The following is a 57,671-nucleotide window of genomic DNA, read 5'->3' as shown; positions in this document are numbered from 1 at the left end:
AATACCACTGGGCCAGTTCCGGATGCACCCTGTACTACCAGTGAGTCTGTTACGACAGGACTATCAATCGAGACTTTGATATCACGGCCAATTTCGTTAGTGATGACCAGATCCCCGGCATCACTGACTTCTGCACGGAAGCCCGGCAACGTCGTTGCACGGTAAGCATTGATCTCTTCTGCGAGTTCTTCGAGGCTGGTTGATTCCAGAATTTGACCGTTCAGGGTCAGAGACATGTCATTACCCGGGGTGTTGTAGCCAGAAGATGGAATCGTCATTACCGTTTCAGCGGAGGCGGTTACCCCTGGCTGCTGATTGAATAGCGAGACGATTTCGTTGGCTTCGGCATGCTCAGGAATAACAATTTCTGTTTCCTGGCCGTCTGGATCAATCAGAGTGACACGCTGTTCTGGGTATTCGTTTGTCACCCCTTCGATACCGGTCGTCAGCAAAGTACCGTCATCCGGGTTAACCTGCAGAATACCGTAGAGATCGGACTCAGAGACATCCTGCCCACCTGCAGTGATGTTAGTAATCGAGATAATTGATGCTTCACCCGCTTCAACGGCGGTGAGCTGCAACTTGTACTGTGGTGGTACCACTTTCGGTTCGACCTCGACGGCCGCCGCCTGAACGCCAATGTAGTTGTCCGCATCCTGACTGTTTAACTGGCGGTTAATACTTGCCGCCAGCTGCTGCACAGAGCGGTATTCTTCATCCAGAGTCACCACGACGGAGCCACTGCGCCCCTCATCATCCGGCGCTGGGACAGTCAGATTGATTCGGAAGCTGTTGGTACGATCGACCTCATCCTGACCCGTCACGATGAACATGCTATCGAAGCCAAGTTCCCCTAACGCTTGAGACTCAGCGACAGTCGGCGTCAGCGAAATGCCTTCACCTGCACCAACTAGAGTGTTGGTAAACACCAGCTGACCACCTACGGCGTCGACGTTCACTTTACCAGCCAGGCCACCCGCACCAATATAGATATCAATCTGTTGTTGAATGGCGACTGCCAGAGCCTCGAGATTGGCGTAGTTTGCAGGTGGGATCGTGATAGTAAATGGACCACCCGCGTTACCGGTAGAACTGGTCACTTCAAGGTTGAACTCGTTATTGGCCAGTACAGGCTCGACACCTCCATCAATCCGGTTGTTACTTAGGAAGCCCAGATTAATCAAGTCATAATTGACCGAGCTGGTGGGGTTATCAGCAATTTGTACGAAATCACCACGTGATGCAGGAGCCTGTACCTGAAACTCAATTCTGCCGCCGTTATTCACCGCCAGAACTTCTTCGTTACCGGCGCCGGCGGTCGCGGTTATCTGAGCATTAATTTCTGCCACGATTTCAGTCGTCGATACGGCCGCGTAGCTGGTCGGTGCTGCACCAACCCAAGCTGCCTCACTCAGATTTATGGGGTAGCTCGCTCCCCCCTCAGTAACAACCCGGAAAGCTAAAACGTTATCTACAGCTGGAGCGACTTTGTCTTCAAGATCGAGGGCACTGTAGGTGTTGTTTGCCGTAAGTACGGCGAACTCGCCCGGATCACTCGCTACAATATTCAGAGGCGGAGTTGCTGTTGTCCGCGTAGTCGTTTGAGTACCGGGGATAGAACGAAAATCGGCGGTAACCGGGCTAGCACCAACAAAGAGCTGCTGACCAGCAACACCCGCAGATACTGCACCCGCTACACCAAAGACACCATCCCAACCCGGAGTTGTTGTGATTGAGAATGACGTACCATTCGTCGCGTTAAAACCTGCACGCTCGATGATTAAGTTCCCTGTAGATGGGTCCTCTACTGCGCGCAGTTGCTGTGAGCCAAAGGTTGCATCCAATGCGGATTGTATGTCGTTAAGCACCTCCTGAACGGTGGCACCTGCGGCAACACCGGCCAGGGTAATGGTCTGACTGCCATTACCGTCACCGATATCAAAGTCCATCGACTCAGTACCGTAGCCCGCCGCCGCGACTGCCGCGACTGTATTCGGGAACAATACCTGTGCAGGAATGCCTGCATCCGTTGGCTGACCCGCTGAATCCAGTACGGTTTTGGTGGATTCAAGAATCCCCGCGTCTGCCGCACCAACAGACAAACCGTTGGTGGTGATCTGCAGACCCTGCTCCTGCAGAACCTGCTCACCGGCGTCCAGGTTTACGATGGCGGTGGCAAGAGTCGTCAGGCGTGGCGGCTGGTTAGCAATCTGAATATTGATGTCGCCCAGCACACCGCTGACCACACCGTTTTCGTTGGCTTCATAACCCTGCAGGCGTGAGCCGTTGTTCGCCACGACAAATCCGTTTTTGTCGAGCGAGAATATCCCTGATCGGGTGTAAGACACACTGCCACGGTCATCCAGTACGAAGAAACCGTTACCGTCGATGGCCAGGTCGAGGGCATTTTCAGTACCACTGATATTACCCTGCGAAAATTCCTGACGGACGTTATCAACCAGTACACCACTACCGACCGGCTTCAGACCGGTACCAAGCAAGGTACTGGTGTAGACATCGGCAAATTCTGCACGGGATTCTTTAAAGCCAACGGTACTGGCGTTCGCCACATTGTTACCTGTGACTTCCAGATCCGTAGAGGCTGCACGGATACCACTTAAACCAATATTAAAAGCCATATTTGTACTCCTCTCGCCGGATCAGGCGTCAAGAATCTGTTTAATCTGATCAAGGTTGGCGCGTTCGCCACCGGTTAAGTTCAGGGTCACTTCGCCACCCGCACTCATGGTGACGCTGTCGACGCGTGAACTCATCTGCATATCCAGTTGTTCACTCTCACCGGCAATCGTGCCGCTGAGTTTGAAAACGTATTGACCTGGTGGGTAGACGTTTTCAATCGGATCTCCGTTATCGTCCAGTACGATCTCGCCATTTTCATCGCGGAGGTACTGGTCAAGATTCATCTTGCTGCGGTCCAGGTTGACGATGTCACCATCGACCATCAGGTTGTAGCCATCCCAGCGCACAGACATGGCGCCCGCGTCATGCGAACCGAGTGAAATCTGCTCCAGAGTCTGACCATTTTTGTTTTCGATGGTCAGCATCATGTCGCCTGTCGCCGCAGGTACCTCAGTGAAGCCGCTGACCACACCGCCGTTCGTGAGCAGGCCTGTGGTATTACCATCAACAATCACACTCTGACCGACGAGACTTGACGCCTGTAAAGCGGCATTGGAGGTAAACTGTGCCGCCATGCTCTCTGCCGTATCGTTGAGGTTGTCGATCCCTTCAACCGATGAAAACTGAGCCAGCTGAGCAACGAACGCCTGGTTATCTGTCGGCTCCAGCGGGTTCTGGTTATTCAGCTGCGCGACCATGAGTTCGAGAAAGGCATTGCGACCCAACTCATTGTCTTTGGCTTCGGTCTGCGTCGGCGTACGGTACTGATCCAGTACGGCGGCGTTGTTGTTTACTTCGTTAATCGCCATTTATCGCCCCCTTACTGGCCAAGTGTGAGTGTGCGTTGCAGCATCTGCTTCGCGGTTTTAAGAACTTCAACGTTCATTTGATAGCTGCGCGATGAAGACATCATGTCGGTCATTTCTTCAACGATGTTCACGTTCGGGTAGTACACGTAGCCGTCGTCGTTCGCCATTGGATGATCTGGCTGGAAACGTGCCTGCAGCGGTGAATCTTTTTCGACGATGCCGTCGATTTTTACGCCAGCACCCATGGCCGCATCGGTATCCATAAAACCGTTCACATCCCGGCTTTTTGAATTCACTTCGCTTTCGAGCACGGAAAACCAGGGCTTGCGTGCACGGTAGGTTTCATCCACAGAGCTTGAAGCGCTGTCGGCGTTGGCAATGTTACTGGCGGTGGTATTCAGTCGGACTGACTGGGCAGTCATACCGCTTCCGGCAATGTTAAGTACGCTGGTCAGTGACATAATTATTCTCCCCGGATCGCGTTACGCATGCCTTTGAACTTACCGCTCAAAAATTCGAAGCTGGCGTTGTAGTCCATGCTGTTACGGGCAAACAAAGCTTGTTCGGTCTGGGCGTCGACCGTGTTGCCGTCGATGGATGGCTGCAGAGGATTGCGATACTTCAGTTCGTCATCGGCAAAGCCGCTGGTGCCACTCAGGTGAGCAGAATGCGTCGCTGCCATACCGAATGAGGTGTTGCTGTGAGTTTCTGCTTCGAGAATGGCTTTGAAATCAAAATCACGGGCCTTGAATCCTGGGGTGTCTGCATTGGCAAGGTTGTTTGCCAGTACTTCGGCGCGTTGCGCACGAAGCTGCATTGCGTTGTCGTGGATTCCGAGTGCGTTGGTAAAGTTGATTGCGCCCATTCTGTACCTGCCTGTTTGCCATATGTGTTCGTCTGCAGAGATACAGCAAGAGCTGGGCCAATTTATTTTTTACTTATTTTTCAATGGGTTATCAAAAAAGCGGGCATTTAAAGGAGAATTTCACAGAGGGGAACGGCAAGCCCTTACCTACCAGCGGCAAAGGCTAAAACGATTACTTTTTCCGGTAGAGGATACCTGGGTTACAACTGACCATTTCATAGTGATCCGGCATCCCACTCAAGGCTTCTGAAGCACCGAGGATCAGGTAGCCACCCGGCTTCAGAGCACCGTGCATTTTCAATAGGATGTCGCGCTTGCGTTCGGCGCTGAAATAAATCAGTACATTGCGGCAGAAGATAATATCGAAGGTGCCGAGACGCGAGTAGCTGTCGTTCAGGTTAAAGTTTCTGAACTCCACGCCCTGGCGCAGTTCTTTGCCGACGTGCCAGGCATCGTCTCCGGTTTTTTCAAAGTACTTCGCCAGCTGGTCTTCTGGCATACCACGCCGTATCGCCATCCATGGGTACGTCCCTTCTTTGGCGGCGCTCAAAGCACTTTCTGATAAATCGGTAGCCAACACTGACACAGCAGGCAGACGTTTCGAGCTCGTTCGGCGGAATTCCAGTTCAGTCAGTTTGATAGAGTAAGGTTCCTGCCCTGTTGAGCAGGCCGAAGACCAGATACGTATGGGCGATGATTGTTCAGCGAGTGCCGGAAAAACGCGATTACGAAGAATTTCGAATGGATGACTGTCGCGCAGCCAGAGTGTTTCGTTGGTCGTCATGGCATCAATGACGTTATTTTTGAACTGACGGTCACGCTCCATGCAGTACATCAGCTCGGTCAGACTGGGTAAATTACGGTCGGCCATGAGCTTTCGCAAACGGCTGGCGACCAGGTATTCTTTGCCATCCCCCAGCAGAATGCCGGAGAGTCCCTCAAGGTAGTCGCGGAACTGGTTATACTCCGCAGCAGTTACCACGACTTCCTTCTTGTTATGCGTCATCAATTTCAACCGTGGTTAATTCGGCTCACAATATTGTCGGCCAGTACGTCGGGGTCAAACTTTGCAATAAAGTCATTAGCACCCACTTTTTCAACCATTGCCTGGTTAAATACACCGCTCAGTGATGAGTGCAGTACTACATAAAATCCCTTCATCGCATCGTTACTACGAATGTGAGTGGTCAGCGTGTAGCCATCCATCTCTGGCATCTCAATATCGGATACCAACATCATGTAACGGTCCTGCGGTCGCTCACCCTCGTCTACGATTCCTTTCAGGTGCTCCCAGGCTTGTCTGCCATCTTCGAGAGCGACAACCTCTACGCCAACGTTCTCCAGACAGCGGGTAATCTGCTTACGCGCAATCTTAGAATCATCCACGATCAGAACTTTCTTTTTACCGGCCTCAGTACGGACGTCGTCACTGACGATGCCTTCACTGATGTCCTCTTTCACCGGCGATACTTCAGCAAGAATCTTCTCTACGTCGATGATCTCGACGATGTGATTCTCAACTTCAGTGACTGCTGTGAGGTAATGCTCGCGGCCCGTGCCCTTGGGCGGTGGATGAATATGTTCCCAGTTCATGTTGATGATTTTGTCGACCGAAGCCACCAGGAAGCCCTGAGTCGCGCCGTTGTACTCAGTAATAATCACGAACGAACCATTCACTTCATCCAGCGGAGGACCACCCGTTGCCAGGCTCATATCGAGAATCGGTGTGGTTCCTGAGCGGATGTGAACAACCCCACGGACAACACGATTGCTGCCAGGCAGGGACGTCAGTCGCGGACACTGTATGATCTCTTTTACTTTGAATACGTTAATGCCGTACAACTGTTCACCGCGGACGCGGAAAAGCAGCAGCTCCAGACGGTTTTCGCCGACCAGCTTGGTACGTTGGTTTACGGACTCAAGAACACCAGCCATGTGTGCCTCTCTTTCAGATCAATTCCGGCATGACCTTTGCTCAACCTGAGGTATGAGTAATAAAAGTGCCGGAATCATGACATCATTTTCGTTAGCTTCATTGAGCATAGTAGAGAACCAGAGAAGCGCAGGCGTTTTATTTGGTTTTTTCATCTGGTCGTTGTCGACCGTTGCTCAGGCCGGAAGCTCTCTGGATGATGTCACCGCTGAACTGAAAAATCGCTGGATTGCACTGGGGGGAGACGCCGGTGTATCGGAGTTTGAGTATCCTTCTGTATCACCGGGATATGAGTTGCCTGACTGCAGCGCTTCGCTAGAGGTGAATGTTATCCGCCACCTACAACCGGGGCGCAACGGTGTTGAGGTCAGCTGTGCAGCGCCCTTCTGGCGCCAATCGTTCGCGGTTGAACTGAAGGTGTTCGCAGATGTCGTCACCGCTGATACCGATATACGCCGGGATACTGTTATCAATGCAGGTCAACTCAGAATCAGTCGCCTTGACACCTCTGATCTGCACAAAGGGTATTTCAGTAATATTGACGCCGTCAGCGGAATGCTGAGCAAACGAACTCTGCGACAAGGAACACCTGTCACACCTGACATGGTCGACTTACCCGACCTTGTTCAACGCGGGCAACTGCTCAAAATCAGGCTGGTCAGGCCGGGAATTCAGGTCGAGATTAAGGGGGAAGCCCTGGCTCGTGGTCACCTGGGTGAACAGATACGGGTCAGGAATACGCAGTCGGGAACCACCCTGTTTGCGGAAGTCATCGGCGATGGCTTAGTACAGGTCCAGTGAGTTTTCAAAAAAAACTGACACTTTTTCCTAAAGTAATGAAATCTGCTGCCGTTAACTACAATGAAGAGGTACATCTGAATGAAGCTCGGAGAAATGATGATGAACATCAATAAATTCACTAACGGCAACAGTGTCGACACGAATCGTAGTCGTACTGAACCCGTTAAGGCCCCAGAAACGAATGCTGAAGGCAAAGCCAGGGAATCCGCGCCGCTGACCGATCAGGTCAAGCTTAGCGCGAGCAGTAAAAGCATTCAGCAGATAGAAGCTGAGATTAAAGAGATGAAGGACGTCGACGACGCAACCGTTGAGCGCATCCGTAGCGCCATTGATAACGGTGAATACAAAATCGATTACGACAGACTGGCAGGGAAAATGCTTGATTTTGAGGACCGATTCAACTTCTGAGGTCCTCAGGTATGCTTTTAGATACCTCTCCCCTTGCCCGGCTGATGTCATCCGAGCTCGACGCCAGCCGGCAGCTCTTCACCCTGCTGGAGCAGGAACTGGAGGCCGTGAGCCACCACCGTACGTCTGAACTGGACACTCTGAACCCTGCCAAAGAGAAACAGGTAACCCTCCTGAAACAGCAGGCGAGTACCCGCTTACAGTGGATGAAAGACCACCAGCTACCTCTGAGTGCAGAGTGCCTGCAACACGAGGCTGTCCAGAATAACTCCGAAATTCACCCATTGTGGCAGCAGCTTGCCGCTCAGTATGAAGCCAACCGGCAAATCTCAGAGCGCCTGAGCGAAATGGTTCTGGCATTGCGATTCCGCGCCGAACAGAAGCTTCGTATCTTGCATGCCCGACAGAATGATCCACACTTATATAATGAATATGGAAAAACTTCCGGAGCGAATCCGGGACTTAATAGTATCGAAGCGTAGTGGATCGTCAGACATGCCAGAGGCAAGTATCAATCAGGAATTTCTGCTGAACTCCCCAGAAGACGTATACGGCGCTCTGCGCAAGGTTGTGCTTCTGGAAACCCCTGTGACCCTGCGTATAGATGGCGACGACACCGAATACAAATCGGCAATTACGGAAACCAGCTTCAAGTCCCGCAGCTTCTTTATGGACCGGGTTATCCCGATGCAGGGCAACGATCTGATCAGGAGCGGTAAGCGATTTTCAGTGGAGTGCGACACTCAGGGTGTGCGCATTGAATTCCGAATGACGGGTCGCCTGCGCTATCAGCCGGATCAGGAGCAGTATCGCGCCGAATTTCCCGAAGAAGTTCTCTATCTGCAGCGCCGCACCGCCTACCGTGTCATGGTGCCACCTGCACACCAGATATTAGTAACACTGCGCTTCGAAGATGATGATGAAGACAGCGATGGGCTAACAGGGCGCCTGGTAGATCTGTCTTCGAGTGGTTTTAAGGCCAAATTCAAGGGCGACATCACTGAAACACTGCACAACCACAAGGACATCCCTATGGCTCGGGTTCGCTTTAATCGCGACAACTCGATGGATTGCAGCCTGGAAGCCCGCCATATTCAGCTGAGTGACAACGGCAATACACAATGTGGCTTCTCCTTCACCACGATCTCACCTCAAGGCCAACGCTTCATTGACCGACTGATCACGGAGTTTCAGTGGGAAGAACGTCGCCTGAAGGAACAACAGAAAAACGAACTAGACAACATCTGAGTGCGCAGCCCCTGCCGGGGCTGACAATCACGACACCAACCGTTAGAATCCTCAGCCTTCCTCCCTATAGCTCAACAGGATAGAGCTTCCGCCTCCTAAGCGGACGATTGGGGTTCGAGTCCCTATGGGGAGGCCATTCCTTCTTTCAAAGTCTTCCAATACCAACAAATTCCTCGCCACAAGCCTCGTAAATACTGGGTTTTCGTTCCAACAACATCCAAAGACATCCATTTACATCGCAGATAGTTCTGGGGTAACTTTCGGGGTAACTGAGTTCGGGTGGGTAAAAGTTACCCCAGGAGATAGGAATGCCTCTGTCAGCGGTAGCGGTATAGAACGCACAACCCAAGGCCAAGAACACCCAACCTCAACAATCACGTCTACTGCGCTGGAAAGACGTTCAACCACGCGTAGGTATCTGCCGCTCTCAGGCACACGCCATGATCAACGAGAGCACCTTCCCTGCTCCGGTTAAGCTCGGTGCCCGTGCTTCAGCCTGGGTCGAATCTGAAATCAACGACTGGATCGAAAGCAGGATTAGCGCCTCTCGCAACGAAGGAGGTGCAGCATGAAGAAATTCAAGAAGAAGGAATACATCATCTGCCATCTGCTGACAGTCGGACATATCTCCAGCTTTGAGGCTATCAGCAAATACAGACACGCACTCCTCTCTACCGTCATCCATGAGCTGCGCACTGCTGGCGCAGCTATTCGAACGGTCGATGAGCCTCACGTCGGCGGCACCCATGCGCGCTACCACGTCATCGACAAGCAAACAGTCCTCAACACTCTTACGCCTGAGATGTTGACAAATGTTGACCTCCTGATGAACGCAGTAAACGACCCGGAGTACTGAGTTATGGGTCAGCGAGCAGACAAAGCAGGGAAGCTTAGCTCTGGAGAGGACTCGCGAGCTATCCAGCCTGGCGATTAACTCGCCGCTGCAAATCCAGCAAACCCTTTACTTTTTTGGGGTGGAATCCTGCACTAAAGCCCCATTTGCGCGACAGAGCGTCGCGGTTAGTTAGCGGTGGAGTTTCGGCTTGGTAAAACGGTTCAGCCTGCCAAGGCATAGCCATAAGCTGTGATTGCAGACTCGATAAGCACTGACGCAGGCGCTTGCTACGCTCTGCTGGCATGGCTGCATTCATAGCAAAGAAATCGAACAGATAGGCTGCTTTGCGACATTCGTCCAGATCGAAGCCATCCAGAGCAAAGCCGTCCAGATCAGGTTCCCACCCTTTGTTCCAGGCAGCATCGGCAAGTAGGCACAAACCGTCAGCAGCACTCTCTAATGAGGCGCTGCGTACAACCTGCAGTAATACTTGCCGATACTCTTGATCTGTCATTTCAACTCTCCAGCTCCTGCAGCTGGTTTACCATAAACTCAATATTACCCTTGAGTCTTCGCTCATTGCCAACGGCGCCAATCAGGGCTTCTTCTGCGTGCTTACGCAGCTCTTCTGCAGTGAACTTACCCGCCTGATGAAGCGATATTATGTCAGCCTGGTCGTCAACTGCCAATCGATCCAACTTACTTACAGCCAGGTCAAGTGCTGTTACTACATACGCAACCAGAGGGTCAGAATCAGAGCCAAAAAGCGGTATGGCATCATCCTGATAGTACTCAGGTAGTAAACCAGAAATGGTCGGAGAGAAGGTATCATCCACAATTAGGGCCTTCTCAAGCCCATCATCGTCTGTATAAATAATGGTGATATCATCCAGCTCGAGCGCCTGTGCAGCCTGTATCTCAACATCAATATCGCTTGAACCACGAGCATTTGTATGGATATGCAGAGCAGCACCACCAAAGATGTAAGCCCTATATGTTCCTGGCTCAGCATCTGCCACTTGCTCAGATATTGCAGCGTTCACCTCCAACATGGCGTCTATAATGGCGCGCCCCATTGGAGTATTGGTGAACAGTTTTTCCTTACTCATAGCACGGCTCTTTCCGACGTTATGTAGACCACTATAACAACCTTAAAAGCAGCCCCCCAACCTGTTATATCCCGAATCTATCCGATATATTTATCAAAAATAGCAGGGATGAGTATGGCGATCCAACAAGGCATCTGGCGTATAAACGCAGGCAACAACGCTTCTAGCACCCCTACTCGTCTGGAAACTGCCCGTCTGGACGACGAGAACCAGCTGGAAGAGTTGATTGTGCAGGATGTGTCGATCATCAACGCCGACTGGCTGCTGATCGGCCGGCAGGTGCGCACCAGTTTTGATAAGCGCATAGACTTGGTGGCGCTGGATGCCAATGGCAGCGTCATCATAATTGAACTTAAGCGGGATAAGACTCCCCGTGATGTGGTGGCGCAGGCCATCGACTACGCCTCGTGGGTGGAAACACTGGAAGACAATCAGCTGGTCGATTGTTACATCGATTTCGCAAGTAAACACAAATTACCAAATCAAAGCCTCGACGTGGCATTCAAGGCTAAGTTTGGCCTGTCGTTAGCCGATGTCACCCTAAACGACTCACATCAGATGGTGATAGTGGCATCTGAACTGGATGCCAGTACTGAGCGCATTATCACCTACCTGAACAACCGCCATGGCGTAGGTATTAACGCAGTGTTTTTTTCCGCGTTCAGCGATGGTAGCAACCGTTACCTGTCCCGCGCCTGGATGATAGACCCACAGGAAACCCAACAGCTCGTAAGCACCCGAGGTGCGCGCGAACCGTGGAATGGCGAGTTCTATGTATCCTTTGGCCATGGCGAATGCCGTAACTGGGAGGATGCTCGCCAGCACGGTTTTGTCGCTGCAGGCGGTGGTCAATGGTATTCCAACACTCTGAATATGTTGGCCGAAGGAGACCGGATTTGGGTGAATATCCCTAAAACCGGTTACGTTGGCGTGGGTATTGTGACCGGAGAACGACAGCGCATCAGTGAATTCTGTATCGCCGGACAACCACTGACCAGCCTACCAACTCAATTGGACTACAGCAGTTTCTCAGCAGCGCCTGACGACAGTGCAGAGTACGTCGTGCCTGTTAAATGGCTACACACCGAAGCCAACAGCAATGCCTTCAGTGAGACCGGGCTATTCGGCAATCAGAATACCGTGTGTAAACCTACGACAACCAAATGGCGTCACACGGTTGAACGACTAAAAGCAATTTGGAAAATCGATAGCTGAGAAATATGTTTTAGCGATAGTTATCACCGGCTCTCAATTCTTTCTACCACCCCAAAAGTAGGGGTAACTATCGGGGTAACCAATTCCGTTAACAATTTAAATATCTATATTTTTCAAATAGTTGAAAATGAAATTCGGCCTCCTATGGGGAGGTCATTTCTGAATATCACTGTTTCACCTCTCACACCTCGCCGATGACGCTAAATATACGATAAGCTCCGTGTTCAGGAACGTCAGGTTCAGGGACTTTAAGGCACTCATCCATGCAACTCAGTGAAGCTCAACAAACCAATAATATCTGGCGTCTGGCAATTGCTCAGGCACTGGCGGGTGCAAACTCGGTCGTGATTTTTGCCACCAGCGCGGTCATAGGTCATCAGCTGGCTCCTGATCCGGCACTGGCGACACTCCCGATTTCTCTGTTTGTTGTAGGCATGGCACTTTGCATTCTGCCCTCGGGGCTCATAGCACAGCGCTATGGGCGCCTGATTGCATTTCAGGCCGGTACTGCTCTGGGGGTACTTTCGGGGGTATCGGCGATGGCTGCAATGATCTACAGTTCATTCACTCTTCTGTGCCTGTCGACAATATTCGGCGGCGCGTATGCTGCGGTGGTTCTGTCCTTTCGTTTTGCGGCGACCGATGGCGTAGCGCCTGACAGGCAGCCACGAGCATTGTCTATGGTGATGGCTGGCGGAATCGCGGCAGGTGTCGTTGGCCCCCAGCTGATTACGCACACGATGAATCTCTCTCTGCCCGGGTTAGATACTCCACCCTTTGCGGCGTCTTTCCTGATTCAGGCGCTTACTGCAGCCCTTGCCGGCGCAGTTCTGTCGGGTGTTAAGTTGCCACGCCCTAGCGTTGAAGAAGTTGCTGGAGGTCGCGCGCTGGGTGACATTATTCGCCAGCCCCTCTTTCTGCCTGCCGTTGTTTGTGGTGCCGTCTCTTACCTGGTGATGAACTTCCTGATGACGGCCGCTCCGCTTGCGATGCATTTTCATGGACACTCGCAGGCCGATGCAAACCTGGGAATTCAATGGCATGTGATTGCCATGTATGGGCCCAGCTTTTTTACCGGGCACCTGATTGCGCGTTTCGGAGCCATCCGTATTTCAGCTCTAGGATTGATACTCACTGCCATTGCAGCCGGAATTTCTCTCCATGGTGTGGATGTACTCCACTTCTGGTCCATGCTGATCGTACTGGGCATAGGCTGGAATTTTGGCTTCCTCGGAGCGTCAGCGCTGATCCTACAGTGCCACCGATCAGAAGAGAAAAACCGTGTGCAATCACTGAATGATTTCATCGTATTCTCGCTGATGGCAATCGGCTCTTTTGCCTCGGGGGGCATACTCAGCTACTGGGGGTGGGATATCGTGCTCTGGGTATCATTTGTTCCTGTCATTGTTGCCTCTGTCATTATGCTGTTGGTTCAATTCAACCGGTCAGCCGCTGTGGCCGAAAGCTGAATTTTTGTTGAGTGTGCAGCCCCGAAGCATAAGCCCTCACGCCTTCCGACAGAGCTTAATCAATTATTACTATCGCCTCGATACATTTAATATAATTTTAATATCAACGTATCGGGCTACTCTGTATCTTAGTAATCACAAGCAACGCTAACAACGATAGCAATTGATGAGGTGCGACGATGGACAACAACTCTGCGGGCAAATGCCCGGTTATGCACGGCAGTGTCACGCAACACGGAAATTCAAACACTGACTGGTGGCCAAATAACCTGAACCTCGACATTCTCCACCAACATGACACCAAGACAAACCCTCTTGGCGAAGACTTCAATTACGCCGAAGAGTTTAAAAAGCTCGATCTCGAAGCTGTTAAGAGTGACGTAAAAGCGCTTCTGACCGACAGCCAGGATTGGTGGCCAGCCGACTGGGGTCATTACGGCGGTCTTATGATCCGTATGGCCTGGCACGCAGCGGGTTCATACCGCCTTGCCGATGGTCGTGGTGGTGCGAACACTGGCAACCAACGCTTTGCACCTCTGAACAGCTGGCCGGATAACGCGAACCTCGACAAGGCTCGTCGCCTGCTTTGGCCAATCAAAAAGAAATACGGTAACAAGCTCTCGTGGGCCGACCTGATGATTCTTGCCGGTAACCTGTCGTACGAGTCTTTCGGCCTGAAAACCTTTGGTTTCGCCGGTGGCCGTGAAGATATCTGGCACCCGGAAAAAGATACTTACTGGGGCTCAGAGAAAGAATGGCTGGCGCCAAGTGACAACGACAACAGCCGTTACACGGATGATCACGAGATGGAAAACCCACTCGCTGCGGTAATGATGGGCCTGATCTATGTGAATCCGGAAGGCCGCGATGGCAAACCTGACCCACTCAAGTCAGCAGCTGATGTACGCGATACTTTTAAGCGTATGGCGATGAACGATGAAGAAACCGTAGCCCTGACTGCAGGCGGCCACACAGTGGGTAAATGTCACGGTAACGCGAACGCGGATGATCTCGGCCCTGAACCTGAAGCCGCGGACGTGAATGAACAGGGTCTTGGTTGGAACAACCATAAGGGTCGTGGCATTGGTCGCGATACCCTGACCGGCGGCCCTGAAGGTGCCTGGACAACCAATCCGACCAAGTGGGATATGGGCTACTTCGATATGCTGCTGAATCACGAGTGGGAGCTGACCAAGAGCCCTGCGGGTGCGTGGCAGTGGAAGCCGGTGGATATCAAGGAAGAGGATATGCCGGTAGACGTTGAAGACCCGAGCATCCGCACCATGCCGATGATGACAGACGCCGATATGGCGATGAAAATGGACCCGGAGTACCGCAAAATCTGCGAACGTTTTCACAAAGACCCTGAGTACTTCTCAGATGTCTTCGCCCGTGCCTGGTTTAAGCTTACGCACCGAGATATGGGCCCCAAAGCACGTTACCTGGGCGCAGATACTCCTGCGGAAGATCTGATCTGGCAGGACCCGATTCCAGAAGTGGATTACACCCTGACAGACGCCGAAGTCGCTGACCTCAAGTCACAGATTCTCGCTTCAGATCTGACTATCGCCGAACTGGTGGCAACCGCCTGGGACAGCGCCCGTACTTTCCGTGGTTCGGATTTCCGTGGTGGTGCAAACGGAGCACGTATCCGCTTGGCACCTCAGAAAGACTGGGAAGGTAATGAGCCTGAGCGCCTGCAAAAAGTTCTGGCTGTTCTTGAGGGCATTAGCGCTGGTTTCAGTAAGCCTGTCAGTATTGCCGATATGATCGTACTCGGTGGTACGGCTGCGGTAGAGAAAGCAGCAAAAGACGCGGGAGTGGACATTACTGTCCCATTTGCTCCGGGTCGTGGAGACGCCACTGACGATCAGACCGATGCTGAGTCGTTTGATGTCCTTGAGCCACTCGCTGACGGCTTCCGCAACTATGCCAAGAAAGAGTACGTCGTTTCGCCAGAGGAAATGCTGCTCGACCGCGCTCAGTTGATGGGTCTGACAGCCCCAGAAATGACGGTTCTGATCGGTGGTATGCGTGTGCTGGGTACCAACTTTGGCAACAGCGAGCACGGCGTATTCACAAATAATGTCGGTGTATTGAGCAACGACTTTTTCGTTACCCTGACCGATATGGCGTACAAATGGGAACCCGCGAGCAAGAGCCACTACAACATTGTTGATCGTAAGAGCGGCGAAACCAAATGGACTGCTACCCGTGTCGACCTGGTATTTGGCTCCAACTCGATTCTGCGCTCATACGCTGAGGTGTATGCTCAGGACGACAACAAAGAGAAGTTCGTTAATGACTTCGTGAAGGCCTTTGTGAAGGTGATGAATGCGGATCGTTTTGATCTGAGCTAATTACTTCGCTGGGTTTCAGGCCCGCATCCGCGCCGGTCACAGCGGTGCGTCGTGCGGGCCTCTTTCGTTCTGCTGCCTCAGAACTCTGTTGATAATCCGGGCAGTTTCTGTACTATCGGGCGTAATAATAATTATCAGAAACGGGCGCTGATGCGCTGCGATTACGGAAAACACTATGCCCTCGTTCAAGTCTGCTGTCCTGGCTGCGGCCGTTGCCCTTCCTACTCTGTCATTTGCCGACTCGGCGATAAACTATGATTACGTTCAGGCTAGCTTCGCAAAGAGCAAGCAGGATTCTCCTTCTTCGGGAGAGCCTGAAAAAACAACAGCAACGGTCCTTGAGCTCCAGAAAGATCTTGGATATCAGGTAGTCGCCAGTGTTTCCGCGGGATTTGTTGAGCTGAAAGACCGCTATGAGACAGATGAAGCCAGATATGGAGCCGATGTTGATCAGCGGACATTACGGATTGCTATCGATCGCTACTTCCAGATCACCCCTACCCTGCACTTCATCCCAGGACTGTCGTACAGCGAAATTAAGTCTGATGTAGAAACTAAGTTTCAACGCACTGATGTGAATTTCTTCTTCAGCGAATCCACGGTGACCTATACCGACAGCTCGGCGCTTAATCTTGAAACCCGCTATCGTCTATCTGAATACTCACCTCTGGAATTATCAGGCACTGTGTCTTATGCGACCGGTGAAGAGGAAGATTCGATTATCGTCGACCTGTCTGCGGAGCTGAATATTTCAGACATTCTGTCTGGTCGTTTTTCTTACCAGAAAGATATTGAGCACTCTGCCCCAACCTACGTTTACGGTATCCGTGTTTACTTCTGATGCGTTTATTTCAGACACTCAGCGATATGTGGAACATTCCTGAGTGTCGTCACAAATCGAAAGCCGATTATTGTCCCGCTCGTACGTCCCAGTGTGATTAGAAGAATTACAGCCAGGGTCTCCGCCTGAACTTCCTACCCGATACGTGCACTGCTTAAGAACATAGGAACCTGATGTTTCGTCACCCAGAAACGTCAGACTGCAATCACAACGTGATCCGTCTTCTTCGACAAAGTAATAGGCGAGGTTACTGTTTAGTGCGCCGCCGGTGAGATCAAGAAGGAAACCGCTGCCTGTTTCTGTCCACTCACGAAACAGCCCTTCGTCAGTTTCTTCATCTGTACCGCTGCTTAACGTAGTGGCGGGAGAGCCTCCTCCACAGGCGAGGAGAGCGATAGTTAGTAGCAGAATCAGGAAAGGTTTCATTCAACGTCCTTGTTGGTTTGCAGGAGCACAAATCCTCTTGCACTCCATGGTTATTATTTATTTCAGTAGTAGAGGAATATGCCTGTTCCAAAGGCACGATAATCTGAATCCAGATAGGTCGTCATATCGAGATACGCCTCCATCGTACCGACTAAGCGCGTACTGACCCGGCCACGGAAGTAAGCGTCGTTGGTATCCTCTGTCACTATGACACCGAGCAACGGCTGAATATCGATACTGTTGTAGTCATCCAGGAACCAGCGAATACCCGCAGATATATCCGCAAAGGGCTCAGAGCCTGACTCATCGACCACGGTCGTGGTGGCATCACCATCCACTTTCAGGCTCGAGTATACATCATAAAACGCATATCCAAGCTTGACTGTACCCACCGCATCCGCTTTTGCCGTGAATGGAATATGAGCGCCTAAACTGACACCCAGATCGATAGAATCCCGCTCGTAGAAGTAGGAATCTCCAGAGTTCATCAACTCGTCATCGGTAAATTCGGTGGTACCGAACGCCTGATAGATGAGCCCTTGCTTCAGCTCTTCGGAGTATATTGCCGTAACCCGATGCCCTTCCAGTTCTTCACTGAAGCCATCAACGCCAATACGCTGGTAATCGTAAGTGATACCCAGATAGTCGTAATTAAACGGTTCGGCGGCAATTGCAGACAAAGCGCAGGTCATTCCTAACAGCGCACTGACTGAAGCGTATATTGGTCTCATTCTTGAGCCTCTCACAGGTTGTTAACTACCCAGGAGTTGTGGTGAATGCCACCTCTGCGGGCAGCTTCGTCAAGATTACCACCGGGTGCTTTTGGCCTGCAAATCCAAGTCTCATTATCTTGATCTGGCGCCATAATTCGATTATCCGGGCTTAGCCCTGAGACTGCGCCAGAAAAGCGCGAAGCCCCCCAAGCACAAACACTCTTGCAGCATTATAGGTTTCAGAAAAGGCCGAGCTCTGAACTTCGCCTCGTGTCATGCTGTTGACCCTGAAGTTGTCCGCAAAGACGCTGAAGTATGTCAATCGGCTGGTACCAGGGGCTCGCTGGTGTTCTGAACAGCAGCGGCATACCCCTGGATTCTTCCCTTGAAAATGTTCTTACCAGATTACGTAATTAATCAATATCTTTCAGACCAGTCGGTTCATAATGCTCGGTGACACCCGCGGCCGTTGATCGCTCCCAGGTCTGCAGATACGCCTCTGCAGACGTCATGACAGCTTCATAGGTTCGCACTGGCGCCTGTTGACGCAGGTCTTCTATAAAGTCGGCCAGCATGCCGTAATGCGCCATTCCATCCTGATTAAAATCAAAGGTCCGGTTACCTGATACCTGGCGGTTAAACTCGATACCGAACTCCGATATAAATGGATAAAGTAATGGGTTCGTTGCCACATCCGATCTCGGACCCGGCTGTCCACCCAGGCCGCTCATGTCGGTACCAATACCGACACCGTTGAGATATTCGGTATCTGCCAGAATATCCAGATAACGATCAACACGACGAACCAGGTCCGTCGCGTCGCTATTATAAGGGGCTACGAATCCGCCCGCTTCGATCAGACGCTCAGTATTACGGTGCACAGCTCCTCCGGGCGCATTAAGCATCCAGCTGTGCGTCGAGAGAACACCGCTGTAACCTCTGGCTTCGGCAATATCCATGACCGCTGTCGCGGTTGCGTCACTCATATGGTCCAGTTCAACCATCATTTTCAGGTCAATCATGCGGTTCACGAGGTAGCTTCCCAGAGGACTCAGGCCGTGTTGATTGCAGTGCGGACGAGATTCGTCGTATTCCGGATTAAGGTGCACGGCATCAAGAATTTCCCGAATAACAGGGATATCTCCGATAAGAGGAAAGCCGGACGTCATTGGCTTACCGTGGGTATGTGCTGCACATTCTTCTGTTTCAAAAAAGCGCCCCGTAGACAGCAGCTGCCCGATATTAATAAAACCACTTTCAACAACAGATCCGGCCAGTTGATTATCGAATTTATGAGTCGGGTACAAAGAGCGAACCCCAAGGTCGTATACTTCCTGAAGTTGAGCCTCTATGGTTTCACGGGTGCAGTAGTCATTCAGTCCGCAGTTAAAGGTTTCCGAGGCTTCAATACCCAGCACCACGGCCATCCGCCCTTCGGCGATTGTTTCACGGGCTTCCTGAGGTGTGGTGACAATATGGAAAAAGCCTTTACCCGGCCCTCCCGCCTGCGCATCGACATACTCTTCGAGTTCACGAAGCCGCTGTGCCTGCAAGCGGATTGAGTCCATAACATTGCAGCTGTTCGGGTTTATCCATGATGCAGGATTGATCCGGCTCTGAGCCCAGCAGAGCACTTCATTTTCAACCAGGTTGGTAACCATAATGCGTAGCCCCGACAGGTAAGCACGCTCCATCCATTTATAGTAGTAGCCCGAGTGACTCATCTGCTGATGATTTGGCCACCAGGGAAAATCTGGCCAGCCACGGGTGTCGTAGCGGTTGTTAATATCGTTAAAGGTGTAGAGATTACCAATCAGGTCGAGCGATCCATCTTTACCGTGAAGATGGGCAGAATCTTTCAGTGCTTCCTCTACACCGAAGCGGTGGAAAGGCTCTCCCGCCATGAATTTTCCGCCCATAAATTCGTAGGACGAAATATGAGTATGTGCGTCGATATAACCACGGACGGGTAAATCCACATTACCTTTCAAAGCGTCGCGATCGCCATAGGCATTAACCGCTACCTCAGGGAAGTCAGCACAACCTTCAAGCTCAACGAAATTCAGAGCGGTTTCTTTATTCAGAGATAACAAGTCGAGGGCGCTGGTAAAATAGAGCTCACCATTACGGATACGATGTGCCAACTGCAAACCGGTTTGCGCATTGTAGAGTGCATATCCCTCACCCGTGGATTCCAACGTCCATTCGGTACGATCATTGGCTGACTCGGCTGCTCTGACTATCGTGGTTACACTTGCGCCCAGGTAGCGGCTGGAGGCATCACGCAGCAAAAAGTGCTGATGTCGACTGGGTTTCATATAGAAAAGACTGGCACTGGTGGCTGATTCGCCAGAGAACGAATAAGACGGCAAGCCATCTGCCCAGCCCGGGTTCTCCTCGTAACGCAGCCACAGGCCTGTCCCGGGGGACTGTATACCGACGCATCTCTGGGCCAGGCTCGCCACACTGCCTTGATAGGGCTCAGCGAGTTCAGGAGCAGGAGGAGAAGACATCGCAAATGTATTGGTCGAGGACAGCAGAAAACCCGCTGCAATCCATGAGCGTAACCGAGACATAACATCACCTTTATTATTTTTATTTTTGTTTCGTATTTTCGTTTTGCAGGTTCAAACTACGTGTATTAAAGGCCATGGCCAAGGAGTAAATCCGGTTCGGCCCAAAAAGAACCAGATCAGGCCCACTGGAACCATCCCTTATCAGGCGGTAGAGTAGCGCCTGACTTTTTTACTCTGACATCCGGGCCACTCTGATGAATTCACGATCACTTATACGACTGACGAGCACCACTCTGTTTGTTACTTTCCTTGCATCCTGTGCAACCTTAAAAGGTATCGTGGATGTCAAAAAGCCTACCGCAGAGGTTGCGGGCGTTTCTCTGGGTAGCCTGTCCCTGGAACAAGCAACCCTGCTGGTCGATGTTGCCGTCAGTAATCCGAATGGGTTTGCACTGGATGCCGCTGGCTTTGACCTTGATCTGGGCGTCGGCGGATCACCTCTGGCCTCGGTAAATCAACCAGACGCAACCGTGACTGTACCCGCCAATGGTACTGAATCTGTGCAGCTGCCAGTGACTCTGAAATTCACCGACCTGGCCAACGCGATTGGCGGCCTGAGCGGTAAAAATTCTGTTGATTACACGCTCGACGGCAATGTGCTCATGGATGTTCCAGTCATGGGCAATATCAGTATTCCCGTTAATTTCGCAGGCAACCTGCCGATACCGCAGCTGCCGGAGATTACATTCAGTGATATCAGCCTGTCGGATGTCAGCTGGAGCGGAGCCAAACTGATGCTCAGCCTGGACGTAGAAAACCCAAATGCTTTCGGACTGGATCTCAATTCTTTGGCCTATAACCTTCAGGCTGAAGGAAAGTCACTGGGTAAAGGTGCACTCAGCAGCGTTAAACTCGAGGAAGGCCAATCGCAGAAAATTGATATTCCTCTGGAGGTCAGTCTGACTAACCTGGGAATCAGCCTTTTCCGCATGCTGTCTGGTGGAGAAGCGGTCAAAGTGGGGATCGACGGCAGTGCAGACGTCACGCCTGACATTGGTCTCTGGAAGCCCGAGCCTCTTAAATTCAAGGCGGAGCGTACGCTGAATCCTTAACCGGGCGATTTATACCGGGTAGAAGGGATAATCCTGTCGGAAACGCTCCATAGAGAAGAGTTCGTCCAATTGCTCAGACAAACGACGACTCTTGCGGCCGTCCAGGCCCAGATATTTGAGTTCTGCCAGACAGTCGGGGCATATGCTGAGTGTTTTTTCAGGATCACGTGTGCTGACCTTGATGCTGTCAGCGTCCCGAAGCCGGTGGAGTTCGTGACAAGCAGCGAGGTGAATCTGCCCCTCCCCTTCAATCCATACCCGGGAATTCTTTAGTGCGAGTGTACGGTCAGGGAGGATGCGTAATTGCCCGGGGAGCGCGATCAGTACCCCTCTGGCCAATTGGTCACGTTCGCCGAATGTCAGCTGATGTTCAGGGTCGAATTCGACAAAATGTCCATAGCCATCCGCTCCCATACGATGCTTGAGCGCGTTGAATTCCGACGCCTCAAGAAAGTTGTAGAGTTTCATGGCTGAACCCGGTCGAGTATCGTAGCAATGCGCCCTTCAGCATCGGTACGCACCCGGAACTCAACCCGCCGGGAAGCAGAGCCAAGCTCACTGCCCTCATCATCCCGTACGACCTTGGCAGAAGATAGGCCATTGGCCGTGAGATGCGCCTTCAACCAGTTTTTATCGTCGGCAACGGGTTTCAGTCCGAGCACATAGGCAAGCGTTGAGCGCGTGCGCTCCTGCGACAGATTCATATTAAGAATATAAGCTTCGTCCTCCGAACGTGCACCAAACCAACCACTGGAGGTATGCCCTTCAATGCGCACTTCGAGAATATCGTCGCGGTACTGCTCCTGAGTGATAATTCGCACATAGCGAGGGAAGAAATCATCAAGGATGGCCTGAAACTCTGGTTTGAGTTCTGCCTCTCCCTTATCGAACAGAACATCGGTGTTATTAAAACGGAAAGCCAGATCTTCATCGAGCTCAGCCCCCCATCGTGGCATGTCGTCAGCGAATTCGGTCTCAAGATCCTTGTACAACTGGGTGCGGAGCTGATCGTACAGGATCGCCACATCACGAATTTTATCGCGCTCAGTTTCGACGTTAATCATAAAGACCACGGAGACCAGCATGAACACCATCATCAAGCCCGCCATTAAGTCAGAAACAGCCACCCAATGACCTTCGTGATCCTGCGAGTCATCCAGCTTCTGAGAGTCATCCAGCATGGTCAGTCCTCAACCTGTCTGGCCATATTCACCAACTCTGTGAGCTTGTCAGTGAGTGGGCTGTAATCAGAGACAAATTTCTCAGACAGTGCCGTTAACTGAAGACCGAATGCACGAAGCGCTTTATTCAGTTCTTCCTCCATGCCCGTATCCAGTTGAGCTACCTGACGCTCCAGGCGCTCGCCCAATTTCTGCATATGCTGCTGACTCTGCTGCTGTTGAGCCAATAGCTGCTCCTGGCTTTCCAGCATCATGCTGTGCAACTGGGATGTGAGTTCTTTTTGTGTCTGGCTCAATTCTTCTGTCGCCCATCTTTGCTGAGACTGGACGGCATCGGACATACCCTGGGTGAGAACAGACAACCGCTCTTCAAGCTTCGGCAACCCTTCAGCCGCGTTATTTACCATATCCGCGAGGCTACCGAGCTGGGAGTGAATGTTCATACGCTGAGTTTCGAGGCCTGTCAGGAGCTCCTGCAGAGACTCCGAAATACCGTTGAACGCATTGGCGTTGCGAACCATGTATTCAAACGAGTTGCTCGCTTCTTTCATCAGGTTGGACGACCGTTCCTGCTCTGAAATCAGGTCGTCGAGCTGTGTCCGGTAAGTTTGCTGCCACTCCAGCATGGCAACAACGGATTCATTCAGCTGACGGAAGTTTTCCCCATACTGCTCATTGATCTTGGTATTGAATTCATTCATGACGGCGCGAATGGCTTCAACCAGTGCTTTGGCGTTCGCATCGGCCATCTTCTGCTGATAATTCGTCAATACATCAACAAGCTGGTCAAAGCGTCGCTGGGAAGATTGGTGTTGTTTCGCCAGTTCAGTGCGAAGGCTCTGTTCGGAGCCATCGTGTAATTGCTTCACCAGCGCCTGGAGAGAAAGGTCAAGATCATCAATAGTAGCGGCCCGATGCTGACTGGCCGCACGCCGGCCCGCCTGCTCGACCGCTGCTCGGATCTTAAGGGTCAGGGCAGCGAACAGACCCGCGATCGAAGTCCAGAAGGCCGTTTTGAGACCATCCATCAGTCGTGGAACGCTGCCCTGGATATCTGCGGTGTCGAAATGCCAGAGGCCAAGTGCTACGCCAAGAAACGTACCGAAAATACCAATACTGGTCAGAATCGCGGGCGCGACTTCCGCTGTCTTCGAAGAATACCGGAACAAATGAAAGAAAATGCCAAGAGCAAGGACACCGCCAATAAGTACCAGCGTCCATACCGAAAATTGTTCCAACACCATAATACGTAGCCTGACAGGTTATTTATTGCATCACACAGAGTCAGTTTAGTCGCTATTTACGCTTTCGCCGGGAAGCTCTTCTCTGACACTAAAGCCACCAATACAAGGTATTTGTGCCAGACCACTCATAAAACAGCACAGGCTAGCTTGCGAATCAGCGAAATTATTGAAATCAAAGAAAAAATCCCACCCCGCCACACCCTAAGAAATTTACATTTGGGGTTTGCGAAGCAGTGATTTTACTGGTTAGAATGCCAGCCTCACGCGCGAGTGAGTAACCGCCTCGTGCGCTGGAAGTATGAAAAAACAGAAATAATAACGGCCCTATGGCCACCTTATTGAGGTACTGATATGACTACGACAATCTGGAGCCTGCTCCTTGTTGGCGCACTGGTCGCTCTGACTTACAAGCGTAGCTCGCTGAAAGTTGCAGCTGGTGTTATGGCTGCTTTTACAGTAGCTGCTTTCGTTTTCGGCGCAGCAACTGCTGTTACCGTAATCTCTCTGATCGTTGCTGGCGCACTGGGTGTACTTAGCCTTGATGGTTTCCGTACTAACACTGTGACTAAGCCGATCTTCAACTTCTACAAGAAGATTCTGCCACAGATGTCCGACACTGAGCGTGAAGCTCTGGAAGCCGGTACTGTATGGTGGGATGGTGAACTGTTCTCTGGTAAGCCTAACTGGCAGATGCTGCTGAACCACCCTAACCCGACTATTCCACAAGAAGAACAGGACTTCCTGGACAACCAGGTTAAGACTCTGTGCTCTATGGTTGACGAGTGGGAAATCAGCCAGAACGGTGACCTCTCTAAGGAAATCTGGGAATACATCAAGAAAGAACGTTTCTTCTCTATGATTATCCCTAAAGAATACGGTGGCCTTGGCTTCTCTGCTCAGACACAGTCTGCTGTTCTTCAGGCGCTGACTGTATCAGGTGCGACCTTCTCTACCGTAGGTGTTCCTAACTCTCTCGGCCCAGGTGAGCTGCTGCTGAAGTACGGTACTCAAGAGCAGAAAGATCACTACCTGCCGCGCCTGGCAGATGGTCGTGAGATCCCATGTTTCGGTCTGACTGGTCCACGTGCCGGTTCTGATGCGACCTCTCTGCCTGACGTTGGTGTTGTATGTAAGGGCACTTGGGAAGGTAAAGAAGTTCTGGGTCTGAAACTGAACTTTGAAAAGCGTTACATCACTCTGGCTCCAGTTGCGACTGTTGTTGGTCTGGCGTTCCGTATGTTTGACCCGGAAGGTCTTCTGGGCGACAAGAAAGACGTTGGTATTACCGTAGCTCTGCTGCCACGCCACCTCGAAGGCATGGACATCGGTAACCGCCACAAGCCAATCGGCTCTCCGTTCATGAACGGCCCGATTTTCGGTAAAGACGTATTTATCCCACTGGACTTCATCATCGGTGGTGCTGACATGGCTGGTCAGGGCTGGCGTATGCTGGTTGAGTGTCTGTCTGTTGGCCGTTGTATTACTCTGCCAAGCTCTGGTGCAGGTGGTGGTAAGTACTCTATCGCGGCTACCGGTGCATACTCACGTATCCGTCGTCAGTTCAATGTGCCGATTGCTAAGCTGGAAGGTGTTCAGGAGCGCGTTGCGCGTATCGCTGGTAACACGTACACCGCTGGCGCTGCTGCACGCGTAACTGCGATTGCTATTGATGAAGGTCACAAGCCTTCTGTTCCTTCAGCGATCCTGAAGTACAACCTGACTGAAATCGCCCGTGCCGTTGCTAACGACACTATGGACGTTCACGGTGGTAAAGCTATTATCCGTGGTCCTAAGAACTATGTTGAGTCTGGTTACTCTTCTGTTCCTGTTGCGATCACTGTTGAAGGTGCAAACATCCTGACCCGCTCTATGATCACCTTTGGTCAGGGCGCGATCCGCTGCCATCCTTTCGTACTGCCAGAAATGGAAACTGCGAAAGCGAACGATCTGAAAGGCTTCGATAAGGCGCTGTTCGGTCACTTCGGATTCATCTTCTCTAACATGAGCCGTGCTCTGGTTCTGAACCTGACTAATGCTGCCTTCACTGGCGTGCCTGTGTCTGGTCCTACCAAGTCTTACTACAAGCAGCTGAACAAGTACGCCGCTTCTTTCGCAATCTGTGTCGACATCGCTATGTCTACTCTGGGTGGTGAGCTGAAGTTCCGCGAGCTGATCTCTGCACGTCTGGCAGACATGGTATCTAAGATGTACCTGGCTTCTATGGTTCTCAAACACTGGGCTGACCAGGGTTCAAACAAAGAAGACCTGCCACTGGTTCAGTACTCTATCGAGAAGCTGTTCTTCGAATTCGAAGAAGCACATGAAGCCTTCCTGCAGAACCTGCCAGCACGTCCTGCTGCATGGCTGCTGAAAGTACTGACTATGCCACTGGGCCGTCGTGCTAAGGCACCTAACGATAAGCTGGTCGCTAAAGTTGTAGATCTGGTTTCTTACCACACTGACACCCGTGAGCGTCTGATTCAGGGTGCCTACCGTGGCGAGAAATACGGTGCTGCATACGATAACGGTCTGCGTAACCCGCTGGCTGTATACGACAGCCTGCTGGATCGTGTTGAGAAAGCTGAGGGCATCTACAAGAAAATTGGCGATGCTATCAAAGCTGGTAAGTACGACGAAGCAACCCTGTCAATCGAAGGCCGTATCAACGAAGGTGTTGAGATGGGCATTCTGACAGCCGACGAAGGCGAGTTCATGATCGCATTCGAGAAAGATGTTCTGGAAATGGTACACGTTGACCACTTCCCACTGGAACACTTCGGTACTGTTGCTGAAAACCACGACAAAGCAAAAAAGACCTCTAAAAAGAAGTCTGACGAAGCTACTGCTTAATTGCTGACGTCGTAAGAAGAAGCCCCGCTCTGCGGGGCTTTTTTGTGCCCGCTTTTCGGGTATTATCAAAGCTCCAGTCAAAGGAGAGATCGATGCTAATCAGCAATATGGAAGTCGTTCCGGGGAAGCGCATTACCCAGCATCTGGGAATGGTACAGGGCAGCACTGTTCGTGCTAAACATGCCGGTCGTGACATCATGGCAGGCTTTAAGAATATCTTTGGCGGTGAGTTAAAAGGCTATACGGAGCTCCTGAGTGAGTCCCGGGAAGAGGCCATCGACCGTCTGAAACAGCAAGCTGCTGCGCTGGGAGCGAATGCTGTCATCAACGTTCGTTTCTCCACCTCATCTATTGCCGCCGGAGCGTCCGAAATTTTCGTGTACGGCACTGCAGTGCTCGTGGAAGATCGCTAATGGAACTGATCGTATTCCTTGTTCTCCTTGGGCTGGGTTACGTTTTCGGACGACTTTCCGAGAGTCGCCATTACCGCGCCATCATCCAACGGGAGCAGGTACTCAGAGATATCTCAGTTGTACCTGTCAAAATTCCTCCCCCCGAATATCTCAGGCATGAGTCCACTCTGGTATGTGGTAGCGTCGTAATCTCTGTCGATTACTTCAAAACCGTCGCTGCTTCTTTGCGGAATATTTTTGGCGGCCGGGTCGGCGCCTACGAAAGTCTTCTCGACCGCGCCCGGCGGGAAGCTGTTTTACGTATGCAGGACGAAGCACGTCAACTCGGTGCAGAGACCATCTATAACGTGAAATATGAAACCTCCCGCATCGGAGAAAATGCAGGCAAAGGTCTTGGCTCAGTAGAAGTGCTTGCCTACGGAACCGCACTGATAGCCAGCACGGCCTCTAAGTAGCTGTGAGCCTTAAGGATGAGTTTCCCAAAAGAAAACCCGCAGCTACCCGAGGGGATTAACAATCATCATGAAAGCCCCTTCGTAGACTTCGTCATCATGGCCGGCGCTCTGTTGCTGGCAGTGGTCAGTCTTTCCTTCCTGATCGGCTGGGGAGCCGTGCGCATAGCGCCTGCGGTGCCCTTTGAGTGGGAGCCGGATATTTCTCTGGCTCCATCTGGATATAGTTCAGAAGAGGATCAGAGAATTGCGGACTACCTGCAGAGTCTGACCCAACAATTGATCCCACAAGAATCTGAAATTCCCTCAGTTAAGGTGCACTGGCTACCCGATGTTGATGCCGCAAATGCCTTTGCGACTTCAGGCGGCAATATTCACGTCACCCGGGGTCTGCTTGATGCCGTCAACAGTGAGAATGGCCTGGCGATGGTGCTGGCGCACGAGTACGCCCACATTGAATTAAGACACCCCGTCGTCCTTATGCTTGAGCAGATTGGCCACACATTAATCGCACTGCTCACAGGGTTTGATAATTCCTCTGCGGGAACCATTGCCCAACAGAGTGGTTTGATCAGCCTCATGGCCTTCAGTCGCAACATGGAGCGTGCGGCGGACGCAAGGGCCCTAACCCTCATCAACAACTATTACGGACACTCCAGAGGGTCTGAGGAACTGTTTGAGCATATTCTTGAGGCTGATGAGAGCGCGGACCGCCAGTGGGGTCTCTGGCAGTCTCATCCGGCGACAGTGGAGCGGATTGAGTTTCTGAACTCGCACAAAAAAAGCGGAGATACTCACGCATCGCTCCGCCCTCTTCCCACCTGGCTTTCAAAATCACTAAGCAGGGATTCTGAAACCCAATAGCGCCCGGTTCTTACTGGTTATCCAGGAAACGCTCTGCATCCAGCGCCGCCATACAGCCTGTACCGGCTGACGTGATGGCCTGACGGTAGATGTGATCAGAAACATCACCTGCCGCAAATACGCCCTCTACGCTCGTTTGTGTCGCGTTCCCATGCAGACCGCTCTGAACGACGATATAACCATCTTTCATCTCGAGCTGTCCTTCAAAGATGCCTGTATTCGGTGAGTGGCCGATGGCTACGAAGATGCCCTCAAGGTCCAACTCCTCCGTCTCTCCTGTCTCACGGTTCTTGATGCGCATACCGGTAACACCCATATCATCACCCAGTACTTCATCAAGCTCGCAGTTCCAGCGAATGGTAACGTTGCCGTTTTCCGCCTTATCAAGCAGCTTGTCTGCCAGGATTTTCTCACTACGGAAGCTATCACGACGGTGAACAACGACTACCTCGGAGGCGATGTTTGATAGATAAAGCGCTTCTTCAACCGCGGTATTACCACCACCGATGACAGCAACACGTTTCTTGCGGTAGAAGAAACCGTCGCAGGTCGCACATGCCGAAACTCCCTTACCCTTGAATGCTTCTTCACTCTCAAGGCCAAGGTATTTAGCGCTGGCGCCGGTCGCGATGACCAGTGAATCACAGGTGTACTCACCCGAATCCCCTTTAAGCCAGAAAGGACGCTGATCGAGTTTAACTTCGCTGATCTGATCAAACACGACTTCTGTATCGAAACGCTCGGCGTGTGCTTTCATACGCTCCATCAGCTCCGGCCCCTGTACACCCTGAGCATCACCCGGCCAGTTATCCACCTCTGTCGTCGTTGTGAGCTGTCCGCCCATCTGCATGCCAGTGATGATGACCGGATCGAGATTGGCACGAGCCCCATACACTGCTGCAGTGTAGCCAGCAGGGCCAGAACCTAGGATTAACATCTTGATATGGCGGGGGTTACTCATCCGCTGTCTCCGTGAAAAGTGAAAAGGTAGAAGTCTTAACTGGGGCCGAAGTATAAAGAATCAAGGGTGGTGGCGTAACCCCACAATATCCCGCCCATCAAGCTGTCTAACATGGCATTACAACAAATAACAATGCTGGCTTACATTGCCTTTCCCCTTTTAAATCAATGGGATGCAACACCTTAAAATGAACAAAGGTTCATCTGTCAATTTCTGTTCGTTGTCGAAAATTTAGCCATGGGTCAGGATTACTCCACAAAGCAATAACCCGAAGGCCATGAAAATGAGTAAACAACAAGAAATTAAGCAGAAGTCGCGCCTTGGCACGCTACTTATGCACAAAGGACTCATCACCCGTCGCCAGTTAGATGAAGCACTGGATCTTCAGAGCACAAGCAAGTTGATGCTTGGTGAGATCATGGTCGAAAAGGGATGGATTACAGAGAAACAACTCGACAAGGCACTGAAAGGACAATCACGCTACCGCATGGTTGCTGCGGTCGGAGCGGTTCTTCTTGGCCCTGTTCAACCATTTGTAGCCAGCGCGAACGCTTCAATAGATACATCGATTGAAGCTGAGCAGTACGAGGCCAATCGTATCGCTGGTTTTGGTAACATGAAGCCGATGTCTGAAGGGGGTATGGCAGAGATCACTGGTCAAGGTATCAACGAGAATGTTGCTTACCTGCAAGACGTTCTGAGCGGCGACTCCGATGGCGCTGACGCTCCGGAAACCGCCACTATGACTGCTCTGCAAAGCATTTTCCCGGGACTTAACATGCTCACGGATTATGAGATAAGCGACGTGGAGTATTACGGCGATGGTCCATCAGTTACACTCCACGAAGATGGTTCAATTGAAATGCAGGGACCAAAACGAATCGGTGAGATTGCCTTCAAAGACGTTAATTTCCGAGGAGCCACCGGACCTGCAATGGGAGACCTCTCTATTAAGAATCTCAGTATGTCAGAAGGTTCAACCATAACCTTGCGTACTCGAAACTAGGCTCTGATTAAGCGCGGCGCAGAAAGCCCTAAGATAATTAGACTTTTTGCGCCTACATTCTCCATACAGACTCTCAAGTCCGGACAATTGAAGCCGCCACCCCCGCGTAATGTGAATTGAGTCACAATGACTGGTCATCCTCAGCCACTTTGATGTTTGATAGCTGAAAAGCTTCTCAGACACTAATAAGAATACCCGAGGAACCTATGGACGCTTTATCTAATGGACTGAAAACCTTCCGTATCGCCTCATTGGTCACAACCGTCGGCCTGAGTATTATGTCGACATCGGCTTTCGCAGAGTTTAAACGCCCCACTGATCCCGATTCGCTCGCGAAACGCGTCGGCATGACCGCTATCTACGACGAAGGCATGTCGGGAGTGGTAGCTCAGGGATTTCAGGATGACATTGATTACCTTATGGAGGTTGTCGACCAAACAGGTCCTACTGATCAGGCACCAGAAATCGCTCTGATGGCGGTTCTCCAAACAGCAATTCCATTTCTCCCAGCATTCAGCGGGTACACGATCACTGGTATTGAATATGACGACCCTGAAGCCGAGCGGGTTATTTTCAATGCTGATGCCACGGTCACTCTTATATTACCGGATCGTATCGGCGAAATTGCCTACCGGGACTTTAAGGCACGCGACAGCTCAGGTGCCCCGATGGGGGATATTATCTTTGACGATGTGCGCCTTCTGGAAAACTCAACGCTCAAGTTAATCGGGTCTGACTAACCCCTTGTCGAACGCAGCCAATATAGCGCACGTGCGCAGTCTGACGGAGAGACTGCGCCACTATCCCGGGCAGCCTTAATAGTGTCCAGACACAAAGCGCCCTTCCCTCTCTTCGCATCGATTTCCCCTGAACAAGGTCACACCTGACGTGGTCTGATAACTCCCCCCAAAACAATAAGAAGGGAGTCACCGCGTGAACACCAGTGGAAGAACATCAGGACTAACAACGCTCATTCGCCTCAGCGTCATCACATTGTGCACATCTACTGCTTACGCCGGACCAACGGTTCAGGAGCTGGAGCAGCGAACCGGGCTCGCGAGTCTCGCCGATGATAATATGCAGACCATTTCTGCTCAGGGCATCAATGAGGACAGCCAGTACCTTATCGAGCTGGGAAACAACAGTGGCCCGGACGAAGAAGGTGGCCTGAAAACGCTGATGGTGCTGTTCCAGGCGGGATTGCCATTACTCAACTTCGTTGGCGACTACGAGATCACTGGCGTAAGTTATGATGACCCTGATGGACCGCGCAGTATCGTCAATGACGATGGAACTATCAGCCTGGTTCTGCCCTCCAGCATCGACGAAATCGCCTATCGCAATATGAGTATTGGTAGCACCGGTACCGATATCATTGGCGACCTGTATTTCAGGAATATTTCGACCGTTCCCGACTCTACAGTAACACTGATTCCACGCCCCGAAACACCTTAAGCCAGAAGCAATTTAATCTTGATACGGACTGTGTGAAAAGCAAAAAAAAACGGAAGCATCTGCTCCCGTTTTTCTTTGACTGAGATGTTAGGTCAGTAAGCAATCGCAAGTGGCACAAAGGCGACGATAAGCAGTGCCGTGGCCATGGTGGCCAATGGCAGTAATATCTTCTCGTTTCTGTACCAGAAGTTCTCGCCAACCACTTCTTCCTTGGATAAGCGTACCTCTTCTTCGCCGACCACCTGCCTCGTCAACAAGTGGTTCAATGCTACCGGCGGGCTGAGATAACCCAATTCGAAGGCCACCAGTGTAACCATCCAGAAGTGAACCGGATCAATACCACTTTCATAGGCAATACTCGCGATCGTGGCACTCACCAGAATCACAGCACCGTACGGGTCCATAACCATGCCGATAACGACCAGAATACCAACCAACAGGGCCATAGCCAACCAGATAGAGCTGAACTCAGTCGGTACCATCGTCATGACCTCTGCACGCTCAATAACACCACCGATACTGACCGACATCCCCATCAGCATCAACAGCGCACCGATGTGACCCGTGGTCTCCGTAGTCGCTTCACGAATCGTCTTCTCGATAGAATCACGACCTTGTTTAAGGTCGTCGTAGCTCTCTTCAAGACGGTGACCCACGTAATCAATATTCAGATTTTCACGCTTCAGGACGTCTTTTTCCTGGTTAAGGCGCTCATAAATAAGAATAACCAGTAGCAATACAGGCAGAATGATAGGCGCTGAGAATTCGTCAAGGTACGCATTCAACAGAAGTGCATATACAACGAGCGTTACAGCGATCAGAATCACATATGGTATCAGCGGCTTTAACGCCTCTTTGAATTCAGGCCAGACATTGCCATCCGGACGTTGAATTGCAACCGGTTCTTTACGGGTGAGAAGAGCATAGGCAGCGAACAGGACGGTCGTCAGGAAGAATACCTTAACCCCCCAACCGAACAACTGGTCTGTAGTCACCTCATTATTCAGCGCTGCAACGATAACAACCAGCAGGCATGGACGCAGAACAACACCCAAAGAGCCTGACATTGCGGTAGCCGCCAGCGCCAGCTGACGTCGCGCCCCAGCACGGCGGAGCTCCATGTAGATCAAACCACCTACTGCGATAACGAAAATACCTGAACCACCAGTGTAAGCGGTTGGCACTGCAGCCAGAGCTACGACGGCAACAGCCAACATCTCCGGTGGTAACTTGAGCGGGCGGAAAATATTGAACACCTTCTGTGCCATCTCAGTACGCTTAAGAAGCATACCGATCCATACGTACAAGCCTACATTAAGGAATAGCTGAGAAAGCTCCATCATCTGATTCAGGTAAATACCAATACCCGCTGGATGTCCCGCAAGGATGAAGTAAGTACCAGAGATCAGACACATAGTGGCATACAGAGGTATCGCCAGCTGAGCCTTAAGGAAGTTGCCCCCTGGCTCGGCTTCCTTAGGGATAACCACCATCTGGTAGAGCGTCAATGCGAGCGGCGCTCCAAACCCAAAGATCCATAGCCAGTGGAGTACTGCATGCTCGGTACTGACCTCAATACCCGCTGAGAAGGCAACTTCTTTGAAGCTGTATACGGAGTAAAACAGAATGGCAAATGCAACGAATTGAGCGCCCGCTGCAACACGATAATCCATCGCCGTTACCATAGGTCTCAGGGCGATGTGGTGACGACGGAACAGTGCTGTACCACCGCAGATCAGAACGAGAATCGCCAGCATAATCCGCTGGGTCGCCATACCTAGTTCACCGAAGTTGGCGACACCCAACTCGACTGAACGGAAGATTTCAACAGCCGGAGTAATCCGGTCTTTTGTCGCATTGTACTGATCGTACTTGATCTCACACTGAGCCTGAGCGGCTTCAAGTGACTTCCGCATCACTGCGGGATCTACCGGCTCTGGCGCGAACAGGTCAAACTCATCCATTGGCTGGTTATTTCGTTCTTCGACGATTCTTGCCAGCTCGGTATCAATATCCATATTGAGGTTACAGGACGGCTCAACCGGATCATGCCGAAGCATAAAGTATCCTTCCCAGACACTTTCACCCAATTGCAGTAATTGCGCATGCATCGTGTGACTGGTATTCAGAATAATGACGAATACCAGTACCAGGAATGCAGGAAGCGCAGCGAGCCATTCGTAAATCGTACGGTTGCCCGCACGTACGTGCTGCTCCATGAAAAACACCTCTTATATTATAAAAGAACCGAAGCCGGACGGCTTCGGTTCATCCCCCAATGTCCGCTTCCCGGAGGCAAGTGCCTGGGAAGACAAGACGTGTTACTTGGTCTTACTCAAGATTTTCGACACACTCCGCTGCAGAGCCATCCGCCTTACAACGCAGGTTTTTGAGAAGACGCAGCATTTTGCCATCATATACGCCTTCATCACGCAGTGTGATACGCACCTGACGCAGCATTTCGTTATATTCTTTTTGCTGTGCTTCAGGCAGGTCTAACCAGTAATGGTCTTCGATTTCTTCTGTATGCTGCTTGATACTCTTGATCGCACGATCGAAGAGACTTGCAACGAACTCACGGGACTTCTGCGTATATTCATCGCTGAACTGCTCACGATGGAATACCAGCTGAAAGTCCAGATAAGCGAGGTTGTATCTCAGAATCGCACCGTTCTCGCCCAAGCCTTTGTACATTTCCAGAGGCTTGTATGCGATTGCTGGGGCGTAGGCGATATCAACGCTGCCGTTGTTAAACTTACCAGAGAAGTTAGCTGAGTTTGACGGAACGACCGCTGCACCCACGTGGTTCACCAATTTGATTGATGGTGCGTCATAGTCGAGTGTCGCAATCTTCTTGCCCGACATTTCTTCTACGGTATCGATGCTTCTGTCATTAACGAACAGGTACACAGCACCAGCCGGAATAACACCACCGACGGCGTAACGCTCAGTCTGCATGAACTTTGCCGCATTTGGAGCGGCTGTAGTCATGACCACCTGGCGCATGATCTCATCAGTTGGTACGGCACCAATCGCTTCGATGGTAGACGCGAACTTACTGAAAGGACGCGCACGAGCCCCCGTCATTACAACACCATCACACTGCTCTGCTTTGAAGTCATCAGAGGCAATTTTTTCATCGGTGTAAGCGTGAAGCTTGATTTCAAAACCTTCCGCGAGTGCAAACTCGCGATAGTCTTTCATCAGACCAAACATCGGCCCACTGTTACCCAGTGGGTCATAGATGCACAGGTCACGTTGTTCTACAGCGCTCGCAAAAGGCGCCAGGGTCATCGCAGCGATGGCCAATAATTTACGCATATCCAATCCTTAATCTAATAGGTCGTCAATATCCATCACGGGGGCAGCACTTTCGTCCACATCATCCCAGAAAGTACCAAACTCACCTACCGGCGTACGCGAGCCAGTAGCATCAGTCCACATACGGTCAGAAACCGCACGGATCTGACGACTTGCTACAACATCAAGCAGGCGGTAGTCGCGATGGCTAGGGTTAGTTTTAAGTGAGGCTGCGTGACGACGGATAGCTTCCTTCACACGATCCGTGTGACCACCACCATCAGCAACAAGAATTTCTACAGCATGAGCGAGACGAACACCGTTTTCGGTAGCGGTGCGCGACGCAGTTTCCAACTCGACCCAAGGGTCAGTTGCGTTTTTGTCTGAGCTGTCTGGCATGAGGATTTTCAGACCGGCTGATGCAGCAGCAGGAACACCCCAGTACTCTTCGTTATCGAGACACTGAAGACCACGTACCGCCTTCATAGCGATATCTTTAGGAACGTTCACAACGCTTTGTGCCTTCAGATCATTCAGTACAGACTGGAGGCCAGCAAGGTTACCCAGTGTCCAGTAAACACCCTCGTCATAGTTGAGTCGTGGGCACTTCTCACCCGGTTCACCAAACTCATCCACCATGTGTTGGTATGCGCGATACTGACGAGTTGCGGCGATAGCGTACTGACGCTTCTCACGAACGCGTGCATCTTTTGCTTCATTGATATTCTGATTTTTGAACGCCCGGATATAAGCAAGGCTTTCCTCGACAGCGGCTTCTTCCGCACATGCGCCCGCCATCATGTTCATCATGAGATTGGCCAGGTCATCGGTCGAAGTAACACGGGTAAATGCGTTAATGAGAGGCTGAAGGCCCTGAGTAGTGGAACAGGCAACACCTACGTCATCAATAGTCATTGTATATGGCGTTACATGACGATCGGTAAGGTCATAAACAACCCACCCCATCTGCATGTAAATGATGCTACAACCGGACAGCGTGAACAGAGTCATTGCTGTAATTAGAACGCGAGAGAGAAACGACATGACGCCCCCATCAGAATCAATGTTGTTGTTATTATTCTCCGGGTAATAAGAACCCGGAAGGTTCGTAGCCCAGAGAATATCTGGTTTACGCTACGAATACCAATGTAAACCAACCAAATTGCCTTCCCGACGTAAGCTATTGGAAAAGTTGCGCCTCAGAAAGGTTAATTGGTGCCAAGCGCCTTTTGGGCACCTACCCACTTCTGTGACATTTTTTTACAGAAAATCGCCATGAAAAAACTTGTCTGAACCAGTCCAGTAATAAAAATTGTCCGAAAGTGGTCATTTTTCGCCACCGAATAAGGTCTATTAAAGCCATTTACAAGGATTAACAACCCCACTAAATGGCATGGTTGCACTTTCCTCGCAGCAGGATTACATACAAAGATAAACAAGTGTCTATAATTGAACATCGACTGCAAGCAATGCGGACAAAGTCACACCCTTACACTCGGTAGTTGCAAATCCTGATCAGGCCGTCATATTGATAAGACAGACGACAGGATTGGAGGGAGTCTCTCTGAACGATCTCCTGATACGGCTGACCCGTTTAGCCGTAGTACACAGTAAGATCATTGACTGCACACCGCAGACGCTGGGTTCAGACCGCATCGTCACTCCCTCTACCGCTCTTCAAATACCCCCCTCGGAAGACACACGTACCGACTCTGGAATGGTTGAGCACTTATGCTATGCCCGCGGGTTTCTGTACCTCTGTGCTCCGCTCTATGACGCAATCAGGAGACTGACTCTATGGCCGCGCGTAAATCCGATACCAAACTGTACGTTATCGACACCAATGTTCTGATTCATGATCCAGCAGCGATTCTGAACTTCGAAGAACATCAGGTCGTTATCCCTATGACAGTTCTGGAGGAGCTGGATAAACTGAAGATGGGAAAGGCATCCATCGCGACCGACTGCCGGGAGGCGATAAGGCAGATAGACCGCATTATCGGAGATGCTTCTCCGACAGAGATTGCCAAGGGCATACCGATCGAGCGTCCCGATGGTGATTACCAGGGACACTTCTCAATACTGCTAGACACTTTCCAGACTCCCAGTCGCGCTCTTCCTGACGACCTCAATGACAACAAGATCATCAACAGCCTGGTGACACTGCAGGAGAAGTATCCAAACCGCGAGACCATCCTGATTACCAAAGACATTAATATGCGTCTGAAAGCGCGCGGCTGTGGTGTAGGCGCTCAGGACTACCAGAATGATCAACTCCTTTCTGATGTCTCTCTTCTTGAAACCGGTTATCACCACGTCGATGGCTCGTTCTGGGAAACACAGGAGCAGGTCGAAACTTTCCACGATGAGACTGGTACCTACCACCGGATACCATTGAACCAGCTTCCGGACGATATGGTGATCAACCGCTTCATCTCAGACGACAAAGGCTTTATTGGTAAGGTCCACCAGATCGGAGAAGAGGCAGCACTCATCAAAGACTTCCCCAGAGAACAGTTGATGCAGACAAGTGCATGGGGACTCAAGCCAAGGGATACCGCCCAGGCAATGGCGCTTAACCTGCTCCTCGACCCTGACATTCACCTCGTCACATTATCGGGACAGGCCGGCTCAGGTAAAACGATTCTGGCGTTGGCAGCAGCGATTGAGATGACCGTCGCAACCGGGCAATTCCGTCGTATTATCGCCACCCGGAGCACTCGCGGACTCGATGAGGATATTGGCTTCCTGCCAGGTACCGAAGCAGAAAAGATGGAGCCGTGGCTGGGCGCAATCACCGACAACCTCGAAGCACTCCATTGTGATGATGAAAACGCGACCAGCAGCGTCGACTACATTCTGCAGAAGGTACCGCTGCAGTTTAAATCACTGAATTACATCCGTGGTCGAAGCTTCCAGCACAGTCTCATTCTGATTGACGAGTGTCAGAACCTGACCCCACACCAAATGAAAACCATCATTACCCGCGCAGGCGCTGGAAGTAAGGTAATTTGTCTTGGCAACCTGGCGCAGATCGATACCCCCTACCTGAATCCAATCAGTTCGGGCCTGACGTATCTGATAGAACGCTTCAAGCATTTTCCGCACGGAGGCACCATCCACTTGCAGGGGTCGCCACGCTCAGAACTTGCAGAGTATGCCGAAGCACATCTTTGACGCTTTCCTTACCCTGAACTATAAACAGTAGAGGGCCTATGGCCCTCTTACTATTTATACACAATAAGGTCATGGATAAGGATTATGAGATATCTGCTCGCATGTATGTTATTGAGCGTTTTTATGCCCGCAATCGCAGCGGATGAAGAACCAGTAGAGAAAATCTACGAACTTGAGTTTGAAACCGACTCCAGCTGGGCAAGTATCGAAATTCGTGACGACGCTGTGTTCGTAAATGCTCCCGCCGATAGCGCAATGAGCATTACGGCTAAAGATGGGCTGCGTGCGTACAACATATCCCCAAAGAAGATATATCTAAGAGCGAAGTCGCGTGGCGTAGTAAATATGAACCTGTTCGTACGTTCAAAGAATAACGTACTTGGTCTGACGCTATGCAAAGGGTCACGTAACAGCTACAGCTGGATTAAGTCAGATGAATCTCGCCAGAAAAATGACCTGAAAGAACCCGACCATTGCGAACAGCACGCACTGGTACTCAATCTGTTCTGATGACAACTCATTTTCCGGACGGTCAGCGCGAATACGAATCAACTGGCCGCCCGGCAGAGTATCTCAGTGACGAAGAATGTCTTCCGTGAAGTCACCTTTAAACATTGGGATTTCGTGAAGCTCCTTCTCTCCCTCCATACCGAAATACATCCGGCTGTCTTCAGGCGGGAAGACCTTAAGGTTTGATTGGGTACTGATCAAACGCTCTCCATGCATCATGTCTTTCAATTTCAGGTAGATTTCTTCGTAGCTATCACCTTTAAGCTCGATCTCAACCTCAGTAGTAAAACGGAACGACATTTTAGCCATGGTAGTTCTCCTGAATACATCTTGTTGGATACTGACTCAGGCTAGTCGGTTTTCGGTCATCCAAAAGTAAAATTTGTCTCAGTATGCCGAATTAAACTGAACGGCCCTACAGCCAAAACCCTCAGGAATAACAGATACATAAACGGCTAATACAGCGGTTTCAATCAGTCACAGACAGGAGGTGCCGTGATTCTTCAGCAAACCCGGTCCCCACCTCAGCGTAATAGTTGAAAACAACATCCACTCCGAGTTCGAGAAGTTGATTTCTTTCGTCTTCGTAGCGGGCTACCGCAGCTGTTTTGCCCTGATAACCAGCAATCTTCATCATCTGCAATGTCGCCAACATTTCCTGTTGAGACGGTAGCGCCAGCATGACCAGACGGATATCGCAATAGGATGCCTGCTGCCAGAACTCGAGGTCGTCCGCATCGCCAGAGATAACATTAAATGACTCACTCCTCAGTTTTTCTGCCCGGTCTGCATCCGATTCGAGCCCCCACGCGCTTGAGGTATCACTACCATGAAGTGCCTGATAGGCTCCCTTACCTACCCGCCCCATACCGACAATGAGCACATCAAATGATGCCGGCAATTTCAGCGACTGGTGCGCCCCTTCACGTTCAAAGCGATTTATCGTTTTATACATGCGAGCGTAGATGGAATGCGCACGGCGGAAAAACACGGTGCTGATAAGAAATGAAACCGACATGGCCAGGGCAATCATCACCAGCCATTCTTCACCTAGCCAGGACTGCTTAACGCCCATATCAGCAACAATAAGACCAAACTCACTGTAATTACTGAGAGCCAGCGCAGTCAGGTATGCTGTCCGGCCCGACAATCCAAAAATAATAAACGTGAAATAGAAGAGTACGAATTTAATTACGAGCAAGAGCGTCAGCCCTGCCGTCACATACAGCATCTCAAGTGTGGGTAGCGCAGCGAAACCGATTGATAAGAAAAAACCAATAAGGAACAGATCCTTAAAACTCATCAGTGTTTTATAGAGTTCCGAAGACTTATTGTGCCCAGCGACGAGTACACCTAGGATCAGAGCGCCAAGGTCTCCCTTTACACCCAGGGCATCAAACAGCTCGTAGCCTCCTAGCGCAAGAAACAGCCCCGTCAGCGGTAGCAATTCACCATGACCTGAACGCTCCATGACCCAGTAAAGCACCGGCCGAAGCAAAGGTAACAGGAACAGCGCCAGTGCCCATTCATCCGGTACTTTACCGGTGGCTGCTACCAGAAATACTACCGCAACAATATCCTGAACAATCAGAATACCCAGCGCCAGGCGCCCGTGCCGGACTTTCAGTTCTGAAGCCTCTTCGAGCATTTTGACGACGGCTACTGTCGATGAAAAACTCAGAGCAAATGCGACCAGGGCCGCCGTTACCAGATCCACTTCAAACGCCTGGCTTAACCCCAGCCAGGTCGGCACAGGTAAGGCCGCGATACCGAGCAGAATCCAGCTGCCGCTCTGAACAAGAGTGCCACCCCAGACTTCTTTCCGGATAAGGGTGCGGATATCCAGTTTCAGACCAATGGTGAACAACATCAATGTGATGCCAAGCGAGGCCAGCTCATCAAGCAGTGGCGTCGCTTCACGACCCAGTGCATTAAGAACGAAACCTGCAACCAGAAAGCCAATTAAAGGCGGCAGGCTGAACTGTCGAGCCACCAGACCAAACACAAAGGCAATCAGAACCCAGAGGAAATCCATACGCTGTCTCTACCTGTCACAGGAAAATAGGGCAGTCTTCAGAAAGCCGCCTGTATACCGAAATATCCCTGGGTCTCAGATCCGATGCCCTGAATCCCCTGAGCAACACCAATCACTACAGGGACCAGTGCTCTGTACCCGACGATACTGTTCAAGCGCAATTCTGCCCCGGTTCCAACCATGGCCCCGGGATCATCCGATTCCGTCCAGGCTCGCCCACGCTCGAGAAATACGCGTAATTCCAGATCATCCAAGCCTAACGGCCAGATGCTCCAGTTGTCATTGATGGAACTCAACTGAGCCGCATAGACCAGTCGCTCGCGGTCGTAATAACGACCGAGCTGATTCCCGGCGTCAAAGCCGCGAAGACTCAACTGCTCCCGCCCAAAGAGAGAATAGTCCTCCTGTGGCGGCAGACCACCGAGTTGCCATCCCGGTGCACCTTCGGACGCAAACCCTGCATTCAGCGAGAACGTCAGCGACTGACGTCCCGGCAGATCGAACATATAGTTAAACCCGGGCTGAACGTGAACGCCTGAAAAGTCGTCGTTGAGCAGAGAAAAGTCTTCTGCAACCAACTCTGCACCCGGCCCGAACCCTCCGGGAGAATGGAGTAGTCCGCGCTGATCGTTGAACGTCAGTGCGAGGCCAACGCTGTGTCTATCAGCTGCTCGATCTCCGGAGATCACGACGCCGGGCTCTACCCTGTCGATCGATATTCGTCGACTGACCAGCCCCGAATGAAGGCCTAAGCGATCACGCATCGCCTGCACCAACCAGTTTCTCTGAATACGCCACTGCTGATCTTTGAGCACGGTAAATCCGGGCACCGTTTCATTGATATCAAATAATTCATTCTCGACATCGTACCCCAAAAGCCAGCGTTGATACTGATATATCAGAGTCATATCAAAGGCTTTCTGCTCAGTTCCATAGGCGAGATCGACCTGGTAGTTATGGCGCCCCAGCGCATCGGTACCGCCGGTACTGAGCCCAACGTAGGTCGTATCTTCGGTGCCGTAAAATACAGGTAACCAGTAATGCGGGCGAAGCGTCGACCATGGTTCATAAGCAGTGGGTTCAGATGCTTCCACCTGATTCAAGCTTATTGCCTGGGTTGTTGCCGCTTCATAAGCTACACCTGCGCGCGCCAGCGGCAACTCAGTATTTCTCAACAGGAAGCCACCCGCCGTGTATTCCTGTGACCACAGCCGGTCGCCAGTTATCCAGGGGTCAAACGACCTCGCTACATCGATATCATCAGAAGCCAACGACAACGCACTACCGTTCTGCCACTCATAAATTCCGAATTCCCCTGAGTAATCCGCGATAAACAGAAGCCGATCGTCGGCTGTGAATCTCGGTTGCGCCTCGTTTGCCGCCGAATCTGTCAGCAAGGTCCAGTCGCTGTCAGCGACATCCTTACTGGCTAACTCCCAGGATCGTCCCGGAGTTTTAAAAGCTGCAATAATTTCAGTGCCGTCACTCTTTATATCAAACGCACCGACGTACTCACCGTACTCGCCACGCCAGAGCAAGGTCTCAGTGCCATCTTCCGACAGCAACAAGAGATGACTGAAGCCGGCTCTGAAACTCGTGAAAACAAAACCAGAGCCATCCGGCAGCCAGCGCGCATCCGAAACACGGGCTCCCTGAGTCAAGGGCACCCAGTCCCCCTCATCCAGCAACCAGAGGTCAGCAGAATAGCGACCGCTTGCATACGTCAGAGCACGTACTGCGATCACACGCCCATCGGGCAGAACGTCAATCGAGGTAATGTCTCTGCCGTCGGCTATGTCAGTGCAGTCTGCTTCAACGCCTGTGCAACGCTGGAGCACGGGGCGGTCTTCGTCATCGCTGGCTACGTAATAAACCGCCTGACCATCTGATCCACTCACCTGCTGCCGTAATGTAATCTCCGGCAATGACGCCGAGGAGGGAACAACAACAGTCTTCTCTTCGCCAAACCGTTCCTCCATAGCCAGGCGAAAATCCGCCCAGAGAGCCTCGAAGTCGCGACCATAGATACGTCGTGCGGTGCTGTTGAGCATCAGGTATGGAAATATTTCGCCACTATACAGGCTTAGCCACATCTGTAGCTTTTCCTCACCATAGGTCTGGACCAGATACTCAATAAAGAAGGCGCCATACAAGTAGTACTGACCATAGGGCCATTCACGGCTGCTGATCGCCGCTTCACCAAGCGTCGCGAATTCTCCACTGCGTACTTCTTCACGCATCTGCATTTCATACCAGCTTGATGTAAGGCGACCCGTGCCCGCTTCATAGTCTGTCTCCAAATAAACAGCTAAACCTTCAATCAGCATGGGAGAAATCAGAGAGTGCGGAAAGAAGAACAGTACACGTCCAAACACTGAACGAAGTCTTTCGGGCGCCCCACGGCCCATCTCCATGTGCAGGATATGTACGTACTCATGGCGGATAAGCAACGCCAGCCAATCGTCGTAGTTCTCAAGGCCATTGAGATCATGGGGTGGTGTCAGATAGAGCCTGATTTGCGAAAAAGGAAAGAAGGTCGCCCACCCGTTTGCGATGTCCTGATCATCAGAGAGCACCAGCTGGGTTCTGGACGCGGGAGGGGTTGTAAAAAACGGCATCAAGTCACGGTGCGCCTGCTCTGCGATGTTCAGCGAGTGAAGTGCCAGCGCCTCGTAGGCGGGATCTGATGCAGGGTAATGAGCATCAAAATGCTCCGAACTGCGTGTCAGCCACCCCTCAGCTCCGGGGCCGTCCCAGGCAACGGGTTCTGCGATGGCAGTCAAAGGTAATAAAAGAAGTAGCAGGAGCAAACGACAAAACATAATCAGCCTTCCATGAAGAGTCACGCCATCATATCCGAGTCATGTTACTCCGCAAGGTGTATTAGCCGGGCGCGTACCGTAAACTGCGCGCTTTGACTTCTCTGCCGGAACCATGTGATGGAACTTGATATTATTTACGAAGATGAGCACCTGGTCGCAATCAATAAACCCAGCGGCCTGCTGGTCCACCGTAGCGAAATCGACCGCCATGAAACCGCCTTTGCCCTGCAGTTGGTGCGCAATCAGTTAGGCCAACGAGTCTACCCTGTACACAGACTCGATAAACCGACGTCTGGCGTTCTTGTCTTCGCACGTCAACCTGAAACCGCCAGCCTGGTCGTCGAGCAGTGGCGTCAACGCGATATTGAAAAGCACTACCTGGCTATTGTCCGTGGTTATATGCCTGAGTTCACCCATCTCGACTACGCCATGTCCCCACCTGTCGACAAGTACGCGAAGCATGAGCGTATCAAGCCGCCACAGGAGGCCATTACAGATTTCACCTCTCTGGCTCAGGTTGAAATTCCAGTTGCCGTAGACAAGTACCCTCAGTCCAGATATTCACTGATCGACTGTCGTCCTCACACCGGGCGAAAGCATCAGATACGCCGGCACCTGAAACATCTGAGTCACCCTATTATTGGTGATGCCCGATACGGTAAAGGGAGGCACTCGAGATATTTCCGGGATCATATGGATGCACCACGATTGTTACTGCATGCCTGGTCATTGGAGATGTACCACCCGTACACTAATGAACTGCTAACCCTGATTGCCCCACCTGACCGGACAATGCGTCAACTTTTCGACCGCTTCGGCTGGAGCATGGCCTTACCGGAATCATTGCAGTCAGAGCTCCAACACCCTCCGCACCCCTCCATGGATGCCTTTCTGCTACCAGCAGAGCTCCGAACCCCAGAGAAACCGTGACTTACGCACGGTTACCCACACTTTCTGTGGATAACTTTATGGATAAGTTTTTTAAAAGTGGCTGGAACCCGCATGAAACAAGGGGTGCTGTCATTTTGCTGAAAAAATTAACAGTAAATTTTTCCATATAAATCAGTAACTTATAGATTGACAATTCTATCGATAGGAATTTGACACTATCCTGTCAGTCCAGTGACGCCATCCCTTTTTGATGTGTATAACAGGTTCCAGATAGTTTTCTGGTGTCAACACCTGAACGCAGGATTTAAAGCTTTTTTTTGCAAAAATGTCGTAGTTTGTCGCGGGTAAGTTTCCCACAATTTCTGTGGATAACTTTGTGAGTAATAATTTAAAAACTCATTCCAGCCCAGATAAAATGGGCATAACACTCAGATTGTATATTTTTTAACCAAGTAAAAAACCTATATTTTTCAATGACTTATGAAAATCAATAGATACTTTCATATTTTCTACGCCAGATTGACACATTTATTCGGCCACCATTGAAGATGTGCATAACAACGCACCAAAATAAACCCAGACGCACTGAAAAAAACCTGAAAGCGGCGTTGACATTCCGTTTTCTGACAGGACGTGCGACAGAGCCTGAAATTCCCGAAAAAACTTCCCTTCTGAATAACTACCAGCACAATTTGTGGATAACTTAAGCAAAGCCGCATGAAGGCTGATATCAGGTTATTCACAACTGACAACAGAGTATTCGTCTGGCATAAAAAAACCCGCCGAAGCGGGTTTCTAAGATGGTGCAACAAGCATGTCTGCTTATATGCCGAGTCGCTCTGCAAGCTTATCTGCTTCCATATACCCCGGTATCAGCTGGCCATCCGAAGTGACAATAGCGGGGGTACCGCCAACACCGATAGCACGACCCAGATTGTATTGTGCTGCTACCGGAGACTCGCAGGAAGCCGTGGATACCAGCGACTGCATTTCACCGCGCTTCTCATCAAATGACTTCATGGCCGACTCTCTGTCAGATCCGGAAGCATTCCGTACACGACTATATGCACCAGACAATTCGCCCTGCAATGATTTAATTTCTGTCATAGCGTCAGCACGATCACCCTTGTCCTGGCACCATACGTAGTTAATCTTATTGTAAGATTCGGTGTAACCACCGGTCTGATCAAAAATACCTGCGCGCGGATACGCGAGGTAACGGACAGTTATACCCTTCGCATTGATATCGTCCATTTCTTGATGGAGCTTCTGGCAATAGCCACAATCAATGTCCGTAAACACATTAATGACTGCCTTCTCATCTCCCTTCGCAGGAAATACGACCGTATCAGCATCGGGAATGGATGCCATTTCTTTCTTGCGTAACGTCACTTTGCGCAGGTCACTGACGTTATCCAGCCCGCCCTCACTGAATTTGTACAGGGTATTCTGATAGATGAGGTAGTTGAGGTCAGGAGTCATATGCATTAAAGACCCATCGATCATAACCACTTCATAAATCTGACCATCACCCAGTGATACCACCTCGGTGACATCAGCCCGCGGGCCAAGCACTTCCTTCATCTTGGCTTCGATGGTTTCTTTCAGCTTCGCATTGTCAGCGAGAGCCGGCGCGCTCATCAGCATGGCAGCGACCAGCGCGGTCAGTGTCTTCTTCATATCTTTGCTCTTCTGCATTCGTATGTGGCTTTCTCTCAACAGGCTGACCATAGCAGGAAACCGTATCTTTCAGGCACAAAAAAACGGGCGCGAGGCCCGTTTTTCGGTAAAGAAAGGTATTCCCGGAGGATTATACCTTTTCTTTGATACGTGCAGACTTACCGCTACGCTCACGCAGGTAGTACAGTTTCGCCTGACGCACGTCACCACGACGTTTAACAGCAATGCTGTCAACCAGTGGGCTGTGAGTCTGGAAAGTACGCTCAACGCCGACACCGTGAGAGATCTTACGTACGGTGAAAGCAGAGTTCAGGCCACGGTTACGCTTACCGATAACCACACCTTCGAACGCCTGCAGACGCTCACGGTTGCCTTCTTTTACTTTTACCTGAACGACAACAGTGTCACCAGGGCCAAAAGCTGGAACAGCGTCTTTCAGCTGCGCGTTTTCAATCTGCTGAATGATTGGGTTCTTGTTGCTCATTGTTCGCTCCTTAACAGTCTGACGAGTGCTCAGCCGCGTTCTCGTCAAGGTATTCTGTCAATAACTTTCGTTGCTCGGTTGTCAGTTCCAGTTCAGCCAGTAAGTCTGGTCTGCGTTGCCAGGTTCGGCCCAGTGCCTGCTTTAAGCGCCACTGGCGGATTTTCTCGTGATTACCGCTCAACAGTACCTCAGGTACCGCTTCACCTTCATACACTTCAGGCCGGGTGTAGTGCGGACAATCCAGCAAGCCATCCATAAAGGAGTCCTGCTGTGCCGACAGTTCGTGCCCCAATACACCAGGCACCAACCGGATCACGGCATCCATCAACGTCATGGCGGGTAATTCACCACCGCTGAGCACGAAATCACCGACAGACCATTCTTCGTCGATTTCCGCCTCAATCAGACGTTCATCAATACCCTCGTACCGCCCGGCAACCAGGATCAGCTTGTCATGCTGAGCAAGCTCAAGCACACCCTCCTGATCCAGTTTGCGGCCCTGTGGCGACATATAAATCACCTTAGCGCCTTCACCGGCCGCTGCCTTCGCAGCATGGATGGCATCCTTTAACGGCTGAATTTTCATCAGCATTCCGGGGCCACCGCCGTACGGTCGATCATCCACCGTCTGGTAATTGTCGTAAGCGTAATCTCTTGGATTCCAACAGGTCACACTGACTTTATCCTGTTTGACTGCGCGTCCGCTGACACCTTGCTGGGTCAACGCCTGAATCATTTCAGGAAACAGAGTTACAACACCAAACCACACCGGTCTTCACTCCTCTCTGGCCCTGTTGGCCAGGGGTTAAAAATCCGGGTCCCAGTCTACCTGGATCACACTGCTGTCCAGATCGACCTCAAGAACATATTGCTCTACAAAGGGAAGTAAACGTTGCTGCTGATCGATGCTGCCCTCACAAGGCGTCACCGTCATCACCTGATTACCACCACCAGAATCAAACAGTTCTTTCACCTGGCCCAGCACCACACCTTCGGTATTTACTACCTTGAGTCCGATCAGCTGGAACCAATAATGTTCATCTTCTTCAAGCTCAGGAAGCGCCTCTTCAGGAACCCCGACCTCACACTGATGTAAGCTCAATGCCAGATCACGGTCTGTAATGCCCTGAAGGCTTGCCACCAGACCTTTACCCTGAGGTTTACCCTGAAGTACTTTGAATTCCTGCCAGCGATTATCCTTACGGATGTGCCAGACAGGGTACTCCAGAATGTTTGTCATCGGCTGCGTGTAGGAATACACCTTCACCCACCCTTTGATGCCAAACGCAGTGCTTATTTTTCCCAGAACGCGAATGTTCTCAGACACTGCTTACCCCCGGTTAAGCTGAATTACGCTTCTTTTTTAGCAGCGTCTTTCAGCAGCTTCTTAACACGGTCAGTTGGCTGTGCGCCTTTACCTACCCAGTACTCAACGCGTTCCAGATCGATACGCAGAGCTTCTTCCTGGCCACGAGCAATCGGGTTGAAGAACCCAAGGCGCTCGATAAAGCGACCGTCGCGAGGCATGCGCGCGTCAGCTACGTTGATGTGATAAAAAGGACGTTTTTTAGAGCCGCCGCGGGCTAAACGAATAACTACCATAAAGTGTGTCTACTCCGGTCGTTTTATCTAGTGGCGGGTTTTGAAATCGCCCACCGTTCAACATCCCTCAAGACCAGCGTTACGCAGTTAGCGTGCTGCCGACTTGAAGGGCCTGGGGGCCGCCGTACAGGCAACCCACACAAAAGGGCGCGTAGTGTACGCTAACTGCCCCCAAAACCGCAAGTAAAAGAGCGGCCCGGGAAGCCCGACCAATACAGCATTGTATTCAGGCGCAGGATAGATAATATTCGCGCATTCTAAGATCCTCTCCAGGCTAAGTATTATGAGCACTATCCAGACGATTCAGGACAAAGCCCTCGCCCTCAAGAACAACCGCGCTTTCGAGTTGTTTGTGGTGGGGGTCATCATTATCTCAGCGCTTCTCGTGGGGGCGAAAACCTACGCCATTCCGGATGCCGTATCACAGATGATCGTCTGGCTGGATGTCGGTATCACCTTCCTGTTCCTGTTTGAGATCATCGTCCGCTTTATTGCTGAGCCCAATAAGAAACGCTTCTTCCACAATGGCTGGAACGTCTTTGACACTCTGGTCGTGGTTGTCAGCCTGATCCCGATTGATAACAGCGATATGGCTCTGGTAGGCCGGCTTGTCAGGGTCTTCCGGGTGCTTCGTATGGTCTCGATCATCCCTGAGCTGCGCATGCTGCTGAACTCTCTGGTACGCGCACTGCCTCAGCTCGGATACGTTGTGCTGCTGATGTTCATCATCTTTTATATCTACGCAGCCATCGGCGCGACCTTCTTTGCGCCCATTAATCGTGAACTCTGGGGTGACATTACCATCTCTATGTTGACCCTCTTCCGGGTGATGACCTTTGAAGACTGGACCGACGTTATGTACGAGACCATGAAGGTCTACCCTCTGTCATGGAGCTTTTATCTGTCGTTCATTTTCTTCACCGCGTTCGCCTTCCTTAATATGGTGATCGGCATCGTCGTTAACGTACTGGAAGATGAACACGCCAAAGAGCGAGCAGAGAAGGACGAAGAAGAAGGCAACGCTTCCATGAATGATCTGCGTGACGAAATACAGGAGCTGAAGTCCATGATTGCTCGCCTCGAGCAACGCAGGAGCAGTGATCAGTAAATATTGCACTTTTATGACATGGGAATGACTTTCGAGGTCATTTCCGTCATATAATCGCGCTCTTCATCAAGACCCTAAAGTCACCGACGGACCCAGTTCCATTGTCGCGACCGGATTCAGGTAAGGTATGAACTACACTCTTTTCGACTTCCTCCAGCTCATTGGTGCCCTGGGCATCTTTATTTTCGGTATGAAGATCTTCAGTGAAGGCCTTCAGAAAGTGGCAGGGAGCCGCCTCAAGTCGGTGCTTAGCGGCATGACCCGAAACCGTGTTACTGGTGTGTTCACCGGCTTCGCTACGACCACCATCACCCAATCATCGACGACAACGACCGTGATGGCCGTCAGTTTCGTAAACGCTGGTCTGCTGACATTCGTCGAGTCAACGGGTGTGATTATGGGCGCCAATATCGGTACCACAGTGACCGCCTGGATCGTCGCTCTGTTTGGCTTCAAGATGAAGATCACCCCCATCGCCATGGCAGTGATCGGTCTCTTCTTCGCTTTCCTGTTCTCCAAGAACAGCCGCTTACGCAACATCGCCGAGACCATGGTTGGCTTCGGTATTCTGTTTATTGGCCTTGAGTTCATCAAAAATGGCGTGCCTGACATTCGCAGCAACCCGGAGATACTGGAGTTCCTCGATATGTTCACGGGGTTCGGCTACGCCTCACTGCTTATTTTTGTAGTCATCGGCACCCTGCTCACCCTTGTTATGCAATCATCTTCGGCGGCTACAGCGGTGACACTGGTTATGCTGTTTGAGGGCTGGATATCCTTTCCGCTGGCGGCTGCTATGGTTCTTGGGGAAAACATTGGTACCACAGTCACCGCCAACCTCGCCGCTATGGTGGGGAACGTTCACGCGAAACGGGCAGCCCGCTTCCACCTGATATTCAATCTGATCGGGGTTGCCTGGATGTTGGCCGCCATTTATCCGGTCATGCACCTGATTGATATGGTGGTCCAGAACTTCTCAACGGCACCGGTTTCTATTCTGAGCGATGCCCCTGAAGCCAGACCCAACGCAACCCTGGGCCTGTCGCTCTTCCATACCTCGTTCAACATCCTGAATGTCATCCTGCTGTTTGCCTTTATTCCTTATATCGTGCGCTTTATCGAACGCATTCTTCCGGAGACCGCGGGCGGGGCTGACGACTTCCGCCTGAAGTACATCAGTGCTGGTGTGATGACCTCTCCTGCACTAGCGCTGGAACAGGCCCAGAAGGAAGCTCAGCAGTTTGCCGGGATACTTAATCGTATGCATGCTGACGTCGATGAACTTCTGTTCGACAACAAGGCATCAAGATCCAGGCTACTCAAGCGCATCGCTGCGGCTGAAGAAGCCACGGATCAGCTGGAAATCGAGATTTCCGACTATCTCGTCCGGGTCAGTGAGAACACCAACCTTGAGCACGACCTGACAGAGCGCATTCGCTTTCTCCAGACCATGATCAACGATATGGAGCGCATCGCCGACATCTACTTCCAGATTTCGAAACTGTCAGAACGGCTGCATGAAGCACGAAGCCATTGGCCGGATGATGCCCGGGCTGACATGGTGCAAATGATGGAAGCACTCAGAGCGGCTGTAGAGAATATGCAGCAAAGTGCCTCAATGGAGCCTTCGGAAGTCAGTCTGGAGCGCGCTATCGAGCTTGAAAATCGTATTGACGAATTACGTGACTCTTTCCGTGACACCCACTTCCTCCGTCTCGAAAATGGCGACTACAGCCCCCGTGCCGGCGTCATCTTCATTGATGTCCTCAACCGGATTGAACGCATCGGCGACCATATCCTCAACGTCAATGAGTCTGCGGCGAACCACCGACTCAAAGCGCAGCGCGTGTAATCCCGAATGGCAGTCTGTTCACTGTGGGGAACAGACTGTCGCTGAAATTACAGGAACCAACGACCTGTCTGGCTCTCTCACAGAGACATACTCTCTGTGAGGAGCACATCATGAGCACTTCAGCCTCAACAACGAACACCCTTTTCAAGCCTCTGAATCTTGGTTCGCTTGAAATCCCCAATCGCATCATCATGGCACCGTTAACGCGCTGCCGCGCCATCGACCACCTGCCCAATGAACTGATGCGTGAGTATTACACCCAGCGTGCCAGCGCAGGCCTGATCATCACTGAATGCACTATGGTCACACCGCAGACGTCGGCCTTTGCCAGTGAGCCTGGTATCTACTCTGACGCACAGGTTGCCGAGTGGAAAAAAATCACGGATTCAGTTCATGCCGCTGGCGGGCGGATATTCATGCAGATCTGGCACGCGGGGCGCGCCGTTCACCCTGAGCTTAATGATGGAAAACCCGCGGTTTCCGCCAGCCCGATAGCTATCGAAGGTGGGTCAACAACCCCAGAAGGGCAATTCGAATATCAGAAACCAGAAGCACTCACTGAAGATCAGATTCAGGATCTGGTTAATGACTTCCGTAAAGGCGCTGAGAATGCCAAAAAGGCAGGATTCGACGGTGTTGAAGTACACGGTGCAAACGGCTACCTGCTGGATCAGTTCCTGCGTGACGGTGCAAACAACCGTGACGATAACTACGGTGGCTCATGGCACAACCAGGTACGCTTCCTGACCGAAGTACTGGACGCAGTCAGCGAAGTATTTACACCACACCGGGTCGGCGTGCGTTTCTCGCCATTGAATAGCTTCAACGACATGAAAGACAGTGACCCGGTGGCATTGGTTAAATACCTTGCGGCACACCTGAACCCGAAGGACCTCGCCTATGTCCATCTGATGCGCGCTGACTTTCTGGGCGAACAGAAAGCAGACGTGGTGACGCCGTTCCGCTCGCTCTATAACGGCCAGTTAATTCTTAATATGGGATATAGCCCTGAAGAAGCCGCTGATACCGTCGACTCTCACAATGCGGATGCAATCGCGTTCGGCACTGCGTTTCTTGCCAACCCTGACCTGCCAGAGCGCATTCGCCAGGGAGCAGAACTCAACGAACCCGACCCGAATACCTTCTACACGCAGGATGAAAAAGGGTACACCGATTATCCAGCGTTAGAGACCGCCGACGCGTAATCCTAAGCACATAATCTGAAAGCAATGGCCGGGCATATTGCCCGGCTGTTCTTTTATATTCCCTCCGGGCCTTCAGTCCGTGTTGCAATAAAACGGATATTTCAAAACATAAAAAGAACAATTCTCAGTCGTCTGGTTCATTACAAAAAACCACTCCTGACCCTAGTATTTACAGGCTTTTCGGCTTGTTCCGCACGCGTGCTCGCGCTATCGTTACCGGAGATATCTACTCAACCCGGAGCATCCCATGAAAGGCAGCCAACGCGTCATTGATCAATTACAAAAACTTCTCAATTGTGAATTGGCCGCCCGCGATCAGTATTTCGCTCACTCGCGCATTTACGAAGACATGGGGCTGAACAAACTCTACGAACGGCTTAGCCACGAAATGGAAGAAGAAACCCAGCACGCAGATGTGTTGGTACGACGCATTCTTTTCCTGGAAGGCACTCCCGACCTGTCTAACGCTGACGACCTCAATGTTTGTGAGACGGTACCTGAAATGCTTCAGGCGGATCTGGACGTTGAATACTACGTGGCTGACCTCCTCAAAGAGACGATGGCAATCTGTGAAGAAGAAAAAGATTACCAGACGCGTGAATTGCTTCAGCCACTGCTTTACGACACAGAAGAAGATCACGCTCGTTGGCTCGAGCGTCAGTTGCGACTGATCAAAATGATCGGCATTGAGAACTACCTGCAATCACAAATGTGAAGCTCTCTTTTTTATCAAAATAAGAAGCGCCATTATGGCGCTTTTTTATGTCTGCTATTAACTTACATCAACTTTCCCAACGCGTGCTCTACAACCTGAACTCGCTCTTCCATTGTATGAGGGTGTGCAAGCAAGCCTTCGATAACGTAAACCATCAAACGCGCATCCAAGACTGCTGCGGCAGGGTCCAGGCCTGCTTTAACCAATTCAGATACTGACAGCTGCTCTACCATCTGATGGAAACGGTCATGCCAGTCGCGTACGACCTCGGAATGCGACACTCTGGAATGAACATCCGTCATCAATGAGCCTGAACTTTCGAATTGCTCAATCAACTTCAGCACCCGTTCCGTCAGAGGGGCGTTCTGCATGGCGATCACTTGAGGCATTGCCTGCATCACTTCACGGTTAAGCACCGCAACCAACAGGTCGTCCTTATTCTCGTAGTACCAGTAGATGGTATTCGCAGCAACGCCCGCAGCCTTAGCAACACTGGCCATCGACGTTTTGTCATAGCCCTGCTCTTTGAACAATGCCATAGCGACCGCTTCTATTTCTTCTCGTTTGATCTTCTGCTCTACGTGACGCTTGTTACGTGCCATTAACTGCCCAGCCACTTTCTTGATTGACGTTTAAGATACAGATGCGCTATCTTGAATGCCATTCAAGAAAAGAAAACCGAGAACAAAAGGCTAATACCATGAACGTATTGTCAGAGAATCGATTGAAAGGAACATTCGTAAATCAGGGTGTCAGTTGTGCAGCAACCCTTCACAGACCCACTACCGCCAAGGGCCCATATCCCACCATTCTGATGGTGCATGGTTGGGGTGGAACTCAACTCACACTAGTAACCGGCTTTATCGACGCATTTAACGAGGCAGGCTTTGCAGTGCTTACATTCGACTATCCGGGTTGGGGCGACAGCGAAGGCTTACCGCGCAATACCATCAGCCCCTGGAAGCGTGAAAAGACCGTCGAGGCGGCCTTGGCGTATACAAAGTCGCTGGCCGACGTTGATCAGACAAACATCATTCTCTGGGGGAGTTCCTTTGGCGGTGGCCATGTTGTGAAAACGGCAGCAGAACATCCCGAACTTCGCGGCGCGATTGCTCAAGTGCCGATGCTTGACGGTATGCTGGCAGTAAAAGCGGTTCCGCCAGCACGTATGATCCGCTTTGGGGTCGATATGATGCGCGATATGCTCAACCCGTTCGCAGCACACTACGTACCGATTGTCTCACCGGAAGGCGAATACTCCTCAATGGACCGTGACGGAGCATGGCGAGTGGAAGGCTGGATTTCAGACACATTGAAGCGCGAGAACGATAACCGTGTTGCAGCACGCTCACTGGCTACGATGGGCTTCTACCGCCCGCGGAAACATCTGAAAAGCATAAAAATCCCGATGTTAATTATTGGTGCCACCCGAGACACCGTAGCACCGTTTGATGAGGAAAAAGTACGTAAGCTGTCTTCTGAAAAGGTGGAGATACAAACCATCGACGCCAACCACTTCGATCCATATCTGGATCACTGGTTTGAAGATAACATTGCAAGACAGCTAAATTTCATTAAAAAGCTGGTGCCTGCAAACTACTGATCATGAGGTAGCAGGAAAATCTTCCGCGTTTCTTCCATGTATTGCTCAAATAACCCCTGAGCTTTCATCTCGCTCAACACCTGCTGCAGAGGTTGAGCGAGGTCGGCGTGCCGTCGGTGAAGCACGGGATATACAACAATATCATCCTCAAATTCTGCGACGCGAATACCTGAGATAGTCAGCCCCAGTGACTCTTTCAACGCCGAGAGGCGCCCCGGGAAGTCCACAAATACATCGGAGCGTCCTGCCAATAACTTATGAAGCCCCTGCTCCGGGCTCGTAATGGCGAACAGATAGCCCTCAGGCAAGTGAGCGGCGAGCATGTCACCCAGCGGCTCAACCCCACGCAGGTATTCAACCCGATAACTTGCCTTCTCCAGGTCGGCGAGACGCTCAAGCTGAATATCCGGATCAACCGTCGCATACCCATACTTAGTCGTAAGAATCGACTCCCGCACGATAACAGCCGCAGGGTTATCGTTCTCGTAACCTGCAGCGCGTAAGCCCTCGACGTCGATTTTACCGGTGTTTAATAGAGTATTAGCGCGAAGTGGAGGATAGACACCATATTCCAGCGTAATACCTAAGCGATCAAACGCCTCAGAGATAAGCCGGTGATACCAGGCCATCGTCAGGCTCTGAGCTGGGTCAGCCGAATAGGCCATGGTGAATATTGGTCTGTCTGAAGCGCTTTCTGAGTGAGAGAGAATTGAGATAAATAAAAGAAGAGAAATACAGACGCGGCCGACACATTGCGACCAGCTGAAACGTATCATAAATCAAACCTGTAAATGCCTGAACAAACCAGCAGGACAGTAATAGATCCTTATCGTTGTCACACATTGCCAGCGAGCTATAGCTATATAATAGCAGGGCGTTGATAAATTACTTAATACATTCTGCTGCCTAAGATGCCATTCAAGCACTAGCACTCATCATCTCGACACAAATACACCGCATCACCGACGCGGACCTTTCCCTCCTCAAGAATATCACCGTACACACCAAGATTCTGCTCAGCTTCGCGGACGATGGTTCTGAGCACCTGCGGGTCTTTCGATATTCCATGCTGTTCACGAACAACGGAACCGCACCTTGGTGCTGTATCAGAACATAAAATAGTGACCTCACCGACCTTCAAAGAACAACCAACCCAGGCTTGTTCAACCAGCCCTTCCATTTCAGGGAATGTTTCCACAACAAGATTTGGCCGGAAGCGCTCGATCTGCCAGTCCGAATCTGGATTCCTAGTCTTCAGATACTCAAGACTGGCCGTAGAAATAATATGAAACGGAGAGACCAGAAAGAAACTACCCAACACAGACACATACGTCTGCATCTCTTCGGGTAAATTATCGAGATCTGGAAGAGGCTCTCCGGGTAGGCGTTCGAACGTCGCTTTTAATTCATCAAGCCAGGTGTGATCGTCTTCTTTAAAACGCTGATAAAACCCCTTATCAGAAGCAGGCCTTAAAGCCTGAATGCGACTGGGCTGACCAACTAGCTCTGACAGTTTTACATCCACGTCCTCCGCATCTGATGGAAGACACTGACCATCAGGAAAGCGAATAGTGACACCACTGTGAATATCGCTGGGGTCAGTAAATTGTGCGCGACACTGCAAAAGTTGAGGGCGAAACTTACAGCTCTGAATCTCCTGACGAACGACATCCTGAACCGCCAGAATTCGATCGCCTCGTCCCCCCATACGCTGTACATCAGCCTCTGACAATGCCTCACCCGCCATCCCTTTCACCGGGTAACGCCAGACTGATTTAACCGTACCTACTTTAATCATCAGAACCTCCTCGTATCACCAAAGTAAACGAGCAAGTTCACAGGAACCATACGTTATAAGACGTAGCTATGTGGCGAGCTGCAATGCAGGCGGAACAATAAGGACTGAAGGTTAACGGCCAGTTTCACTGAATGCCTGCCGTACCTCTTTCATATAGAGATCGAACAAGCCTTCTGCTTTCATTTGAGCAAATACCTCAGCCAGAGCATCCGCAAGATCAGTATACTGTATATTGAGGTAAGTATAGTGCGGCACTTGCTCTTCAATATCGGAGATATAAATCCCTTTACCACGAAGCCTCAAATCATCCGCATCCAGCAGCATACGGCCCCTGAAATCTACCAGCACATCGGTACGCCCCGCGATCAACTTAGCGATGCCCTGTTCAACTTCCGATACCTCAGAGAGGCTATCCTCATCAATGTATTCAGAAAGTATCTGCTCCAGCGGCTCGACACCGCGGACAAATTCGACACGATAGTCTTTCCTACGAAAGTCTTCCCATTTGGTAATTTTCAAATCAGGATCGGTTACGGCAACAGAAAAGGCCACTTCAAGCAGCGTCTGATTGACCCGTACAGCCTGAGGGTACACTTTGCTATACCCTTCTGGACGGATGGCCTCGGCATCAACCTGCCCCTGCTCTAGCAACATACCGGATCGAACTGGCGGATAGACACGTGCAACAAACTCACGATCCAGCCGACGGAAGGCCTCCCTGACCACCATATCGTACCAGCGCATCGTAATACTCTCGGCAGGATCGGCAGAGTAAGCGATGACGAACGGGGCCTCGCTCACATCCGCACCATCATTGCTGGCCAGACACAGCTGCCAGGGTAGCAGCGCTGACAGCACCACAACCCAACACTTCACTAATGCCTGAAAGCCCAAAGCCTGACTCACTTCACCTTCCGGGAGATCAACAGAATCATAACAATCTCAATATCGAACCATATTTCAGGATAGTTGAAGTATGCCGGAAGGCACAAGATAAAGAGCTTTGGTCGCCACTCAACTGAAGGGAATCTTATTCCCAGCAAATACACGGTTAAGCTTTCAAATCACCCTGTAGGAGCGATTCAGCCAGCTTGCCTGGCTATTCGCGATACCCTGCTCGATGAAACCTAATCCCACGCTTGTAGGAAATGAGATGGACCCGT

General features: G+C 51.1%; 56 protein-coding genes and 1 tRNA gene (1 of these 57 running past the window's edge). 27 read left to right on the top strand and 30 right to left on the bottom strand.

Going from position 1 to position 57,671, the window contains the following annotated elements; all coding sequences use genetic code 11:
- The 6 genes from B3007_RS05555 to B3007_RS05530 form a co-directional block, all read right to left on the bottom strand.
- Positions 1-2,639: the 5' portion of a flagellar hook-basal body complex protein gene (locus tag B3007_RS05555; RefSeq protein WP_301378092.1), read on the bottom strand. The gene continues 991 nt to the left of window position 1, outside the view; the window shows 2,639 of its 3,630 coding nt (coding positions 1-2,639); it begins with the start codon at positions 2,637-2,639; the stop codon falls past the left edge of the window.
- 21 nt (positions 2,640-2,660) lie between these two features.
- Positions 2,661-3,449, bottom strand: a complete 789-nt coding sequence (locus tag B3007_RS05550) for a flagellar hook assembly protein FlgD (protein WP_273091771.1) — start codon at positions 3,447-3,449, stop codon at positions 2,661-2,663.
- A gap of 11 nt (positions 3,450-3,460) precedes the next feature.
- Positions 3,461-3,910: a flagellar basal body rod protein FlgC gene (gene flgC / locus B3007_RS05545; RefSeq protein ID WP_068441483.1), complete on the bottom strand. Its 450-nt coding sequence runs from the start codon at positions 3,908-3,910 to the stop codon at positions 3,461-3,463.
- A 2-nt stretch (positions 3,911-3,912) separates the two neighbouring features.
- Positions 3,913-4,314 (bottom strand): flagellar basal body rod protein FlgB, encoded by a 402-nt coding sequence (gene flgB, locus B3007_RS05540; protein ID WP_076514996.1) that lies wholly within the window; start codon positions 4,312-4,314, stop codon positions 3,913-3,915.
- A gap of 172 nt (positions 4,315-4,486) precedes the next feature.
- Entirely contained in the window at positions 4,487-5,320 is an 834-nt protein-coding gene (locus B3007_RS05535; RefSeq protein WP_297533734.1) for a CheR family methyltransferase, read from the bottom strand.
- Positions 5,321-5,325: 5 nt separating this feature from the next.
- Positions 5,326-6,249, bottom strand: coding sequence for a chemotaxis protein CheV (locus B3007_RS05530; protein WP_301378093.1), 924 nt, complete (start codon positions 6,247-6,249; stop codon positions 5,326-5,328).
- A 76-nt stretch (positions 6,250-6,325) separates the two neighbouring features.
- On the opposite strand from B3007_RS05530, the gene flgA reads away from it, so the two are divergent.
- The 7 genes from flgA (at position 6,326) to B3007_RS05495 (ending at position 9,560) form a co-directional block, all read left to right on the top strand.
- Complete coding sequence (gene flgA, locus B3007_RS05525) at positions 6,326-7,048, top strand: flagellar basal body P-ring formation chaperone FlgA (RefSeq protein ID WP_301378094.1); 723 nt, start codon at positions 6,326-6,328, stop codon at positions 7,046-7,048.
- Positions 7,049-7,126: 78 nt separating this feature from the next.
- Entirely contained in the window at positions 7,127-7,456 is a 330-nt protein-coding gene (flgM, locus tag B3007_RS05520; RefSeq protein ID WP_273091108.1) for a flagellar biosynthesis anti-sigma factor FlgM, read from the top strand.
- An 11-nt stretch (positions 7,457-7,467) separates the two neighbouring features.
- Complete coding sequence (flgN, locus tag B3007_RS05515; RefSeq protein WP_068441472.1) at positions 7,468-7,938, top strand: flagellar export chaperone FlgN; 471 nt, start codon at positions 7,468-7,470, stop codon at positions 7,936-7,938.
- Positions 7,939-7,951: 13 nt separating this feature from the next.
- On the top strand, positions 7,952-8,704 hold the full coding sequence (locus B3007_RS05510; protein WP_068441470.1) for a flagellar brake protein: 753 nt from the start codon (positions 7,952-7,954) through the stop codon (positions 8,702-8,704).
- A 60-nt stretch (positions 8,705-8,764) separates the two neighbouring features.
- Positions 8,765-8,840, top strand: a tRNA-Arg gene (locus B3007_RS05505).
- 247 nt (positions 8,841-9,087) lie between these two features.
- On the top strand, positions 9,088-9,276 hold the full coding sequence (locus B3007_RS05500; RefSeq protein ID WP_301378121.1) for a helix-turn-helix transcriptional regulator: 189 nt from the start codon (positions 9,088-9,090) through the stop codon (positions 9,274-9,276).
- On the top strand, positions 9,273-9,560 hold the full coding sequence (locus B3007_RS05495) for a winged helix domain-containing protein (RefSeq protein ID WP_301378095.1): 288 nt from the start codon (positions 9,273-9,275) through the stop codon (positions 9,558-9,560). Before B3007_RS05500 ends, B3007_RS05495 begins: the two co-directional genes overlap by 4 nt.
- A gap of 58 nt (positions 9,561-9,618) precedes the next feature.
- On the opposite strand, the gene B3007_RS05490 is transcribed toward B3007_RS05495, so the two are convergent.
- Positions 9,619-10,053, bottom strand: coding sequence for a hypothetical protein (locus tag B3007_RS05490; protein WP_068441003.1), 435 nt, complete (start codon positions 10,051-10,053; stop codon positions 9,619-9,621).
- Position 10,054: 1 nt separating this feature from the next.
- A complete protein-coding gene (locus B3007_RS05485) occupies positions 10,055-10,648 on the bottom strand; it encodes a DUF6036 family nucleotidyltransferase (protein ID WP_068441466.1) in 594 nt (197 codons plus the stop codon).
- 114 nt (positions 10,649-10,762) lie between these two features.
- Between B3007_RS05485 and B3007_RS05480 the strand changes: the two genes are divergently transcribed.
- From B3007_RS05480 to B3007_RS05465, 4 genes are all read left to right on the top strand, one after another.
- Positions 10,763-11,863 (top strand): endonuclease NucS domain-containing protein, encoded by a 1,101-nt coding sequence (locus tag B3007_RS05480; RefSeq protein ID WP_301378096.1) that lies wholly within the window; start codon positions 10,763-10,765, stop codon positions 11,861-11,863.
- A 263-nt stretch (positions 11,864-12,126) separates the two neighbouring features.
- Complete coding sequence (locus B3007_RS05475) at positions 12,127-13,332, top strand: MFS transporter (protein WP_301378097.1); 1,206 nt, start codon at positions 12,127-12,129, stop codon at positions 13,330-13,332.
- A 179-nt stretch (positions 13,333-13,511) separates the two neighbouring features.
- Positions 13,512-15,692 (top strand): catalase/peroxidase HPI, encoded by a 2,181-nt coding sequence (gene katG / locus B3007_RS05470; protein WP_301378098.1) that lies wholly within the window; start codon positions 13,512-13,514, stop codon positions 15,690-15,692.
- A 175-nt stretch (positions 15,693-15,867) separates the two neighbouring features.
- On the top strand, positions 15,868-16,533 hold the full coding sequence (locus tag B3007_RS05465; RefSeq protein ID WP_301378099.1) for a hypothetical protein: 666 nt from the start codon (positions 15,868-15,870) through the stop codon (positions 16,531-16,533).
- Positions 16,534-16,551: 18 nt separating this feature from the next.
- On the opposite strand, the gene B3007_RS05460 is transcribed toward B3007_RS05465, so the two are convergent.
- The 3 genes from B3007_RS05460 to B3007_RS05450 all read right to left on the bottom strand — a co-directional run bounded on the left by B3007_RS05460 (position 16,552) and on the right by B3007_RS05450 (position 20,248).
- A complete protein-coding gene (locus B3007_RS05460) occupies positions 16,552-16,959 on the bottom strand; it encodes a hypothetical protein (protein WP_301378100.1) in 408 nt (135 codons plus the stop codon).
- Positions 16,960-17,021: 62 nt separating this feature from the next.
- Positions 17,022-17,690: a hypothetical protein gene (locus B3007_RS05455; RefSeq protein ID WP_301378101.1), complete on the bottom strand. Its 669-nt coding sequence runs from the start codon at positions 17,688-17,690 to the stop codon at positions 17,022-17,024.
- A gap of 395 nt (positions 17,691-18,085) precedes the next feature.
- Positions 18,086-20,248 (bottom strand): membrane dipeptidase, encoded by a 2,163-nt coding sequence (locus tag B3007_RS05450; protein WP_301378102.1) that lies wholly within the window; start codon positions 20,246-20,248, stop codon positions 18,086-18,088.
- Between the two features lie 194 nt (positions 20,249-20,442).
- Between B3007_RS05450 and B3007_RS05445 the strand changes: the two genes are divergently transcribed.
- Entirely contained in the window at positions 20,443-21,300 is an 858-nt protein-coding gene (locus B3007_RS05445; protein ID WP_068441448.1) for an LEA type 2 family protein, read from the top strand.
- 9 nt (positions 21,301-21,309) lie between these two features.
- Here the strand turns inward: B3007_RS05445 and B3007_RS05440 are convergent, their stop codons facing one another.
- Genes B3007_RS05440 through B3007_RS05430 form a run of 3 tightly spaced genes read right to left on the bottom strand, consistent with a single transcriptional unit; the run spans position 21,310 to position 23,725 of the window.
- Positions 21,310-21,768, bottom strand: a complete 459-nt coding sequence (locus tag B3007_RS05440; RefSeq protein WP_068441445.1) for a hypothetical protein — start codon at positions 21,766-21,768, stop codon at positions 21,310-21,312.
- Positions 21,765-22,481: an OmpA family protein gene (locus B3007_RS05435; RefSeq protein WP_068441440.1), complete on the bottom strand. Its 717-nt coding sequence runs from the start codon at positions 22,479-22,481 to the stop codon at positions 21,765-21,767. Before B3007_RS05435 ends, B3007_RS05440 begins: the two co-directional genes overlap by 4 nt.
- A gap of 2 nt (positions 22,482-22,483) precedes the next feature.
- Positions 22,484-23,725 (bottom strand): hypothetical protein, encoded by a 1,242-nt coding sequence (locus B3007_RS05430; protein ID WP_076515013.1) that lies wholly within the window; start codon positions 23,723-23,725, stop codon positions 22,484-22,486.
- 351 nt (positions 23,726-24,076) lie between these two features.
- On the opposite strand from B3007_RS05430, the gene B3007_RS05425 reads away from it, so the two are divergent.
- From B3007_RS05425 to B3007_RS05410, 4 genes are all read left to right on the top strand, one after another.
- Positions 24,077-26,575: an acyl-CoA dehydrogenase gene (locus tag B3007_RS05425; RefSeq protein ID WP_301378103.1), complete on the top strand. Its 2,499-nt coding sequence runs from the start codon at positions 24,077-24,079 to the stop codon at positions 26,573-26,575.
- A gap of 92 nt (positions 26,576-26,667) precedes the next feature.
- A complete protein-coding gene (locus B3007_RS05420) occupies positions 26,668-26,988 on the top strand; it encodes a YbjQ family protein (RefSeq protein WP_068434926.1) in 321 nt (106 codons plus the stop codon).
- Complete coding sequence (locus B3007_RS05415) at positions 26,988-27,443, top strand: YbjQ family protein (RefSeq protein ID WP_068434924.1); 456 nt, start codon at positions 26,988-26,990, stop codon at positions 27,441-27,443. Before B3007_RS05420 ends, B3007_RS05415 begins: the two co-directional genes overlap by 1 nt.
- 15 nt (positions 27,444-27,458) lie before the next feature.
- Positions 27,459-28,304, top strand: coding sequence for a M48 family metallopeptidase (locus B3007_RS05410; protein ID WP_301378104.1), 846 nt, complete (start codon positions 27,459-27,461; stop codon positions 28,302-28,304).
- Between the two features lie 10 nt (positions 28,305-28,314).
- Here B3007_RS05410 and trxB read toward each other — a convergent pair whose 3' ends face one another.
- On the bottom strand, positions 28,315-29,265 hold the full coding sequence (gene trxB / locus B3007_RS05405; RefSeq protein WP_068434919.1) for a thioredoxin-disulfide reductase: 951 nt from the start codon (positions 29,263-29,265) through the stop codon (positions 28,315-28,317).
- A gap of 283 nt (positions 29,266-29,548) precedes the next feature.
- On the opposite strand from trxB, the gene B3007_RS05400 reads away from it, so the two are divergent.
- The 3 genes from B3007_RS05400 to B3007_RS05390 all read left to right on the top strand — a co-directional run bounded on the left by B3007_RS05400 (position 29,549) and on the right by B3007_RS05390 (position 31,726).
- Positions 29,549-30,271 (top strand): hypothetical protein, encoded by a 723-nt coding sequence (locus tag B3007_RS05400; protein ID WP_301378105.1) that lies wholly within the window; start codon positions 29,549-29,551, stop codon positions 30,269-30,271.
- 206 nt (positions 30,272-30,477) lie between these two features.
- Positions 30,478-31,011, top strand: coding sequence for a hypothetical protein (locus tag B3007_RS05395; protein WP_301378106.1), 534 nt, complete (start codon positions 30,478-30,480; stop codon positions 31,009-31,011).
- Between the two features lie 193 nt (positions 31,012-31,204).
- A complete protein-coding gene (locus B3007_RS05390; protein WP_301180676.1) occupies positions 31,205-31,726 on the top strand; it encodes a hypothetical protein in 522 nt (173 codons plus the stop codon).
- 92 nt (positions 31,727-31,818) lie between these two features.
- Here B3007_RS05390 and B3007_RS05385 read toward each other — a convergent pair whose 3' ends face one another.
- From B3007_RS05385 to B3007_RS05375, 3 genes are all read right to left on the bottom strand, one after another.
- Positions 31,819-33,945 (bottom strand): TRAP transporter large permease subunit, encoded by a 2,127-nt coding sequence (locus tag B3007_RS05385; RefSeq protein WP_301378107.1) that lies wholly within the window; start codon positions 33,943-33,945, stop codon positions 31,819-31,821.
- A gap of 112 nt (positions 33,946-34,057) precedes the next feature.
- Complete coding sequence (locus B3007_RS05380; RefSeq protein ID WP_301378108.1) at positions 34,058-35,047, bottom strand: putative solute-binding protein; 990 nt, start codon at positions 35,045-35,047, stop codon at positions 34,058-34,060.
- A 9-nt stretch (positions 35,048-35,056) separates the two neighbouring features.
- Positions 35,057-36,070 carry a hypothetical protein gene (locus B3007_RS05375; protein WP_301378109.1) on the bottom strand — a complete coding sequence of 338 codons (1,014 nt, stop codon included), beginning with the start codon at positions 36,068-36,070 and terminating at the stop codon, positions 35,057-35,059.
- Between the two features lie 753 nt (positions 36,071-36,823).
- On the opposite strand from B3007_RS05375, the gene B3007_RS05370 reads away from it, so the two are divergent.
- Both B3007_RS05370 and B3007_RS05365 read left to right on the top strand, forming a co-directional pair.
- A complete protein-coding gene (locus tag B3007_RS05370) occupies positions 36,824-38,203 on the top strand; it encodes a PhoH family protein (protein WP_301378110.1) in 1,380 nt (459 codons plus the stop codon).
- A gap of 123 nt (positions 38,204-38,326) precedes the next feature.
- Entirely contained in the window at positions 38,327-38,713 is a 387-nt protein-coding gene (locus B3007_RS05365) for a hypothetical protein (protein WP_175607879.1), read from the top strand.
- A 63-nt stretch (positions 38,714-38,776) separates the two neighbouring features.
- Here B3007_RS05365 and B3007_RS05360 read toward each other — a convergent pair whose 3' ends face one another.
- The 3 genes from B3007_RS05360 to B3007_RS05350 form a co-directional block, all read right to left on the bottom strand.
- Complete coding sequence (locus tag B3007_RS05360; RefSeq protein WP_068434898.1) at positions 38,777-39,022, bottom strand: hypothetical protein; 246 nt, start codon at positions 39,020-39,022, stop codon at positions 38,777-38,779.
- 160 nt (positions 39,023-39,182) lie between these two features.
- Positions 39,183-40,748: a cation:proton antiporter family protein gene (locus B3007_RS05355; RefSeq protein WP_301378111.1), complete on the bottom strand. Its 1,566-nt coding sequence runs from the start codon at positions 40,746-40,748 to the stop codon at positions 39,183-39,185.
- 38 nt (positions 40,749-40,786) lie between these two features.
- On the bottom strand, positions 40,787-43,570 hold the full coding sequence (locus B3007_RS05350) for a hypothetical protein (RefSeq protein WP_301378112.1): 2,784 nt from the start codon (positions 43,568-43,570) through the stop codon (positions 40,787-40,789).
- Positions 43,571-43,687: 117 nt separating this feature from the next.
- Here B3007_RS05350 and B3007_RS05345 point away from each other — a divergent pair, with 117 nt between their 5' ends.
- A complete protein-coding gene (locus tag B3007_RS05345) occupies positions 43,688-44,500 on the top strand; it encodes a pseudouridine synthase (protein WP_301378113.1) in 813 nt (270 codons plus the stop codon).
- A gap of 783 nt (positions 44,501-45,283) precedes the next feature.
- On the opposite strand, the gene B3007_RS05340 is transcribed toward B3007_RS05345, so the two are convergent.
- The 5 genes from B3007_RS05340 to rpsP form a co-directional block, all read right to left on the bottom strand.
- A complete protein-coding gene (locus B3007_RS05340) occupies positions 45,284-46,141 on the bottom strand; it encodes a DsbC family protein (protein ID WP_297530322.1) in 858 nt (285 codons plus the stop codon).
- A gap of 130 nt (positions 46,142-46,271) precedes the next feature.
- On the bottom strand, positions 46,272-46,625 hold the full coding sequence (gene rplS, locus B3007_RS05335) for a 50S ribosomal protein L19 (RefSeq protein WP_068434889.1): 354 nt from the start codon (positions 46,623-46,625) through the stop codon (positions 46,272-46,274).
- A gap of 10 nt (positions 46,626-46,635) precedes the next feature.
- The gene (gene trmD, locus B3007_RS05330; protein WP_068434887.1) at positions 46,636-47,394 is read right to left on the bottom strand and encodes a tRNA (guanosine(37)-N1)-methyltransferase TrmD; all 759 of its coding nucleotides are present in this window, start codon (positions 47,392-47,394) and stop codon (positions 46,636-46,638) included.
- Between the two features lie 36 nt (positions 47,395-47,430).
- Positions 47,431-47,952, bottom strand: a complete 522-nt coding sequence (gene rimM / locus B3007_RS05325; protein WP_068434883.1) for a ribosome maturation factor RimM — start codon at positions 47,950-47,952, stop codon at positions 47,431-47,433.
- 23 nt (positions 47,953-47,975) lie between these two features.
- Positions 47,976-48,227 (bottom strand): 30S ribosomal protein S16, encoded by a 252-nt coding sequence (gene rpsP / locus B3007_RS05320; protein WP_068434880.1) that lies wholly within the window; start codon positions 48,225-48,227, stop codon positions 47,976-47,978.
- A 283-nt stretch (positions 48,228-48,510) separates the two neighbouring features.
- On the opposite strand from rpsP, the gene B3007_RS05315 reads away from it, so the two are divergent.
- From B3007_RS05315 to bfr, 4 genes are all read left to right on the top strand, one after another.
- On the top strand, positions 48,511-49,335 hold the full coding sequence (locus B3007_RS05315) for an ion transporter (protein WP_068434879.1): 825 nt from the start codon (positions 48,511-48,513) through the stop codon (positions 49,333-49,335).
- Between the two features lie 127 nt (positions 49,336-49,462).
- A complete protein-coding gene (locus B3007_RS05310; protein WP_301378114.1) occupies positions 49,463-51,187 on the top strand; it encodes a Na/Pi cotransporter family protein in 1,725 nt (574 codons plus the stop codon).
- Positions 51,188-51,297: 110 nt separating this feature from the next.
- The gene (locus B3007_RS05305; protein WP_301378115.1) at positions 51,298-52,392 is read left to right on the top strand and encodes an alkene reductase; all 1,095 of its coding nucleotides are present in this window, start codon (positions 51,298-51,300) and stop codon (positions 52,390-52,392) included.
- A 247-nt stretch (positions 52,393-52,639) separates the two neighbouring features.
- Entirely contained in the window at positions 52,640-53,107 is a 468-nt protein-coding gene (gene bfr, locus B3007_RS05300) for a bacterioferritin (RefSeq protein ID WP_301378116.1), read from the top strand.
- Positions 53,108-53,169: 62 nt separating this feature from the next.
- Here bfr and B3007_RS05295 read toward each other — a convergent pair whose 3' ends face one another.
- The gene (locus B3007_RS05295) at positions 53,170-53,709 is read right to left on the bottom strand and encodes a TetR/AcrR family transcriptional regulator (RefSeq protein ID WP_301378117.1); all 540 of its coding nucleotides are present in this window, start codon (positions 53,707-53,709) and stop codon (positions 53,170-53,172) included.
- Between the two features lie 98 nt (positions 53,710-53,807).
- Between B3007_RS05295 and B3007_RS05290 the strand changes: the two genes are divergently transcribed.
- On the top strand, positions 53,808-54,710 hold the full coding sequence (locus tag B3007_RS05290; RefSeq protein ID WP_068434869.1) for an alpha/beta hydrolase: 903 nt from the start codon (positions 53,808-53,810) through the stop codon (positions 54,708-54,710).
- Here the strand turns inward: B3007_RS05290 and B3007_RS05285 are convergent.
- The 3 genes from B3007_RS05285 to B3007_RS05275 all read right to left on the bottom strand — a co-directional run bounded on the left by B3007_RS05285 (position 54,704) and on the right by B3007_RS05275 (position 57,414).
- Positions 54,704-55,486, bottom strand: a complete 783-nt coding sequence (locus B3007_RS05285; protein WP_301378118.1) for a hypothetical protein — start codon at positions 55,484-55,486, stop codon at positions 54,704-54,706. The two genes, B3007_RS05290 and B3007_RS05285, sit on opposite strands and share 7 nt — an antisense overlap.
- A 149-nt stretch (positions 55,487-55,635) precedes the next feature.
- Positions 55,636-56,508 carry an MOSC domain-containing protein gene (locus tag B3007_RS05280; protein ID WP_301378119.1) on the bottom strand — a complete coding sequence of 291 codons (873 nt, stop codon included), beginning with the start codon at positions 56,506-56,508 and terminating at the stop codon, positions 55,636-55,638.
- A gap of 111 nt (positions 56,509-56,619) precedes the next feature.
- Positions 56,620-57,414, bottom strand: a complete 795-nt coding sequence (locus tag B3007_RS05275) for a hypothetical protein (protein ID WP_301378120.1) — start codon at positions 57,412-57,414, stop codon at positions 56,620-56,622.
- Between the last annotated feature and the right edge of the window lie 257 nt (positions 57,415-57,671).

Origin of the sequence: Thalassolituus sp. UBA675 (assembly GCF_002297765.1) — a bacterium.
Classification (GTDB): Bacteria; Pseudomonadota; Gammaproteobacteria; order Pseudomonadales; family Oceanobacteraceae; genus Thalassolituus.
The sequence above is the reverse complement of the archived record's forward strand: the minus strand, read 5'-3'. Positions and strand labels throughout refer to the sequence as shown.

Coding starts and splice junctions, on each gene's coding strand:
- B3007_RS05290 (WP_068434869.1), top strand. CDS start 53,808: ATGAACGTATTGTCAGAGAATCGATTGAAAGGAACATTCGTAAATCAG.
- B3007_RS05430 (WP_076515013.1), bottom strand. CDS start 23,725: ATGGTGTTGGAACAATTTTCGGTATGGACGCTGGTACTTATTGGCGGT.
- B3007_RS05425 (WP_301378103.1), top strand. CDS start 24,077: ATGACTACGACAATCTGGAGCCTGCTCCTTGTTGGCGCACTGGTCGCT.
- rplS (WP_068434889.1), bottom strand. CDS start 46,625: ATGAGCAACAAGAACCCAATCATTCAGCAGATTGAAAACGCGCAGCTG.
- B3007_RS05440 (WP_068441445.1), bottom strand. CDS start 21,768: ATGAAACTCTACAACTTTCTTGAGGCGTCGGAATTCAACGCGCTCAAG.
- B3007_RS05360 (WP_068434898.1), bottom strand. CDS start 39,022: ATGGCTAAAATGTCGTTCCGTTTTACTACTGAGGTTGAGATCGAGCTT.
- flgN (WP_068441472.1), top strand. CDS start 7,468: ATGCTTTTAGATACCTCTCCCCTTGCCCGGCTGATGTCATCCGAGCTC.
- flgA (WP_301378094.1), top strand. CDS start 6,326: ATGACATCATTTTCGTTAGCTTCATTGAGCATAGTAGAGAACCAGAGA.
- B3007_RS05305 (WP_301378115.1), top strand. CDS start 51,298: ATGAGCACTTCAGCCTCAACAACGAACACCCTTTTCAAGCCTCTGAAT.
- B3007_RS05385 (WP_301378107.1), bottom strand. CDS start 33,945: ATGGAGCAGCACGTACGTGCGGGCAACCGTACGATTTACGAATGGCTC.
- katG (WP_301378098.1), top strand. CDS start 13,512: ATGGACAACAACTCTGCGGGCAAATGCCCGGTTATGCACGGCAGTGTC.
- B3007_RS05375 (WP_301378109.1), bottom strand. CDS start 36,070: ATGTCGTTTCTCTCTCGCGTTCTAATTACAGCAATGACTCTGTTCACG.
- B3007_RS05495 (WP_301378095.1), top strand. CDS start 9,273: ATGAAGAAATTCAAGAAGAAGGAATACATCATCTGCCATCTGCTGACA.
- B3007_RS05535 (WP_297533734.1), bottom strand. CDS start 5,320: ATGACGCATAACAAGAAGGAAGTCGTGGTAACTGCTGCGGAGTATAAC.
- B3007_RS05400 (WP_301378105.1), top strand. CDS start 29,549: ATGAGTAAACAACAAGAAATTAAGCAGAAGTCGCGCCTTGGCACGCTA.
- B3007_RS05355 (WP_301378111.1), bottom strand. CDS start 40,748: ATGGATTTCCTCTGGGTTCTGATTGCCTTTGTGTTTGGTCTGGTGGCT.
- B3007_RS05465 (WP_301378099.1), top strand. CDS start 15,868: ATGCCCTCGTTCAAGTCTGCTGTCCTGGCTGCGGCCGTTGCCCTTCCT.
- B3007_RS05410 (WP_301378104.1), top strand. CDS start 27,459: ATGAGTTTCCCAAAAGAAAACCCGCAGCTACCCGAGGGGATTAACAAT.
- B3007_RS05365 (WP_175607879.1), top strand. CDS start 38,327: ATGCCCGCAATCGCAGCGGATGAAGAACCAGTAGAGAAAATCTACGAA.
- B3007_RS05485 (WP_068441466.1), bottom strand. CDS start 10,648: ATGAGTAAGGAAAAACTGTTCACCAATACTCCAATGGGGCGCGCCATT.
- B3007_RS05285 (WP_301378118.1), bottom strand. CDS start 55,486: ATGATACGTTTCAGCTGGTCGCAATGTGTCGGCCGCGTCTGTATTTCT.
- B3007_RS05315 (WP_068434879.1), top strand. CDS start 48,511: ATGAGCACTATCCAGACGATTCAGGACAAAGCCCTCGCCCTCAAGAAC.
- flgB (WP_076514996.1), bottom strand. CDS start 4,314: ATGGGCGCAATCAACTTTACCAACGCACTCGGAATCCACGACAACGCA.
- B3007_RS05510 (WP_068441470.1), top strand. CDS start 7,952: ATGCCAGAGGCAAGTATCAATCAGGAATTTCTGCTGAACTCCCCAGAA.
- B3007_RS05295 (WP_301378117.1), bottom strand. CDS start 53,709: ATGGCACGTAACAAGCGTCACGTAGAGCAGAAGATCAAACGAGAAGAA.
- B3007_RS05350 (WP_301378112.1), bottom strand. CDS start 43,570: ATGTTTTGTCGTTTGCTCCTGCTACTTCTTTTATTACCTTTGACTGCC.
- trxB (WP_068434919.1), bottom strand. CDS start 29,265: ATGAGTAACCCCCGCCATATCAAGATGTTAATCCTAGGTTCTGGCCCT.
- B3007_RS05420 (WP_068434926.1), top strand. CDS start 26,668: ATGCTAATCAGCAATATGGAAGTCGTTCCGGGGAAGCGCATTACCCAG.
- B3007_RS05370 (WP_301378110.1), top strand. CDS start 36,824: ATGGCCGCGCGTAAATCCGATACCAAACTGTACGTTATCGACACCAAT.
- bfr (WP_301378116.1), top strand. CDS start 52,640: ATGAAAGGCAGCCAACGCGTCATTGATCAATTACAAAAACTTCTCAAT.
- flgC (WP_068441483.1), bottom strand. CDS start 3,910: ATGTCACTGACCAGCGTACTTAACATTGCCGGAAGCGGTATGACTGCC.
- flgM (WP_273091108.1), top strand. CDS start 7,127: ATGAAGCTCGGAGAAATGATGATGAACATCAATAAATTCACTAACGGC.
- B3007_RS05450 (WP_301378102.1), bottom strand. CDS start 20,248: ATGTCTCGGTTACGCTCATGGATTGCAGCGGGTTTTCTGCTGTCCTCG.
- B3007_RS05475 (WP_301378097.1), top strand. CDS start 12,127: ATGCAACTCAGTGAAGCTCAACAAACCAATAATATCTGGCGTCTGGCA.
- B3007_RS05345 (WP_301378113.1), top strand. CDS start 43,688: ATGGAACTTGATATTATTTACGAAGATGAGCACCTGGTCGCAATCAAT.
- B3007_RS05380 (WP_301378108.1), bottom strand. CDS start 35,047: ATGCGTAAATTATTGGCCATCGCTGCGATGACCCTGGCGCCTTTTGCG.
- B3007_RS05435 (WP_068441440.1), bottom strand. CDS start 22,481: ATGCTGGATGACTCTCAGAAGCTGGATGACTCGCAGGATCACGAAGGT.
- rpsP (WP_068434880.1), bottom strand. CDS start 48,227: ATGGTAGTTATTCGTTTAGCCCGCGGCGGCTCTAAAAAACGTCCTTTT.
- B3007_RS05490 (WP_068441003.1), bottom strand. CDS start 10,053: ATGACAGATCAAGAGTATCGGCAAGTATTACTGCAGGTTGTACGCAGC.
- B3007_RS05445 (WP_068441448.1), top strand. CDS start 20,443: ATGAATTCACGATCACTTATACGACTGACGAGCACCACTCTGTTTGTT.
- B3007_RS05530 (WP_301378093.1), bottom strand. CDS start 6,249: ATGGCTGGTGTTCTTGAGTCCGTAAACCAACGTACCAAGCTGGTCGGC.
- B3007_RS05310 (WP_301378114.1), top strand. CDS start 49,463: ATGAACTACACTCTTTTCGACTTCCTCCAGCTCATTGGTGCCCTGGGC.
- B3007_RS05460 (WP_301378100.1), bottom strand. CDS start 16,959: ATGAAACCTTTCCTGATTCTGCTACTAACTATCGCTCTCCTCGCCTGT.
- B3007_RS05480 (WP_301378096.1), top strand. CDS start 10,763: ATGGCGATCCAACAAGGCATCTGGCGTATAAACGCAGGCAACAACGCT.
- B3007_RS05415 (WP_068434924.1), top strand. CDS start 26,988: ATGGAACTGATCGTATTCCTTGTTCTCCTTGGGCTGGGTTACGTTTTC.
- B3007_RS05550 (WP_273091771.1), bottom strand. CDS start 3,449: ATGGCGATTAACGAAGTAAACAACAACGCCGCCGTACTGGATCAGTAC.
- B3007_RS05455 (WP_301378101.1), bottom strand. CDS start 17,690: ATGAGACCAATATACGCTTCAGTCAGTGCGCTGTTAGGAATGACCTGC.
- B3007_RS05395 (WP_301378106.1), top strand. CDS start 30,478: ATGGACGCTTTATCTAATGGACTGAAAACCTTCCGTATCGCCTCATTG.
- B3007_RS05340 (WP_297530322.1), bottom strand. CDS start 46,141: ATGAAGAAGACACTGACCGCGCTGGTCGCTGCCATGCTGATGAGCGCG.
- B3007_RS05280 (WP_301378119.1), bottom strand. CDS start 56,508: ATGATTAAAGTAGGTACGGTTAAATCAGTCTGGCGTTACCCGGTGAAA.